At 34.9% G+C, this 57,671-nt stretch carries 55 protein-coding genes, 2 pseudogenes, 1 riboswitch and 1 other annotated feature (2 of these 59 only partly in view); of the genes and pseudogenes, 44 read left to right on the top strand and 13 right to left on the bottom strand.

From position 1 onward, the window contains the following. The 3 genes and pseudogenes from SO785_RS05830 to SO785_RS09610 all read left to right on the top strand — a co-directional run. On the top strand, window positions 1-608 hold the 3' portion of the coding sequence (locus SO785_RS05830) for an aldo/keto reductase (protein ID WP_021874041.1). It extends 229 nt beyond the left edge of the window; the window shows 608 of its 837 coding nt (coding positions 230-837); its start codon lies off the left edge, out of view; it ends in the stop codon at window positions 606-608. 194 nt (window positions 609-802) lie between these two features. Beyond that, on the top strand, window positions 803-1,450 hold the full coding sequence (locus SO785_RS05825) for an ABC transporter transmembrane domain-containing protein (protein ID WP_015613325.1): 648 nt from the start codon (window positions 803-805) through the stop codon (window positions 1,448-1,450). Window positions 1,451-1,834: 384 nt separating this feature from the next. After that, window positions 1,835-2,379 (top strand): annotated as a pseudogene (locus tag SO785_RS09610) (ATP-binding cassette domain-containing protein); the annotation flags it as partial. A 49-nt stretch (window positions 2,380-2,428) separates the two neighbouring features. Here the strand turns inward: SO785_RS09610 and SO785_RS05815 are convergent. The 4 genes from SO785_RS05815 to SO785_RS05800 form a co-directional block, all read right to left on the bottom strand. After that, window positions 2,429-3,763 carry a solute carrier family 23 protein gene (locus SO785_RS05815; protein ID WP_003546343.1) on the bottom strand — a complete coding sequence of 445 codons (1,335 nt, stop codon included), beginning with the start codon at window positions 3,761-3,763 and terminating at the stop codon, window positions 2,429-2,431. Window positions 3,764-3,774: 11 nt separating this feature from the next. Further along, entirely contained in the window at window positions 3,775-4,305 is a 531-nt protein-coding gene (gene pyrR, locus SO785_RS05810; RefSeq protein WP_003546345.1) for a bifunctional pyr operon transcriptional regulator/uracil phosphoribosyltransferase PyrR, read from the bottom strand. 201 nt (window positions 4,306-4,506) lie between these two features. Further along, entirely contained in the window at window positions 4,507-5,019 is a 513-nt protein-coding gene (locus SO785_RS05805) for an HAD hydrolase family protein (RefSeq protein WP_003546346.1), read from the bottom strand. Continuing rightward, window positions 4,986-5,297 carry an HAD hydrolase family protein gene (locus tag SO785_RS05800; protein ID WP_011254188.1) on the bottom strand — a complete coding sequence of 104 codons (312 nt, stop codon included), beginning with the start codon at window positions 5,295-5,297 and terminating at the stop codon, window positions 4,986-4,988. Before SO785_RS05800 ends, SO785_RS05805 begins: the two co-directional genes overlap by 34 nt. 125 nt (window positions 5,298-5,422) lie before the next feature. Between SO785_RS05800 and SO785_RS05795 the strand changes: the two genes are divergently transcribed. Next, window positions 5,423-6,892 carry an MFS transporter gene (locus SO785_RS05795; RefSeq protein ID WP_003546350.1) on the top strand — a complete coding sequence of 490 codons (1,470 nt, stop codon included), beginning with the start codon at window positions 5,423-5,425 and terminating at the stop codon, window positions 6,890-6,892. Window positions 6,893-6,914: 22 nt separating this feature from the next. Here SO785_RS05795 and SO785_RS05790 read toward each other — a convergent pair whose 3' ends face one another. Next, entirely contained in the window at window positions 6,915-8,120 is a 1,206-nt protein-coding gene (locus SO785_RS05790; protein ID WP_011254190.1) for a multidrug efflux MFS transporter, read from the bottom strand. A gap of 136 nt (window positions 8,121-8,256) precedes the next feature. Between SO785_RS05790 and SO785_RS05785 the strand changes: the two genes are divergently transcribed. The 4 genes from SO785_RS05785 (at window position 8,257) to SO785_RS05770 (ending at window position 12,872) form a co-directional block, all read left to right on the top strand. Further along, entirely contained in the window at window positions 8,257-9,159 is a 903-nt protein-coding gene (locus SO785_RS05785; RefSeq protein ID WP_156652488.1) for an AEC family transporter, read from the top strand. Window positions 9,160-9,195: 36 nt separating this feature from the next. Then, window positions 9,196-10,278 (top strand): M42 family metallopeptidase, encoded by a 1,083-nt coding sequence (locus tag SO785_RS05780; protein WP_003546357.1) that lies wholly within the window; start codon window positions 9,196-9,198, stop codon window positions 10,276-10,278. A gap of 93 nt (window positions 10,279-10,371) precedes the next feature. Further along, a complete protein-coding gene (locus tag SO785_RS05775) occupies window positions 10,372-11,997 on the top strand; it encodes an ABC-F family ATP-binding cassette domain-containing protein (RefSeq protein ID WP_003546358.1) in 1,626 nt (541 codons plus the stop codon). Between the two features lie 98 nt (window positions 11,998-12,095). Further along, a complete protein-coding gene (locus SO785_RS05770; RefSeq protein WP_003546359.1) occupies window positions 12,096-12,872 on the top strand; it encodes a hypothetical protein in 777 nt (258 codons plus the stop codon). Window positions 12,873-12,936: 64 nt separating this feature from the next. Here SO785_RS05770 and SO785_RS05765 read toward each other — a convergent pair whose 3' ends face one another. Continuing rightward, window positions 12,937-13,755 carry a transporter substrate-binding domain-containing protein gene (locus SO785_RS05765; protein WP_011254191.1) on the bottom strand — a complete coding sequence of 273 codons (819 nt, stop codon included), beginning with the start codon at window positions 13,753-13,755 and terminating at the stop codon, window positions 12,937-12,939. Between the two features lie 197 nt (window positions 13,756-13,952). On the opposite strand from SO785_RS05765, the gene SO785_RS05760 reads away from it, so the two are divergent. From SO785_RS05760 to SO785_RS05745, 4 genes are all read left to right on the top strand, one after another. Then, the gene (locus SO785_RS05760; protein ID WP_011254192.1) at window positions 13,953-14,396 is read left to right on the top strand and encodes a MarR family winged helix-turn-helix transcriptional regulator; all 444 of its coding nucleotides are present in this window, start codon (window positions 13,953-13,955) and stop codon (window positions 14,394-14,396) included. Continuing rightward, window positions 14,396-16,126 carry an ABC transporter ATP-binding protein gene (locus SO785_RS05755; protein WP_011254193.1) on the top strand — a complete coding sequence of 577 codons (1,731 nt, stop codon included), beginning with the start codon at window positions 14,396-14,398 and terminating at the stop codon, window positions 16,124-16,126. Before SO785_RS05760 ends, SO785_RS05755 begins: the two co-directional genes overlap by 1 nt. Continuing rightward, window positions 16,126-17,895 (top strand): ABC transporter ATP-binding protein, encoded by a 1,770-nt coding sequence (locus SO785_RS05750; protein WP_011254194.1) that lies wholly within the window; start codon window positions 16,126-16,128, stop codon window positions 17,893-17,895. Before SO785_RS05755 ends, SO785_RS05750 begins: the two co-directional genes overlap by 1 nt. 26 nt (window positions 17,896-17,921) lie before the next feature. Next, a riboswitch (TPP riboswitch) is annotated at window positions 17,922-18,012 on the top strand. 50 nt (window positions 18,013-18,062) lie between these two features. Then, window positions 18,063-18,641 carry an ECF transporter S component gene (locus SO785_RS05745; RefSeq protein ID WP_003546364.1) on the top strand — a complete coding sequence of 193 codons (579 nt, stop codon included), beginning with the start codon at window positions 18,063-18,065 and terminating at the stop codon, window positions 18,639-18,641. 44 nt (window positions 18,642-18,685) lie between these two features. Here SO785_RS05745 and udk read toward each other — a convergent pair whose 3' ends face one another. Continuing rightward, the gene (gene udk / locus SO785_RS05740) at window positions 18,686-19,315 is read right to left on the bottom strand and encodes a uridine kinase (protein WP_003546365.1); all 630 of its coding nucleotides are present in this window, start codon (window positions 19,313-19,315) and stop codon (window positions 18,686-18,688) included. A gap of 185 nt (window positions 19,316-19,500) precedes the next feature. Continuing rightward, window positions 19,501-19,740, top strand: a binding site (T-box leader). 238 nt (window positions 19,741-19,978) lie between these two features. Between udk and SO785_RS05735 the strand changes: the two genes are divergently transcribed. From SO785_RS05735 to SO785_RS05710, 6 genes are all read left to right on the top strand, one after another. After that, window positions 19,979-20,719 carry an amino acid ABC transporter ATP-binding protein gene (locus SO785_RS05735; RefSeq protein WP_003546366.1) on the top strand — a complete coding sequence of 247 codons (741 nt, stop codon included), beginning with the start codon at window positions 19,979-19,981 and terminating at the stop codon, window positions 20,717-20,719. Between the two features lie 13 nt (window positions 20,720-20,732). Then, window positions 20,733-21,551, top strand: coding sequence for a transporter substrate-binding domain-containing protein (locus tag SO785_RS05730; RefSeq protein ID WP_003546367.1), 819 nt, complete (start codon window positions 20,733-20,735; stop codon window positions 21,549-21,551). Beyond that, window positions 21,551-22,192, top strand: a complete 642-nt coding sequence (locus tag SO785_RS05725) for an amino acid ABC transporter permease (protein ID WP_003546368.1) — start codon at window positions 21,551-21,553, stop codon at window positions 22,190-22,192. Before SO785_RS05730 ends, SO785_RS05725 begins: the two co-directional genes overlap by 1 nt. A 14-nt stretch (window positions 22,193-22,206) precedes the next feature. Next, window positions 22,207-22,863: an amino acid ABC transporter permease gene (locus tag SO785_RS05720; RefSeq protein WP_003546369.1), complete on the top strand. Its 657-nt coding sequence runs from the start codon at window positions 22,207-22,209 to the stop codon at window positions 22,861-22,863. A gap of 78 nt (window positions 22,864-22,941) precedes the next feature. After that, on the top strand, window positions 22,942-23,862 hold the full coding sequence (locus SO785_RS05715; RefSeq protein ID WP_003546370.1) for a DUF2974 domain-containing protein: 921 nt from the start codon (window positions 22,942-22,944) through the stop codon (window positions 23,860-23,862). After that, entirely contained in the window at window positions 23,859-24,302 is a 444-nt protein-coding gene (locus tag SO785_RS05710) for a hypothetical protein (RefSeq protein WP_003546371.1), read from the top strand. The genes SO785_RS05715 and SO785_RS05710 overlap by 4 nt, the downstream gene beginning before the upstream one ends. A 162-nt stretch (window positions 24,303-24,464) precedes the next feature. On the opposite strand, the gene SO785_RS05705 is transcribed toward SO785_RS05710, so the two are convergent. Further along, the gene (locus tag SO785_RS05705; protein ID WP_003546372.1) at window positions 24,465-25,763 is read right to left on the bottom strand and encodes an extracellular solute-binding protein; all 1,299 of its coding nucleotides are present in this window, start codon (window positions 25,761-25,763) and stop codon (window positions 24,465-24,467) included. A gap of 159 nt (window positions 25,764-25,922) precedes the next feature. Here SO785_RS05705 and SO785_RS05700 point away from each other — a divergent pair, with 159 nt between their 5' ends. The 9 genes from SO785_RS05700 (at window position 25,923) to SO785_RS05660 (ending at window position 34,962) form a co-directional block, all read left to right on the top strand. Further along, window positions 25,923-26,726, top strand: a complete 804-nt coding sequence (locus tag SO785_RS05700; protein WP_003546373.1) for a DUF4931 domain-containing protein — start codon at window positions 25,923-25,925, stop codon at window positions 26,724-26,726. Between the two features lie 86 nt (window positions 26,727-26,812). After that, complete coding sequence (gene rbsK, locus SO785_RS05695) at window positions 26,813-27,736, top strand: ribokinase (protein ID WP_011254195.1); 924 nt, start codon at window positions 26,813-26,815, stop codon at window positions 27,734-27,736. Next, window positions 27,737-28,429 (top strand): ribose-5-phosphate isomerase RpiA, encoded by a 693-nt coding sequence (gene rpiA, locus SO785_RS05690; protein WP_021874043.1) that lies wholly within the window; start codon window positions 27,737-27,739, stop codon window positions 28,427-28,429. Between the two features lie 151 nt (window positions 28,430-28,580). Continuing rightward, complete coding sequence (locus tag SO785_RS05685; protein WP_003546378.1) at window positions 28,581-30,596, top strand: KUP/HAK/KT family potassium transporter; 2,016 nt, start codon at window positions 28,581-28,583, stop codon at window positions 30,594-30,596. Between the two features lie 113 nt (window positions 30,597-30,709). Further along, on the top strand, window positions 30,710-31,636 hold the full coding sequence (locus tag SO785_RS05680) for a nucleoside hydrolase (protein ID WP_003546379.1): 927 nt from the start codon (window positions 30,710-30,712) through the stop codon (window positions 31,634-31,636). A gap of 2 nt (window positions 31,637-31,638) precedes the next feature. Further along, on the top strand, window positions 31,639-32,364 hold the full coding sequence (locus tag SO785_RS05675) for a GntR family transcriptional regulator (RefSeq protein ID WP_003546381.1): 726 nt from the start codon (window positions 31,639-31,641) through the stop codon (window positions 32,362-32,364). A 57-nt stretch (window positions 32,365-32,421) separates the two neighbouring features. Next, complete coding sequence (locus SO785_RS05670; protein WP_003546382.1) at window positions 32,422-32,646, top strand: helix-turn-helix domain-containing protein; 225 nt, start codon at window positions 32,422-32,424, stop codon at window positions 32,644-32,646. Between the two features lie 23 nt (window positions 32,647-32,669). Further along, window positions 32,670-33,302 (top strand): Rgg family transcriptional regulator, encoded by a 633-nt coding sequence (locus SO785_RS05665; protein ID WP_003546385.1) that lies wholly within the window; start codon window positions 32,670-32,672, stop codon window positions 33,300-33,302. Between the two features lie 76 nt (window positions 33,303-33,378). Next, window positions 33,379-34,962 (top strand): ATP-binding cassette domain-containing protein, encoded by a 1,584-nt coding sequence (locus SO785_RS05660; protein ID WP_015613326.1) that lies wholly within the window; start codon window positions 33,379-33,381, stop codon window positions 34,960-34,962. A 44-nt stretch (window positions 34,963-35,006) separates the two neighbouring features. On the opposite strand, the gene SO785_RS05655 is transcribed toward SO785_RS05660, so the two are convergent. Then, window positions 35,007-35,825, bottom strand: coding sequence for a Cof-type HAD-IIB family hydrolase (locus tag SO785_RS05655; RefSeq protein ID WP_003546391.1), 819 nt, complete (start codon window positions 35,823-35,825; stop codon window positions 35,007-35,009). Between the two features lie 129 nt (window positions 35,826-35,954). Between SO785_RS05655 and SO785_RS05650 the strand changes: the two genes are divergently transcribed. Both SO785_RS05650 and SO785_RS05645 read left to right on the top strand, forming a co-directional pair. Beyond that, the gene (locus SO785_RS05650; RefSeq protein WP_003546394.1) at window positions 35,955-36,395 is read left to right on the top strand and encodes a MarR family winged helix-turn-helix transcriptional regulator; all 441 of its coding nucleotides are present in this window, start codon (window positions 35,955-35,957) and stop codon (window positions 36,393-36,395) included. Between the two features lie 78 nt (window positions 36,396-36,473). After that, window positions 36,474-38,230 (top strand): annotated as a pseudogene (locus SO785_RS05645) (ABC transporter ATP-binding protein). A 104-nt stretch (window positions 38,231-38,334) separates the two neighbouring features. On the opposite strand, the gene SO785_RS05640 reads toward SO785_RS05645, so the two are convergent. Further along, window positions 38,335-38,691 carry a bacteriocin immunity protein gene (locus SO785_RS05640; RefSeq protein ID WP_003546398.1) on the bottom strand — a complete coding sequence of 119 codons (357 nt, stop codon included), beginning with the start codon at window positions 38,689-38,691 and terminating at the stop codon, window positions 38,335-38,337. Window positions 38,692-38,696: 5 nt separating this feature from the next. After that, window positions 38,697-39,461 carry a DeoR/GlpR family DNA-binding transcription regulator gene (locus tag SO785_RS05635; protein ID WP_003546400.1) on the bottom strand — a complete coding sequence of 255 codons (765 nt, stop codon included), beginning with the start codon at window positions 39,459-39,461 and terminating at the stop codon, window positions 38,697-38,699. A gap of 293 nt (window positions 39,462-39,754) precedes the next feature. Between SO785_RS05635 and SO785_RS05630 the strand changes: the two genes are divergently transcribed. From SO785_RS05630 to SO785_RS05610, 5 genes are all read left to right on the top strand, one after another. Then, complete coding sequence (locus SO785_RS05630; protein ID WP_011254199.1) at window positions 39,755-42,154, top strand: phosphoketolase family protein; 2,400 nt, start codon at window positions 39,755-39,757, stop codon at window positions 42,152-42,154. 61 nt (window positions 42,155-42,215) lie between these two features. Continuing rightward, a complete protein-coding gene (locus tag SO785_RS05625) occupies window positions 42,216-43,064 on the top strand; it encodes a patatin-like phospholipase family protein (RefSeq protein ID WP_003546408.1) in 849 nt (282 codons plus the stop codon). 139 nt (window positions 43,065-43,203) lie between these two features. Further along, window positions 43,204-44,475 (top strand): sensor histidine kinase, encoded by a 1,272-nt coding sequence (locus tag SO785_RS05620; protein WP_015613327.1) that lies wholly within the window; start codon window positions 43,204-43,206, stop codon window positions 44,473-44,475. Window positions 44,476-44,480: 5 nt separating this feature from the next. Then, window positions 44,481-45,278, top strand: coding sequence for a LytR/AlgR family response regulator transcription factor (locus tag SO785_RS05615; protein ID WP_011254200.1), 798 nt, complete (start codon window positions 44,481-44,483; stop codon window positions 45,276-45,278). A gap of 81 nt (window positions 45,279-45,359) precedes the next feature. Beyond that, window positions 45,360-46,553, top strand: coding sequence for a CPBP family intramembrane glutamic endopeptidase (locus SO785_RS05610; RefSeq protein WP_003546414.1), 1,194 nt, complete (start codon window positions 45,360-45,362; stop codon window positions 46,551-46,553). A 152-nt stretch (window positions 46,554-46,705) separates the two neighbouring features. Here SO785_RS05610 and SO785_RS05605 read toward each other — a convergent pair whose 3' ends face one another. Next, entirely contained in the window at window positions 46,706-47,515 is an 810-nt protein-coding gene (locus SO785_RS05605; protein WP_011254202.1) for a Cof-type HAD-IIB family hydrolase, read from the bottom strand. 530 nt (window positions 47,516-48,045) lie between these two features. Here SO785_RS05605 and SO785_RS05600 point away from each other — a divergent pair. The 8 genes from SO785_RS05600 (at window position 48,046) to hpt (ending at window position 54,994) form a co-directional block, all read left to right on the top strand. Continuing rightward, complete coding sequence (locus SO785_RS05600) at window positions 48,046-49,926, top strand: alpha-glucoside-specific PTS transporter subunit IIBC (protein ID WP_003546418.1); 1,881 nt, start codon at window positions 48,046-48,048, stop codon at window positions 49,924-49,926. Window positions 49,927-49,987: 61 nt separating this feature from the next. Next, window positions 49,988-50,800 carry a MurR/RpiR family transcriptional regulator gene (locus tag SO785_RS05595; protein ID WP_021874046.1) on the top strand — a complete coding sequence of 271 codons (813 nt, stop codon included), beginning with the start codon at window positions 49,988-49,990 and terminating at the stop codon, window positions 50,798-50,800. Continuing rightward, the gene (locus SO785_RS05590) at window positions 50,784-51,281 is read left to right on the top strand and encodes a hypothetical protein (RefSeq protein ID WP_011254204.1); all 498 of its coding nucleotides are present in this window, start codon (window positions 50,784-50,786) and stop codon (window positions 51,279-51,281) included. The genes SO785_RS05595 and SO785_RS05590 overlap by 17 nt, the downstream gene beginning before the upstream one ends. A 20-nt stretch (window positions 51,282-51,301) precedes the next feature. Then, on the top strand, window positions 51,302-51,787 hold the full coding sequence (locus tag SO785_RS05585; protein WP_003546424.1) for a PTS sugar transporter subunit IIA: 486 nt from the start codon (window positions 51,302-51,304) through the stop codon (window positions 51,785-51,787). A gap of 124 nt (window positions 51,788-51,911) precedes the next feature. Next, on the top strand, window positions 51,912-52,178 hold the full coding sequence (locus SO785_RS05580; protein WP_003546427.1) for a hypothetical protein: 267 nt from the start codon (window positions 51,912-51,914) through the stop codon (window positions 52,176-52,178). Window positions 52,179-52,212: 34 nt separating this feature from the next. Continuing rightward, entirely contained in the window at window positions 52,213-52,869 is a 657-nt protein-coding gene (locus SO785_RS05575) for a nitroreductase (RefSeq protein ID WP_021874047.1), read from the top strand. A gap of 94 nt (window positions 52,870-52,963) precedes the next feature. Continuing rightward, on the top strand, window positions 52,964-54,316 hold the full coding sequence (locus SO785_RS05570; RefSeq protein ID WP_003546431.1) for a hemolysin family protein: 1,353 nt from the start codon (window positions 52,964-52,966) through the stop codon (window positions 54,314-54,316). A 108-nt stretch (window positions 54,317-54,424) separates the two neighbouring features. Next, complete coding sequence (gene hpt, locus SO785_RS05565) at window positions 54,425-54,994, top strand: hypoxanthine phosphoribosyltransferase (RefSeq protein WP_011254205.1); 570 nt, start codon at window positions 54,425-54,427, stop codon at window positions 54,992-54,994. Window positions 54,995-55,020: 26 nt separating this feature from the next. Here the strand turns inward: hpt and SO785_RS05560 are convergent, their stop codons facing one another. Next, window positions 55,021-56,325 carry an APC family permease gene (locus tag SO785_RS05560; protein WP_011254206.1) on the bottom strand — a complete coding sequence of 435 codons (1,305 nt, stop codon included), beginning with the start codon at window positions 56,323-56,325 and terminating at the stop codon, window positions 55,021-55,023. A gap of 105 nt (window positions 56,326-56,430) precedes the next feature. Between SO785_RS05560 and SO785_RS05555 the strand changes: the two genes are divergently transcribed. Together SO785_RS05555 and SO785_RS05550 are read left to right on the top strand one after the other, a co-directional pair. Continuing rightward, window positions 56,431-57,135, top strand: coding sequence for a GH25 family lysozyme (locus SO785_RS05555; RefSeq protein ID WP_003546437.1), 705 nt, complete (start codon window positions 56,431-56,433; stop codon window positions 57,133-57,135). Next, a protein-coding gene (locus SO785_RS05550) for a DEAD/DEAH box helicase (RefSeq protein WP_003546440.1) crosses the window boundary here: on the top strand, window positions 57,135-57,671 show its beginning. It continues 702 nt past the right edge of the window; the window shows 537 of its 1,239 coding nt (coding positions 1-537); the start codon lies at window positions 57,135-57,137; its stop codon lies off the right edge, out of view. Before SO785_RS05555 ends, SO785_RS05550 begins: the two co-directional genes overlap by 1 nt.

Raw genomic sequence — 57,671 nt, 5'->3', positions numbered from 1 at the left:
GGGTCGATGACTATGGCTACGACAATACTCTCAAGGCCTTTGATGATTCGATGAAGAAGCTGCGACTGGATTACATTGATCTTTACCTGATTCATAAGCCCTATAATGACTATTACGGCACTTGGCGTGCACTTGAGCGCTTATACCAAGAAGGTCGCATCCGTGCGATTGGGGTCAGCAGCTTTTGGAATGAACGTCTTGCTGACCTGATTACGTTCAATGACGTGAAGCCAGCCGTGAACCAAATTGAAACCAATGTTTGGAATCAAGAGTGGAAGTCGCAACAATACATGGAAAAAGAGGGCGTGCAACCTGAAGCTTGGGCACCATTTGCGGAAGGTGCTAACCATATCTTTACCAATCCACTTCTAGAAGAGATTGCCGAAAAGCATCATAAGACTACCGCCCAAGTAATGCTCAGATGGTTCTTGCAAAGAAATTATGTGGTGATCCCTAAGTCAGTACATAAGAAGAGATTGGCCGAAAACTATGATGTTTTTGACTTTGAACTAGATGCAGATGATATGAAGAAGATCAAGACTTTGGATCAAGGCCATAGCATCTTAGAAGATGAGATGGATCCGGAAATAGCTGAAAGTTTTAGATAAAATAACTAACAAAATAAGAGTTCCACTGGAGCTCTTATTTTTATCGGGTAACGTCAATTATGAATTTAGTATTTATTTTAATAAAAAAATAATTTTTTAATAATCTTACTTAAATATTTAATATTTAGGGTATATAATTAGACCAACTTTAAAAATACTTTTTTTCAAATATAAAAATAAAAGTGGGTGAAAGTATGGATCTAAAAGGACTATATAAAAGCAATCGTAGAAGATTTAGTTTAATTATATTATTACTATTTCTAGCTGCATTTGCTAATACTATGTCGAGTTATCTTTATAAGCCAGCAGTAGATTATTTGGCAAAGGATAATCTTAAGAATACACTCTGTTACTTTTTTATTATGATTTTAATTGGACTTTTAAGTATTGTGATTGAAGCATTTGCTCAAACTGTGTATTCTAAACAAGTTCAAGAATATTTAGGCTTATTAAGACAAAAAATCGTATCCCATTTTTATGCTAAAATTGACACATCTGTTTCAGAGATGCAAAACAATCTAAGTAATAACTTGGATATGTTGGCAGATAATTATGCTATGCCATTGCAAACGATAATTGGTAATAGTTTTACCTTGATCATGATTATTGGGGCCCTAATTCAATTGAATTGGAGCTTATTAGTCTTAACTGCAGTCCTAGCTGTAATCAACTTACTTACGCCTAAGATAATGGAAAAGGCTACCGATAAAGCTAATAAACAGGTATCTATTGAAAATAGTAGATTATTGAAAGCAATTGATTATTGGATGGGTGGAATGAAAGAACTGCGTAGATATAGTTCTTTTTTGGCCCTTTTTAATGCTATGAATAAATCAAATTAAAAACTTGAAGATAGCAATGTTCAAAGCACTAAAACGATGTCACTTTCAATATTTATCAGTGATTTTACTAACGTTGCTTCACAAATACTATTTGGAGTATGGGCGGGAATTTTATTTTTTCAAGGAAAATTGTCAATTGGTGCAACTTTAGTTGCCGAAGGTTTTGCTAGTCAAATATTTAATGCCCTTTTTGTATATGAGCAAGCAATAATTCAGTTTAAATCTATTAAAACCGTCAATAATCAAATAAAAGAACTAGAAAAAGATATATCTGAGTCTAATGAAAAATTAGATTCAGATTTAGCTGAATTAGAGATTAAGGATTTAACAGTTAAATATGATCAAGGGGAAGAAATTAGCTATCCAAATATTCAAGTTAGTCGTGGTAAAAAAATCCTTTTATCTGGTGATAGTGGAACGGGAAAATCTACTTTGTTTAAATTGATTTTAGGTGAGTTAAAGCCAACCACTGGTAAAATTAATTATTTTGATAAAAATAATCAGAAAATTTCCCCTGACTTAAGTAAAATCGGTTATATTGCTCAAAAGCCAAGACTATTTCCGGCTACGATTGCGGACAATATTACTATGTTTAATTCTAAATTGTCTAATCGAGTTGAGCAGATGATAAGTGAGGTTGATCTGACAAAAGACATTAAGAAGTTTGAAAAAGGAATAGATCAAAAGATTAATTTAGATCATTTAAATATTCCAGGAGGACAACGTCAAAAAATAGTACTTGCAAGAGCCAAAATTCTAAAAGTGACATAATTTTAATTGATGAGGGAACAAGTGCTATCGATCAAAATGCTACGATTTCTATTTTAGAAGAATTGCTAAAAGGTAAAGCTACGATTGTGTTTATTGCTCATAATTTTAATGAAGAAATGCGAGATATGTTTGATCGTGAGATAAGACTACAAAAATAAGAGTTCCATTGGAACTCTTATTTTTTGGTTAATCAGTTAATTTATATCTTTATTGATAAATCTTACCGTCTTGTTTTTGCTTTTCCTTGTTCTTTTCTTCAAGTGCCTTTTCACTAGCAGCCTTCTTAGGTAATAACCAGTTCAAAAGCATACCAATGATAGTTGAAAGAGCAACTGAAGTTAATTGGAAACTACCAAGTTGTAAGTAGGCACCACCGATACCGATAACCAAGATAACTGAAGCAATCAACATATTACGTTTTTCACCAAAGTCAATTTGATCATCAACTAAAATCTTCAAACCGTTTGAGGCAATAGTACCAAAGAGTAAGAATGAGATACCACCAATAACTGGCATTGGAATTGATTCGATCAGTGCGGCAAGTTTACCTACGAAGCTGAAGACGATCGCACAAACTGCAGCACCTGCAAGTACCCATACTGAGTGAACCTTAGTCATTGCCAAAACACCAATATTTTCACCATATGAAGTAGTAGGAGGACCACCGATGAAGCCGGCAATAATTGTTGAAAGACCGTCACCCATCATTGTTCTGTGAAGGCCAGGATTCTTGAAGAAGTCACGCTTAGTAAGTGAGTTAAGCACCATAATGTGCCCCATGTGTTCAGTCATCGTAACAAAGGCAATTGGTGCCATAGCTAGAATGGCTGCTGGATACCATTTGAAGTGGTAACTAATACCCATTACATCAAGTGATGGCATTGAGAACCAAGCTGCTTTTTCAACGCCAGAAAAGTCTACAATACCCAAGAAGCAAGCAAGAATATATCCACAGACAATTCCTAGCATGATTGAAACTAGACTAGTGAAGCCCTTAAAGCACATTTGGAAGATTAAAGTCATTACCAAAGTAAAGATGGCAACACCGAAGTAAGTTAAATCGTACTTTTCGTGATTCATCATAGCATCGTTAGCTGCAGTAGTTGCAAGCGACAAACCGATAACGATGATAATTGGGCCAACCACAATTGGTGGCAAAACCTTGTTAACCCAGCCTGAACCAACTTTAGCGATGACCAAGGCAACGATTACATAAACTAAACCAGAAGCAATCGCACCTTGAGCAACTGCAGGGTAGCCGTCAGCCTTCATTAAGGCTTGCATTGTTGCTACAAAGGCAAAACTTGAACCTAAGTATGCTGGAATTTTAAAGCGGGTTAAGATCATGTGCACCAAAGTACCGATACCTGATGAAAGGAGAGCGATACTTGGGTTGATTCCGATTAAAATTGGAACTAAAACGGTAGAACCGAACATGGCGAACATGTGCTGCAAGGAGAGCAGTATGCCCTGACCGAGTTCAGGCTTTTCGTAGACGTCTAAAATCGCTTCCGGGTTTCTAAACTTTTCTTTTCCACTCATTCTAACCACTCCTATTTGCTCGTAATATCAATACCGTCTTTGTCATCGACTTCGGTCATTGATACTTTAACTTCTTCATTTAACGCTGTAGGAATATTCTTGCCGATAAAGTCAGGGCGGACTGGCAATTCGCGGTGACCGCGATCGATGAGGACAGCCAAGTTGATCTTAGCTGGGCGACCTTGATCCATGATTGCATCAAGTCCGGCCCTGATTGTTCGGCCAGTAAATAAAACATCGTCGACCAAGATTACATTTTTATCAGTAATATCGAAGTCAAGTTGTTGGCTGTGAATCATTTTCTCTTTTTCATTTTCAGGAAGATCATCACGGTATTGTGAGACATCGATTGCACCAACTGGTACGTCAACGCCTTCAAGATTCTTAAGATTTTTAGCAATTCTTTGTGCTAAATAAAGGCCACGAGTCTTGATCCCAACTAAAACTAGATTTTCAGTACCTTTATTACGTTCAATGATTTCATAGGTCATTCGCATCAAGGCACGTTTCATACTGATAGCATCAATAATTTCTTTTGCCATATATTTTTCCTTTCTGGAGATGACCGAAAGAAAAAGACCACCAAGGACACTGAGTCCAAGATGGTCTTTCTGTTTCTGCTAGCACAAAAAAGACTAGCACACGCAGATTTCCTTCTTAGCCTCACGGGACTAATTTTAAAGGTCATCACTATATTTTTTCTTATATTAAACTAGCAAATGCGGATATTGTCAAGATTTATCCTACAAAATGTTCTTTTCAATATAGTTCAAAACGCCTTCTTCATCGTTAGTATCTGTAACGTGGTTAGCCACTTCAAGTAGAGCGGGAACAGCGTTCTTCATCACAACGCCATCGCCAACTTCGCGGATCATTTCTAAGTCATTGCCGCCATCACCGAAGGCACACATTTCGCTTAACTTAATGTCTAAGATATCACCTAATTCTTTTAAGCCATTAGCTTTGTGAATCCCTGGTTGAATAATATCGATATCCCCATGGCCGCTACTAGTAACATCGCTATATTGATTTAATTTGTCTTTGAAAAGTTGAATGAAGTAGTCAGTCTTTTCAACAGGACATTCAATGGCAAATTTTAGAATCTTGTCATGGATATCACTGAAAGACTTAACTTTTTCCAAACGATGATAGTAGTGGCTGGACATCTTAAAATATTTTTCTGGTAAAATATCAAGCCCATACGCTGTCTTTTCACCGCAGACTAAGAAGTTAAGGTTAGGAACTTGATCAAACAAGAACTTTTCGATTTTTTAACAGCTTCGGTAGAATAAGAATGAACTGCGTAAACTTTTTCTGAGTTTCGAATTAGCGCGCCATTTTCGGCAACATAGTCAATGTCATTGTAATTGGTGAAAAAGTCTTTGAGCTGATAATACTGGTTGCCGCTAGCTACGACAAAATGAATGCCTTTTTTATTAAGCAGATCATGAATTTTCTTAAATCTAACTTCATTGTATTTGCTTTTTGAGTTTAAAAACGTTCCATCCATGTCGACAGAAATTAATTTAATCATAAAAAATTTCTCCCTTAATTTTGATGATTTTAGTTTATCATGAAATCGCTTACTGCTTTGACAAAAATAGAGGAAATCTTGCATACTAGTTTTAGTTAACTTTACAAGTAAAAGGGTGAGATTGAATGAATAAAAAGCAAATTTCAATGGTAACGTGGTCCTTATTATTAGCCAATATTATGTCAGGACTAGACGCTACCATTATTAATACTGCAATTCCGGCAATCGTTTCTGATCTACATGGAATTCAATATATGGGCTGGATCGTTGCCTGCTTCTTGCTAGGGATGTCTGTTTCAGTGCCAATTTGGAGCAAATTAGGTGAAAGAATGGGTAATAAATTTGCTTTTGAACTTTCGCTAGTGCTCTTTATTTTAGGATCGGTACTTGAAGGGGTGGCACCTGATATTTACTTCTTCCTCATTTCCCGGGTGTTAATGGGAGTAGGAGCTGGCGGCATGGGCTCTCTTCCCTATGTTATTGTCGGCTTTATCTATCCTAATATTAAACGAAGAACGGTTATTTTGAGTTATATCGCTGCTAGCTTTAGTGCGGCATGTATTGCTGGACCCTTAGTTGGTGGCTGGATCGTTGATGCACTTTCTTGGCATTGGGTCTTTTATATCAACGTACCATTAGGACTTATTTCAATTATTTTAAGTATTGCCTTTTATCGCGATGCCCATAAGTCTAAAGAAAAAGTACAGTTTGACAAAATGGGTGCCTTTACTTTGATTGCAGGGTTGACCTGCTTTTTGATTGGTATTCAGATGTTAGGCTTAGCAAGTAACGTAATGGTTGCTTTATTTGTCATTGTGGGTATTATTTTGCTTATTAGCTTTATTTTTATTGAGAAAAAAGCGAAGAGTCCCATTGTTCCCCTAAGTGTTTTTCTTAATAAAGCACTTGTCGGCGACTTTGTATTGTTTGCTTTAGCATGGGGTGCATATATTGCCGTCAATACTTATTTACCAATGTGGTCACAGGCTATTTTAGGTACATCTGCCTTAATTGGGGGAATGACTTTAATTCCTAACTCGATCTTAGATATTGCCGGTTCGCAGACTGCACCATATTTCTTGCGACGTTTTAGTAATTATCATTTGTTAATCGTTGATTTTACTTTGATTGCAATTACCATTTTAGGGTTGATTTTAGTACCGCTAAATACTTCATATTGGATTTTAATGCTTATTGCGGCTTTTTCTGGGTTAGGTGTTGGTTCGATTTTTGTTATTTTGCAGATTAAGGTACAGATTGATGCTAGTGAAAAAGACATGGCACCAGCAACTTCGCTTAGTTTTTTGATTAGAATTTTGGCTCAAACGATCATGGCGGCCATTTATGGAGTAATCATGAACTTGGCTCTAGCTAGAGGAATCGCGGGTCACCGTGGTATTACTATGACCATGATGAATAAGTTGAGTGATGCAGAGTCAGCTAAGAGTTTACCGACTGCAATGTTGCCAACAATGCGGACAATTTTCCATTCGGGAATTATTGAGATTATGTGTGTTGCTTTATTCTTAGTGGTCTGCGCATATGTCATTAACTTTATTTATAATCGCAAAGAAGCTAAAAAGGTGGCAGAATAAAAAGCTTGAGCTAGCTCAAGCTTTATTTTTTTGCCAAATTTTGAATGACATTGATTCTGAAAAGAAGTAGATTGATCAGCACAATTACTGTAGTGACAATAAAGACCATACTATAGTTAAACATCCCTGATACAAATGATCCTAGTAGCGGGCCCACAATATTTCCAATATACATGGCTGACTGATTCCATGAAAAAATACGACCCGTTACAGCGGCAGGAGAGTTTTTAGTTAACATCGTTTGAACTTGAGGGAATAAGCAAGCATCAGAAAAGCCAACCAAAAAGCGCAAAATTCCTAATTCGACTGTGTTTTGTACAAAAGCCGTTAAGAAAAAGAAAATTGATGCTGCGATGAAGCCGGCAACAATGATTTTATGAGTGCCAATTTTATCACCAAGTGCGCCAAAGTGGGATGCTACTAAAAATGTGGCAATCCCAGGAAGAGCAGCAATGATACCGGAAATAAAAACAACATTGCCGTGGTCATTAAGTAATTGACGTACATAGAGTGAAACAATTGGATTAATTGAATTGTTAGCTGCTTGAATAATTAAGGTGGTTAATAATAAGCCAAAAATTAAATGAGGTGAACGAAGCGACTTGATTACACCACTTGCTTTATCCAATTTTTTAGTAGTGACTGGCTTGAAGTCATCTTCATGAACAAAGAATAATACTAAAATTGAGCAGATTAAAAGCAAGCCGCCAGTGATCATAAAGGTAATTCGGTATGAAAAAATAGAAGTTAAAGCACCACCAACAAGCGGTCCAAGCAAAGTTCCGGCAGTGGTAGCTGAAGCGATAGTCCCTAAAGCCTGGCCAGAATTTATTTTAGGTGTTTCGGTAGCTACTAACGCATTGGAGTTGGAAATAAAACCGGCAAATACCCCTTGCAACATTCTGAGTAAAAGTAGTTGCCAAACATTTTGCACTAGTCCCATACTAGCTATTACAAGCGACATTCCAATTCCAGCTCGTAAGATCATCGGCTTGCGTCCTTTTTTATCAGCTAATTTGCCCCACCAAGGAGAGACGATTGCTGAAACAATGAACGTACCAGAATAAACTATCCCAGACCAGAAACTAAGTTGTTGGTGAGAGAAATTACCTAACGTGTTAATGTATAACGATAAAAAAGGCATAATTTCTGAAAAAGCGATCCCTGCAATAAAGACCGCAATTGATAAGACAGATAAATTACGCTTCCAAATGGGTTTTTCTTTCAAAATAAACTCCTCCCCTTGTCTCAATAGTATCAAAAATAGACAATAAATAGATAGAACATTATAGTAGAAATAGGTTCAATAATGAAAGGATGTTGATACAGTGGCATTTATTATTCCGACTAAGCAGGTCATTATTATGTTTATCCTAATGACGATCGGCTGGCTATGTTATAAAGTTGAATTCATTCACACACAAACGGCCAAGGATTTAACTAATTTATTACTTTATATTGTTTCCCCGTGTTTAATTATCAATTCTTTTAAACAAAAATTTACATATGCAAGATTAGTGGGATTTGGTGTGCTTTTTGCTCTGGTTGCATTTTTATTCATCTTTAAAATTTTACTTAGTGCTGGTATTTTTAATAAAAAGACTGTGGCAGATGAGCAAAAAAGAACGATTTTGCGTTATGCAGGTACCTATACTAACGCAGGTTTTATGGGGATTCCGCTTGTACAGGCAATTTTAGGTACTAACGGCGTATTCTTCGCTGTCCCATATTTAATCGTCTACAATATTTTTATGTGGACGCATGGCATCAGCATGTTTCAAGATAAGCATCATTCTTTTGATCAGCAGGTACGTCAAGCTGTTCTTAATCCCAATATTATTGCTGCAGTGATTGGATTGCTTTTGTTTGTAACTCAATTTAAGATTCCAGATTTGATTGCAACTCCAATGAATTATATTGCCGATATTAATACGCCATTAAGTATGATCGTCATTGGTACAAATTTAGGTGCGATTGATTTGAAAAATGATTGGCATGATCGCTTGGCCTGGAGCGGCGTTTTAGTTAGAAATATCATCTTTCCATTACTTATTTTAGGAATATTACTTTTAATGCCACTTAGTTATACTGCTAAAATAACTATGTTAATTATGGCTGCCTGTCCTGTAGCTGGTGTTGTCGTTTTATTTAGTTTGATTAGTGACTATGATGTAAAGTTTCCAACTAAGTTGATGTGTCTTTCTACATTAAGTGCGGTAGCTACTATTCCATTAATTATCTTTTTAGCTACTTTAATTAAACTTTGAGATAATAAATACAAATGATCGATAAAGGAGAAAAAGATGGAAAAAGCACAAGAAATTGAGATGCTTAAAGATTTTTCAGATGCTAATGCTACATCTGGCTTTGAAGAAGAATTCGTTAAACTTTTTATTAGCTACGCAGAAAAAACTGCCAATATTGAGACTGACGGGATGCTGAATGTATATGCAGCAAAGAAGGAAAATAAAGGCAATCGCCCAGTAATTCAACTTGATGCACACTCAGATGCTGTTGGTTTTATTACTCAAGCTGTTCGTCCAAATGGTTTAATTAAATTTGTGCCACTTGGTGGTTGGGTAAAATACAACATTCCTGCTCTAAAAGTGAAGGTGAGAAATCGTGATGGTGAATATATCCCTGGCGTTGTAGCTACTAAACCACCACATTTTATGACTGTTGCTGAAAGAAATAATGTCCCTGATGTAGCAGATATGTCAATTGATGTTGGTTCAAGTAGCCGCGAAGAAACCATTAATGATTATAAGATCGATACGGGCTGTCCAATCTTTGTCGATGTTAAGTGTGAATATCATGAAAAATCAGGGTTATTCTTTGGTAAAGACTTCGATGATCGTTTCGGTGCTGGAGCAATGATTGATGTTTTGGATAATTTAAAGGATGAAGAAACTAACTTTGATGTTGTGGCAGCCTTGTCTAGTCAAGAGGAAGTAGGGCTTCGCGGAGCTTACGTAACTGCTAGAAAAGTTAAGCCAGATCTATGTATTGTGCTTGAAAGCTGTCCAGCAGATGATACTTTTACTCCGGACTGGCTTTCTCAAACTGGTTTAAAGCGGGGACCAATGTTACGTGATATGGATACTACTTTCTTGCCAAATCCTAAGTTCCAACAATATGCTTGCGACCTAGCTGACAAGAACAACATTCCATACACTCGTTCAGTTAGAACCGGTGGTGGACAAGATGGTGCCGCAATTTACTACGAAAACGGTGCACCAACTATTGTTATCGGTATCCCAGTTCGTTATGAACACTCACCATATTGCTTCAGTAGCTATAAGGACTTCAAGGCTTCTGTAGATTTGGCTACTGCAATTATCCGTGATATTACCCAGGAAAAGTTGGATAGTTTCAAGAAGTTTTAATTATCATTAAAAAAGCAGTTTTCCTATTTATTGGGGACTGCTTTTTTAGTATACTTATACATTATTTTATATTTTAAAAGTGAGGTATGACGATTGATTACAGTATCCGACTTAAGTCTTAAATTTGGTGGTCGAACACTTTATGAAGATGTAAACTTGAAATTTACTCCTGGTAATTGCTATGGCGTAATTGGGGCAAATGGTGCCGGCAAGTCAACTTTTCTTAAATTATTAGAAGGTAAGCTTGATCCAACAACTGGTTCAATTAGTATCGATCCTAATGAACGTATGTCTAGCTTGAATCAGGATCACTTTGCTTTTGATGATTTCACTGTTATGGACACCGTAATTCAAGGGCATAAAGAACTTTACCAGGTAATGAAGGAAAAAGATGCTCTTTACGCAAAGCCTGATTTTGGTGATGAAGATGGTGTAAAAGCAGCGGAACTGGAAAGTAAATTTGCCGAACTTGATGGTTGGAATGCCGAAGCCGATGCTTCGAAGCTGCTCCAATCTTTAGGTATTCCTGAAGATGAACATCAAGTACTTATGAAAGAATTGCCAGAATCTGAAAAGGTTAAAGTGCTTCTTGCACAAGCATTATTTGGCAACCCCGATATTCTTTTACTTGACGAACCAACTAACGGTCTTGATGTGCACACTGTTGAGTGGCTTGAAAACTTTTTGGCTGATTATCCTAACATTGTGATCGTTGTTTCCCACGACCGTCACTTCTTAAATCAAGTATGTACGGAAATGTGTGATGTCGATCGTGGCAAGATTCAACTTTATGTTGGTAATTACGATTTCTGGTATGAATCAAGTAAGCTGGCTAATGAACTTGCAGCTAACCAAAATGCTAAGAAGGAAGAAAAGATTAAGCAATTACAAGAATTTATTGCTCGTTTTTCAGCTAATGCTTCTAAATCACGTCAAGCTACTTCACGTAAGAAGCAACTGGATAAGATTACTTTAGACGATATTAAACCATCTTCTCGTAAGTATCCATTTGTAAAATTTGAAATGCACCGTGATCTTGGTAACGACTTGGTTAAAGTGGAAAACGTTTCTTATTCAGTTGACGGCGAAAAGATTTTGGACAATGTTTCATTTATCGTTCGTCCAGGAGATAAGGTAGCGTTTTTGTCACGCAACTCTTTAGCTGCGACTGCTTTGCTTGATATCATTGCCGGTAAGATTGAGCCCGATACAGGTAGTGTTACATGGGGTCAAACTACTGCCTTTAACTACATGTCACGTGATTTAAATGCTAACTTCAATAATGATGATTTAACTATCTTAGATTGGTTAAGACAATATGCTACTAAGGAACAAGATGACAATACCTTCCTTAGAGGATTTTTAGGTAGAATGCTCTTTAGCGGTGAAGAAATTGAAAAGAAGATTAAAGTTCTTTCCGGTGGGGAAAAGGTTCGTTGTCAGTTATCTCGTATGATGCTTGAACCTGCTAATGTATTGATTATGGATGATCCAACTAATCACCTTGATTTGGAATCAATCACCGCATTAAATGATGCATTGGTCTCCCACCCAGGCTCCATTTTATTCACTTCTCATGACCATGAATTTATTCAAACTATTGCTAACCATATTATTGAAGTAGGTCCTAGGGGAATTGTTAGTCGACAAGACACAACCTATGATGAATTTTTGGATAAAAGTAGTATTCAAGAACAAGTGGAAAAGATTTATAATTAAGAAAAAAGTTAGCCAATTAAGCTAACTTTTTTTGTTATAATAACGGCGATAATAGGTTTGCTATAGTATTATAAGGACTAGTTGAAAGGGGACTTAAGGTGAGAGATCAAAGCATTATTTTTGAAGATTTTGTTCAAGATCGTGAAGTAAAAATGTTTATCGATCATGAAAAGGAAAGTTATTCAGTTTATGTCCAAGTTTTTACTACTGATAATCTACCTTTTTCACCGATGAATGGGGGTAAAGAAGGGATATTCTTTAATTATGCCAACGTGACTGATGATAAAGTAACATTTGGAGGCGTAGTTGGAGATAATCTTAATCCAACAACTAAGGTATATGAAGTGACAGATCATACCTTTGTTGTGGGGAAAATGAATGGGAAAAATATTTCTGAAAATACAGCTATTGCTACGATGAAAAAAGCGGCGAATAATGTCATTTCAGAATTGGATAAATCAATTCCAATGCCCAAAATGCTGAATGAGCCACATGTTTTAACTGATATTCAAAGATGTGAGCAATTGTTATCCGATAGGGATGTTAGGATTACAACGTTGAGTAAGGCGACAGGAATTCCAACATTTGCCCTTTATAATTATCGAAGAAATCCAGCTACTTTACAGCGAGCTTCTTATCAGCGAATAAATCGCTTAGTTGCTAAATATTATGAAACTTATTTCAATAGAAATGAGATTGAAAGATTTCGTTTTATGTTGATAAATATAGTAGGAGCTTATTTAGGAAAGCATGAAAATGAACCAACTGCATATAATTCCGCTTTTGAATTGTATGAAATGTGTCAACATGGTGATTGGCATAGATTAGCTAAGATGGAAGAAATCTGGAAGGCGTTTTATAACGCACAAAAATAGATACTAGATGATAAACAAAAAGTCTAGAAAATAAGTCTTAATGTGACTTAATTTCTAGACTTTTTTAATACTTCTCAATTTCTTTTACATTAAATCCAGGAATATTACCAAACCATTTTTCGACTAAACGATTATAGGTGCCATCTTTTTCTAATTGAGTTAAGGCCAAATTGATGTGCTCCATCATCTCGTTTTGTCCTTTATTAACAGCGATACCATATGGTTGGTTAGTGAAAGTACCACCGGCTATTTTGTAACCAGAATTATCACGCAAAATACCAGCTAAGATACCATTATCGGTTACAAATGCATCCCCTTGATCAGCCTTTAAAGCTGCAAAGGCTTGACCATAATCATCGAATTGCAAAATTTCAGCTTTGGGGGCAAATTTACGTACTGCATCTGCAGAAGTGGTCCCTTTAACAATAAGCACCCGTTTATTATTAAGATCTTTAACATTATTTATTTTGCTATTTTTAGCAACCATAATTGATTGTCCAGCAGGAAAATAAGGCTTACTGAACTCAACCTGTTTTTTACGTTCTGGTGTAATTGTCATTGCGGCAATAACCGCATCGACGTTTCTATTTTTTAATAATTGAATTTTAGTGTTAGCAGTTGTAGTAACAAAGTTAGCTTTAGCTTGCTTTCCAAGTATTTTATGAGTTAATGCTTCGGCAAGATCGATTTCAAAACCGCGAACCTTGCCGTCTTTAATACTCATTGAGCCAAATAATGGTGTATCTGCTTTGACTCCCCAGGTAATTGATTTGGTTTCTTTAACCGTTTGATAAATGCTTTGATTTTTGTTTTGGCCACATGCAGATAGTGTGATAGCAAGCAAAGCTATTAAGAAAGTAGATAAAAAATATTTTTTGCGCATATACCTCCACCTTATCTTTAATATTGATTTTTTCATTATAACAGATAGTTCTTACGAAAATAAAAACCTTAATTTAGCGAGTTTAAAAATTATAACTATATTAATAATAACATTTTTCAGGATAAGGTTTGACAATGGTCCCTGTATGTACTAATATAGCGATTAGTACATAAGGAGACTAATTGCAAGGTGATGGAATGAAAATTAACGATACAGAAAAATTAAATCTGGCAATCGTTCATGGCGGTCGTGCCTATAATTATTGGGATCAAACTCATGGTATGACTAGCTACTTAACGATGATTTTATATGAGTTAACAATTCGTAAAAGGTTAACTCAAAAGCAGTTAGTAGATATGACAGATTTGCCTAAGCAATCAATTAACAAGGGAATAAAGCAATTAAGTGCGGCAGGTTATTTGACGATGACGGTTGATCCAGAAGATAAACGAGTACGCTTTTGTGAATTAACCGCAGATGGAAGAAAATTTGCTCATAAGAAGTTGCAATCTTTATTTGAAATTGAAGAGAAGACAGCTCAGAAAATGGGTAAAGAAAAAATGAAGCAATTAACTGCTTTAAATGAGGAATGGAGTAACACATTTTGGCATTTTTTATTAAATGAAGAAAGGAGTAATTAATGCAAACTTTTAAGATTTTAACACCATATTTCAAACGCTATAAAAAAGACGTTTTTGCAGCAATGATTGCAATTATAGTTTCAGCTTTTGCTACATTATATCAGCCAAGGCTACTTGAAAATATTCAACGAGCAATTATGGCTGACCAAAGACAATCTGTAATTAGAGATGGAATTGTTCTAATTATTTTAGGAATAATTGCGATCATTGCTGGGATTTTTAATGTTTATTATGCAGCAAGAATAGCGCAAGGTGTAACGAGTGATTTGCGTGAAGATACTTATGCTAAGATCCAAAGTTTTTCTTTTGGTAATATTGAAAAATTTTCGGCCGGTTCATTAACTACACGTTTAATTAACGATATGAACCAGATCATGAATATGATCATGCAGCTTTTTATGCAATTACTTAGAATGCCGATTTTAATTGTTGGTTCGTTTATTTTTTGTATTGTGATCATTCCGCGCTTTTGGTGGGCAACCGTTGTGATGGTTATCTTAATCATGGGTTTTGGTACGTATGTATTAAAACAAATGAATAGCTTGTTTGAAAAATTTCAACAAACAATGGGCAAAATTTCAGGTCAAGCCCAAGAAACTTTGCAAGGTGTTCGAGTAGTTAAATCATTTAATCAAGGACCACAAGAGATTAAAAAATTTGATAAAACTTCAGATAGATTAAATAACTACAATATTATAATCGGTTATTGGTTTTCAGCAATCATGCCAGCCTTCCAATTAATTGCATACTTAGTTATTACCTTAGTTGTTTATTTAATCGGTCGCAGCATTAGTCAACATCCTACCGATGTTGCAGTTGTTAGTCCATTTGTTAATTATATATTGACCCTTCTTTGGACAATTATGATCGCTGGTATGACTATGATGCAATTTGCCAGAGGTAATATTTCACTTGGTCGTATTAAAGAAGTTTTGGATACAGAGCCAGACGTTAAATTTGTTAAAAATGGCTCAACTAAGCCACTAAAGGGTAGTGTGGAATTTGATCATGTTTCATTTACTTATCCTGATGGTAATGACGAAACTCTTAAGGATATTTCTTTTAAAGTAAAACCTGGACAAATGGTTGGTATTGTTGGGGCAACGGGATCAGGTAAATCTACTTTGGCTCAATTAATTGCTAGACTATATGATCCAACTAAAGGTGAAATTAAAATTGGCGGAAAAAATATTAAAGATATAACTGAGACTGCCTTGCGTAATACTATTTCTTTTGTTTTGCAACGTGCAATTTTATTTTCAGGAACAATTGCTTCTAACTTACGTCAAGGTAAGGAACAAGCTAAACTTCATGAATTGCAAAGAGCAGCTAATATGGCACAGGCTTCAGAATTCATTAACCGCTATAATGATTCGTTTGAACATGAAGTAGAAGAACGATCCGCTAACTTTTCGGGTGGACAAAAACAAAGATTATCTATTGCTCGTGGTTTAATTTCTGAGTCTCCAATTTTAATTTTGGATGATTCAACTTCAGCCTTGGATGCTGAATCAGAAAAGAAAGTTCAACAAGCACTAGAACATGAATTATCTGATACAACTACATTTATTATTGCAGAAAAGATTGTTTCTGTAGTTAATGCAGATACGATTTTAGTTTTAGATGATGGTAAACTTGTTGCACAAGGTACACATGAAGAATTGTTGAAGACATCCCCTGTCTATCAAGAAATCTTTAAGACACAAAAGGGTAGGAAAGGAGTGGAATAATGGGTGATACACAAAAGGCAATCAAATACTTTATTAAATATTTAAAGCCATATTGGAAAGGAATTATTATTGTAGTTGTTCTTTCCTTAGTTTCAAGTGGTGCACAAGTTGTTGCTCCTGCATTCTTGGGGCAAGCTGTAACAGACTTAACTACCTATTTATCTGACTTAAGAAAAGGTACAGCTAGTCTATCTACTTTTTATAGTGCACTGTGGTCAATGCTGTTCTTCTATGTGTTAAGTCAAGTAGCTATCTTCATCGCTTGGATGGTTATGTCAAAATTTAACGCAGATTCTACTAATGATATGAGAGAAAATCTTTTCTCTAAATTCCAAAGAATGTTAGTGCGTTATTTTGATACTCATCAAGATGGTAAACTCCTTTCATTATTTACTTCTGATCTTGATAACATTTTCAATGCAATGAACAACGCTATTTTTGAAATTATTTCACAGGGAATAATGTTCATTGGTACGATTATCATTATGTTCACTGTAAATGCACAATTAGCATGGACTACGATAGCAACAACTCCATTGATTCTTATTGTTAGTGTATTTATTATGCGAAAAGCAAGAATTTATCTTGATAAACAACAAGATGAAATTGGTGATCTTAACGGTTATATTACTGAACAAATCAATGGTGAAAAGGTAATTATTACTAATAATTTACGTAAAGAATCAGTTGATGGCTTCAAAATTTACAACAATCGTGTTAGAAATGCGATGTTTAAAGGACAATTTTATTCAGGAATTCTTTTCCCATTAATGAATGGTTTGAACTTGCTTAACTTAGCAATTGTTATCGCAATGGGTGCTTGGATGATTATTTCAGGTCAAGTAACTCAAGCAGTGGGACTGGGATTGATTGTAACTTTCGTTGAATATTCCCAAACTTACTTCCAACCTTTGACTCAAATTACTTCAATTTATTCAATGATTCAGCTTGCCTTAACTGGTGCTAGAAGACTAGCTACAGTTGAAGAACAAAAGGATGAAGGTACAGTACCTAATGGTAAAATTTTGGATGGCTTGAAGAAATCAGTTAAATTGGAAGACGTTCATTTTGGCTATGACAAGAATAAAGAAATTTTACATGGTGTAAGTATTTCTGTAGATAAAGGTAAATCTGTAGCTGTAGTGGGTCCAACTGGTTCAGGTAAAACTACTATCATGAACTTACTTAACCGTTTCTATGATGTAAATTCTGGTAAAGTAACGTTTGATGGTACTGATGTACGTGATATTAAATTGGAATCACTGCGTAATAATGTAGGAATTGTTTTGCAAGATTCCATTTTATTTAGTGGTACGATTGCGGATAATATTCGCTATGGTAAACCTGATGCAAGCATGGATGAAGTAGTCAGTGCTGCTAAGCAAGCAAATATTCATGATTTTATTGAAAGTTTACCAGATGGCTATGAAACTCAAGTAAGCGATAGTAGTTCTGTCTTTTCAACCGGACAAAAACAATTGGTTTCAATTGCTAGAACTATTTTGATTAATCCGGATTTCTTAATTTTGGATGAAGCAACTTCTAACGTGGATACCGTTACAGAAGAAAAGATTCAAAAGGCGATGGATGCTGTTATTGCTGGTAGAACTAGTTTCGTGATTGCGCACCGTTTAAAGACAATTTTGAATTCAGATAAGATAGTTGTCTTAAAAGACGGGAAGGTAATTGAAGAAGGTAGCCATGAAAAGCTATTAAAAGATAAAGGATTTTACTACAAACTTTACACTGATCAGATGGCTTTCGAATAATGTGGTATACTAAAACTAATTAAACGATAAGTCACTAGGGGTGCTGAAAAGCTGAGATATACCCTTCGAACTTGAACAAGGTAATGCTTGCGATAAGGAAAGTGCTAATTATAGATCTTATTTTTTGTACTCCTTCTGACTATAAATAGTTAGTTAGGAGTATTTTTATGTTTACACGTTCATCGAAATGGAATGTTAAGTCGATTATTTTGGTTGCACTTATTGGGATAATTATGGGAGTCATTTATACATACGGCTTCAATAATATTTATAATGTTGTAAAGTTAAGCTTTTTACCAACAGGTTATGCACCAGTGGTTGATAATATTTTTACTGGGCTGTGGTATATGGCTGCTCCGCTTGCAATGTATTTTGTCCCAACTGTTGGTTCAGGTACTATTGGTGAATTATTGGCTGCAACAGTGGAAATGGCTATTGGTGGCCAGTGGGGTGCTCTTACCGTGCTTGAGGGATTAATTCAAGGGGCAGCGAATGAAATTGGCTTTTTCCCTAAAAAAACACGCTATGAAAGATTTTCATGGGCAAGCGTGTTAACTGGGGCGTTTTTTGCTAACTTGGGAGGCTTTATTCCATCATACTTTTTATATGGTTGGAGTCATTACAGTGTAAATTTACAAATTATGATGTTTATCACTAGTATAATTTCAGCACTTTTATTTGATGGAGTTTTGGTAAAGTTAATTACTAATTTGTTTGATAAAGCTTTAAAGCCGAAAGTTGCTTAGATAAAATAAAAAATGGTACGAAAATTTTCCGTACCATTTTTATTTTAGTTTAAAACTGATTGAATTTTAGTAGTTAACATATCGATTGCAACATCGTTTTCTCCGCCTTCAGGAACAATGATGTCTGCATAACGCTTAGTTGGTTCGATAAATTGATTGTACATAGGCTTAACGGTGCCGAGGTACTGATTAATTACAGAATCAAGGGAACGACCGCGCTCCTTCATATCACGTTCTAAACGTCGGATAAAGCGAATGTCATCATCTGTATCAACATAAACCTTAATATCCATCAAATTGCGAATGTCTTCATTAAATAGAACTAAAATACCTTCTAAAATAATGATATCAGCAGGCTCAACATGGATAGTTTCGTTACTTCTAGTATGCTCAGTAAAGTCATATATAGGCATTTCGATTGGCTTTCTGTGCATTAGTTGACTAAGTTGGGCTTCAAGCAAGGGCATATCAAAAGCGTCTGGATGATCATAGTTGATCTTCATTCTTTCTTCCATTGGTACGCCAGTGTTATCTTTATAATAAGAATCTTGTGTCATCGTCACAATACGATCGTGAGCCCCAATATTATTTCCAATTTCGTGAGCAATAGTAGTCTTACCGCTTCCTGATCCACCAGCTATTCCGATAATGACAGGTTTTTCAAGTTTTCCCATATAAACTCCTTTATTTTCTATATATCAATAAATATTTTAAGACATTTTCCGAATATTAACAGTTTTTTATTTGCTTGAAATCGAATTCATTTCTATCAAATTAGTGAATTCTATGTCTAATTTACTTGAAAAAGAAAATAGCTTGCTTTTTTGTAAGAAATAATGTTAAATACATATAAACAAATTAAAAAGCGATGAAAAAGACGAGTAAATGATTCAATCTTTTAGTGAGTTGGCGACAGTGGAAATCCGACAGACCCTGAATCATTGAAAAACACTTTTAGCAGCTCACCGAAATAATAATTCTTAAAGTAGGTTGAGACGTCTCCGGTACGTTACCACGCCGGTGGAGCATGACTGTGCTTCATGAGGAGGTCTATTACTAGACAATTTGGGTGGTACCGCGGAAAACTTTCGTCCCTTGATTACAGGGACGAAGGTTTTTTCTTTACTCTAAAATATATTGTGAATTTTATGCTAAATTCGTAAAATGCCACAATTAAATATTTTTTATTAAGAAAAATACTGGAGTCTGTCAAAAAAGACGAATAAAAGATATATATTATAATACAATTGTCTCATTTTGTCTTTTGGAAGTATTTAGTTTTAGTTAAAAAAGGGTAAAATAATAGTGTTACATACAATGAAGGAAAGGTAGAAACCATGACAGCAATTATTGAATTTAAGCATGTTGATAAATATTATGGAAAGCTCCATGCATTGAAAGATATTAATTTAAAAATTGATGAAGGCCAAGTGGTTTCAATTATTGGTCCATCAGGCTCTGGTAAGAGTACTTTAATTAGAACAATCAATGGATTAGAACCAATTAACAGTGGTCAATTAATTGTAACTGGTTATGATTTAGCTGATAAAAAGACCGACATAAATAAAATTCGTAAAAATGTAGGGATGGTATTCCAACACTTCAATCTCTACAATAATCATACTGTACTTGAAAATGTTATGTTGGCTCCTAAGATTGTATTAAAGCGTCCTGATGATGAAAATCGTAAGATCGCAATGCAATATCTTGAAAAGGTGGGTATGGCAGATAAGATTAACTCATATCCACGTCAATTATCAGGTGGGCAACAACAACGTGTGGCTATTGCTAGATCACTTGCAATGGATCCTAAAGTTATTTTGTTTGATGAACCAACTAGTGCTTTGGACCCTGAAATGATTGAAGATGTTCTTGAAGTTATGAAATTCGTTGCTGAACAAGGTATCACAATGGTGGTAGTTACTCATGAAATGGGCTTTGCTAGAGAAGTAAGTAATCGTTTGATTTTCTTTGATCAAGGACATGTTTTAGAAGACCGTAAGCCAGAAGAATTCTTTGATCATCCTAATACAGAACGTGCACGTCAATTCTTGAGCAAGATTATTTCAAAAGACTAAAAGGTGACGTGCCATGAAAAAATTAAGAAAATTTCTTTTCCTGCCTTTGCTGATGCTGCTAGCACTGACTTTGTCTGCTTGTGGCAATAAGAGTTCTCAAAATGTCTATCGAAAAGTTAAAGCAGATAAACAAATTGTTTGGGGCGTTAGAGCTGATACTAGACTTTTTGGTTTAACTAATGTTAAAACCGGTAAAATTGAAGGTTTCGAAATTGATTTAGCTAGAGCTTTAACTAAACAAATGTTAGGTAAAAATGCAAAAGCAGACTTTGTAACTACAACTGCTAATACTAGAATTCCGCTCTTAAAAAATGGTAATATTGATGCAGTTTTGGCTACTATGACTATTACCCCAGAGCGTGCTAAACAAGTAACCTTTAGTAAGCCATATTTCCCAGCGGGATCATCTCTATTGGTACCAAACGATAGTAAAATTAAAAGTGTTAAGGATTTGAACAACAAGACTGTTTTAGCAGTAAAAGGTACTACTGCGGTTGATGATGTTCATAAATCTGCACCTAAAGCACGCGTTCTTCAATTTGATGATTATGGTCAAGCAATGTCCGCATTAAAAGCCAACCAAGGTGTAGCTTTGACAACAGATAATGGTCTTCTTGCTGGTATTGCTCAAGAAAATCCAGGTTATAAATTAGTTGGTGGCGTTTATAGTGATGCTCCATATGGTATTGCCGTTAATAAAGGACAAAAAGATATGGCTGATCATATTGACAAAGCTCTAGATGAACTCGAAGCAAATGGTACATATAACCGTTTGATTAGAAAATGGTTTGCAGGAATTCCTGGTTTTAGTCTGAAGGGGGTTTTGAAATAATGTGGCAGATTCTCACCAACAATTGGGGCAGCTTTTTAACAGGTTTTTGGAATACTATTTTATGTAGTATTATCGCATTGATTTTTAGTTTGATTTTAGGTGTTGTCTTTGCGCTACTTGAAGTTGCACCGCCTAAGTTTGGACGCGTAATTGCCAAAATTTACATTGAAGTTTTTCGTAATATTCCATTATTAGTTATCGTTATGATCTTTTACTTGATTGTACCGCGTTATATTGTTAAGTTATCAGGTTTCCAAGCTGGAACGATCGGACTTACTTTATATACTTCAGCTTTTATTGCTGAAACTGTACGTTCAGGTATTAATTCCATTGGTGAAGGTCAAATGGAAGGTGCACTTTCAAATGGTATGACTTACACACAAGCGATGCGTTACGTTATCTTGCCCCAAGCTATGAAGATCGTGATTCCACCGCTTGGCAATCAGTTCGTTAACTTAGTTAAGAACTCTTCAGTCTTAGCCTTTGTTGCTGGATTTGACTTGATGTATCAAGCACAGTTGATCGCTTTTTCAACCTTCCGAACTATTGATACATATATTATCGTTGGACTTTTCTATTTGATTTTGACTATGCCGCTTAGTTACTACATGCGTCACTTAGAAAAGAAAATGGCTAAATAGGAAGGGGATAGAAAATGGAAACTTTTATTCATGCTTATTCATGGGTCGATATCCGCTTCTTATTACAAGGTCTCTGGGTAACGATTTATGTTTCATTAATTTCAATTGCGCTTAGTTTTGTAGTTGGTCTTATCTTAGGGCTAGTTCGCTATATGAAAATTAAGTATCTTTCAGCAATTGTCGGTTTTATTATTGATATTATTCGTAACTTGCCATTACTTTTGATCATCTTCTTCACTTACTTTGGTTTGCCACAACTGGGTATCGTGACTAATCCAACGACGGCTTCAATTGCAGCCTTAGTAATTTTTGAAGGTGCAATGCTGGCAGAAATCGTGCGTTCAGGTATTGGTTCAGTTGATCCAGGTCAAATGGAAGGTGCTCGTTCAAATGGGATGACTTATGGTCAAGCAATGTATCATGTTGTAATGCCCCAAGCTTTACACAATATGATTCCAGCTCTTCTTTCACAGTTCGTATCACTTGTTAAGGATACTTCACTTGCAACAATCATTGTGTTGCCTGAACTTCTTTATCACGCACAAATTATTTACAGTCAAAACACGACTTACTTAATTCCAATGTATGTAATCATTGCGATTATGTACTTCATTGTCTGCTTCTGCTTGTCTCAAGTAGCTAACTACTTGCAAAAGAAGTACAACAATTAAGGGTTATAATCTTATTCAAAAAAACTAACTCATGCTACTATGGTGGTAAGAGTTAGTTTTTTTATTTAGGAAAATATTATGAGTGTAAATGAACAATTAACTGATCAAGAACGGGTTGAATTAACTAAGAAATCTTATGAAAATTTACAATTAGGTGAAAGTATTACTATCGGTCAACATCATCTTGGTATCGTCTGTCGAGTTGAGCGTGCTGAAGACGGCATGCGAGCATTCGTAATTAGTAATCCGAACGAAATTACTATCCTGTATAAGGGCTCTTATGGCATTAAAAAGGGTACGCCACAGACTTGGCGTGATGAATGGTTTAAAACTAATTTGCCAATACTAAGAGCGATGCTATCACATGAAAGACGAATTCCTAGTCAGTTAAAGTCAGCGAGCAAATTTTTAAATCATGTAATTAGCCAATTTAGAGGGAGTCGTGTTTATATTTATGGGCATTCTTTAGGCTCGATAAATGCACAATTTGCTTTGGCTAATTGTAGGCATCCAGAGGCAATTGCAGCCGCTTATTTATATGAGGGAACTAATATATGGTTATTGCTTACATTAAAAGAGCGGCGGTGTGTAGCCAAGATGCGTGAGCGGATTTATAATTATGTAGATATTTATGATCCCGTTACTTTAGGTATTACGGAAACGCACCACATGGTAGGTAAGTTGTGTTATGTCGATAGTGAACCAATGAAACCAATTAAGCAGCACATGTGGGGCGGATATCAGTTTAATGCGGATGGTAGCTTGAAGTTGCGAAAAGTGGACCAGGCATTTTTAGCTGAAAGTCGTAGTGAACATAAGTTGCTTAGTCGGTCAGGTGAAGTATCAGACTTTATTGAAAAGATTGGCTCTAGCGAACAAATTAAGAAAATGGCAATGGCAAAGATTGATCAATTAGCGCAGCGTTATCCTGATCATAAGAGTTTGTCGAAGTTGGCTGCTATGTTTAAGAATGAGTTGTTAAAGGATGAAGATAAGTGAAACTAGAGGAATTGGCTACTAAGCAAGTGATTGATGATGAAGTGATTGATCATTTTGATGATGATTTTTACGGTGATTTTTACGATTTCTTTGTGAACTTCATGAAGTTTAAGGAATTGACGGGGCAGATGAAGAAAGATCCTAACAAGGTGGAGTTTGTTTTTTATTTAAAAAATGAGGCTAACCGTTATGGTTATAAGTTAGTCTTTGATCATGAGCTGCGTTTTTTGCCAGAGAAGTCGGATGTGAGTGTTACGATGCTTGGAGCGGAATCGGTGGAAGATCTTGTGAGAAGCAGGGATGCAGTGATTGCGGATCTAGCAATGAAATTTAGTGCGGAGAACACCCATGATTTGATCCAGAATTTCAATGTAGAGATTGGCAAGTTGTTTGATCAGTATAACTTGGGCAAGGATAATACTTGCTATGTGTTGCGATAGAAAAATAATTCCCCTTATTGAGAATTTTGTACACTAAATTTTGAATTAATGTTTGATTAATACTGGGCTTTGTGTATCTAATGCAGAGTCCAACATTCTGATCACATAAAAAGAGGCATCGCTCAAATTTAAGCGATGCCTTTTAATTATCTAAATAAATTTTTATTGCTTCCAAGAAGCGTCAAGTTTAGCCTTGCCAGATTTAATATCGCTGGTCCAGTTTTGACCCTTGCTTGCCTTAGCCAAAATGTTTTGCATATTCACATTAACTTGATCATATGCAGTAATTGAGTTCTTAGTTACAGGTAAGAAGTATAAATTCTTTGAAGTCTTAGACAAAATTGCAGGAATCTTGCTGTTCTTAGCCTTTTGGTAAGCTGAATCATTCAAAGCGGCAGTGTTAACTGGCATGTAACCAGTTTGCTTTGCCCAGTAAAGTTGGGAAGACTTAGAAGTCAAGAACTTAAGGTACTTGAATGCAGCAGCCTTTTGCATTGCACTAGCCTTCTTGAACATGTAGATGTCAGTACCTTGTTGAACATTCATTGAACTTGGACGAGCAGCTACACCATAAACATAGCCCTTCTTAAGTCCTTGCTTAAGGTAAGCTTCATTAGCAGTTGAACCGATGAACATGGCAACTTGACCATTGTTGAATGGAGTTGACATGTACTTTTGCGTACCAGCTTGCATGAAGTAACCAGCCTTAACGCCCTCTGCATAGTAGTTGATTGCCTTAACGGAATCCTTAGCAGCAAAGTTGACGTTCTTGTTGAAGTCCTTGCCATAAGTTTCCTTCATTTGCATCATGTAGTAGTTGTTAAGTGCGTCAAAGCCAGCACCACGTACCTTGTGGTTACTCTTACGGTAGATTTCAGCAGAAGCACTAGCAAGTTGACTCATGTTAGTAGGCACCTTTACGCCATACTTATCAAGTAAGGTCTTGTTGTAGAAGAGTACTTCAACTGACTTGTTGAATGGGACACCATATTGAGTACCGTTGATCTTGGCTCCATCCCAAAGAGCTTGCTTAATGCCGCTATCCTTGTATGAGCCCCAGCCAATTGTTTTGTTGTTAACATATGGAGTTAAGTTAACCAGCATATTATTCTTAGCTGCGTTGTAAAGCCAACCTGGATAAGCTTGCGTAATAGTTGGCAAGTCCTTAGGTGATTGCAAGCCTGAAACAAGCTTTGCTTGTAAATCAGAATAGTTACCACCTTGGCTTTGCAACTTAATATTGATATTAGGATTTTTCTTTTCAAAATCCTTAGTCAATTTTTTCAAAGCGTTTTGTGAAGTTCCAGTTAATGAATACCAGAAGTTAATAGTAGTCTTCTTAGTAATTTTAGTTGGAATCTTTGTAGAACTTGAATTATTACTATTGTTTGAACAAGCGCTAAGGCTGATTAAACCGATTGTTGCTGTACTAACGAGTGCGAGCTTTTTATAAAATTTCATTCTATTTTTCTTTTGCCTCTCAATTTCTTTCCTACAAAGAGAAGTTTAACATAAACATACGGACTATTCATAGACAAATTTAACTAAATGTTCTTAAATGGACACTAGATAATTTAATCTCTAAGATGAAAACAGGTAATTTTTTAGCAGGTGAAAATTATGGATAAAAATCCTTTAGTTTATGAATATTCAATCGGTAAGCGTAAGCCATATGATTATGATTATGGTAACCGCCAAGGTAACCAGAATGCTGGCTGTCCCTTCTGTGATGTCCGTCATTTAGTAAATATCTTCGAAAAAGACGGCGATAAGATTTGGTTAAAAAATAAATATCCAACCCTACAGGATACTGATCAGACCATTTTAATTGAATCAAGTGACCATCAAGGTGATATTTCAACTTATACACGTGAAGATAATCAAGAATTAATGAAGTTTGCACTTAAATGTTTTCAAAAAATGTATAACTCTGGTAGATATAAGAGCGTTTTATGGTACAAAAACTTCGGGCCAAAATCAGATGGTTCTTTGACACACCCACACATGCAAATTGTTGGACTTTATCATAAAGATGGCTATCACGATATAGGGCCGGATAACTTTAAAGGATTTGAAGTTGGCAAATCTGGTTCCGTTGAAATGAATCTTTCAGCTTACCCTGTTCAAGGCTATCAAGAAGTGAATATCATTACTCATGACAATACTAATTTGGGTACTTGGGCAGATTTGATTCAAAAAGGGACGCAATATGTTCGTTCAGTTTTGTCCCATGGTGTAGATTCGTATAACTTATTCTTTTATCCAATTAATGATGGACAGGGGACATGTTGTAAAATTATTCCACGTTTTTATGCTTCGCCTTATTTTGTTGGTTACAAAATTTCGCAAGTTGATGATTCCGATACATTGAAGTGGGAAGCAGAACGATTAAAAGGTTTCGTTAATGGTGGTATTTTACATTAGGATTTCAAAAAACGTGTTCAGATATTTGGATGCGTTTTTTTGATATAATTAAAATGATTAAATACATTTCTAAGAAGGGATGCTCAATGAAGAAGATTGTTGTTATTGGTTCAAGCAATGTAGATACTACATTGCATGTAAAGGATTTTCCAAAACCTGGTGAAACTATCAACGCTACAGAAATTACTACTGCAGCTGGTGGTAAGGGAGCCAATCAGGCTATTGCTGCTGCTAAAAGTGGCGCAGAGACTTATTTTATTAATCGTGTGGGAGAAGATAGTGAAGGCGGCTATATTACTCATCAATTAAAGAGTTATGGTGTAGATACTACTTATGTTCAAACTACGATGGGTGTTAAGACAGGGCATGCGTATATTACATTAAATGAAGCGGGTCAAAATAATATTGTTATCGACCATGGTGCAAATTATGAATTAACTGTTGAAGATATTAAAGCAGCAGGTGATTTGATTAAGAGCTGGGACTGTATTATCGCCCAATTTGAAACACCAATTGAAGTAACTACAGCTGCCTTTAAGATGGCCAAAAAGGCTGGTAAAATTACTATTTTAAACCCAGCTCCTGCAGTTGAAGAAATTCCAGAAGAATTATTGAAGTATACAGATATCATTACACCAAATGAAACTGAAAGTGCTAAGATTACAGGAATTCAAATTAAAGATAAGTCATCTTTGGCTGCGAATGCTGAAAAGTTGCATTTACTTGGTGTAAAGAACGTTGTAATAACTTATGGTGATAAGGGATCATATATTTCTACTAAAGACATTGAAACTTTAATCCCTGCATATAAGGTTGAAGCAACTGATACTACTGGTGCAGGCGATACCTTTATTGGGTATTTGGCAAGTAACTTAAATGAAGATTTATCTAACTTTGAAGATGCTGCCAAAATTGCCAGTCGTGCTTCATCAATTGCTGTACAACGTTTAGGTGCCCAACCATCAATTCCTACTGCTCAAGAAGTCGAGCAAGCAATGGAGGACGAATAAATGGATAAAAAAGAACAAGATCGTTTGAAAAAAGAAGCTGCTGAAAAAGCAGCAAATATGGTTCAATCCGGCATGATCTTAGGTGTAGGTACCGGATCTACTGTAGCCTTTTTCATTGATGCTTTAGGTAAGCGCAAAGATGAAGAAGATTTGAAGTTGAAGGCGATCGTGACCACCAGTAATAGAAGTAAGAAGCAACTTGAGAGTTTAGGCTTTGAAGTTAGCGAACTTGCTGATATTGATCAAGCTGATTTGACTGTCGATGGATCAGATCGTGTTGCTGATAACTTAGACGGAATTAAAGGCGGTGGCGGTGCCTTAACTCTTGAAAAGAACGTTGTCATTAACTCAAAGAAGATCGTTTGGATCGTTGATGAATCTAAGTTGGTTCACCGTTTGAGCGGATTCCCTCTTCCTGTTGAAGTATTACCAATCTCTTGTGAGCAAAACTTCAGACGCTTTGAACAAGAGGGCTTGAAGCCACAATGGCGTACGGATGGTGACAAGCGTTACATCACTCACTATGGCAACTACATCATTGATTTAGCAGTTGATCCAATTCCTGCCCCTCATGGTTTAGCAGACTACCTTGATCATACTGTTGGTGTAGTTGAACATGGTTTGTTCCTTGATATGTGTGATGAAGTAATTATTGCTCATAGCGATGGTACGATTGAAGATAAGATTAAATAATAATTTTTAGCAAAAATGGTTAACTTTAACCATTTTTTATTTTGCCTTTTTTAATATCTTTTGTTAAAAATATATTTTTATTGTAAATACTGGATTAATTATCTATACTAGTGAAGATTTTATTTTTAAGTGTTATAGAGGATTATTAGACATGAATAAAATTACTAAAAAGCAAAAGATGAGTTTTGCGGGATTGTTGATCGCCATAGGTATTGTGTATGGTGATATCGGAACAAGTCCGTTATATGTAATGAAATCAATTGTGACTGAAAATGGCGGGATTGCCAACGTTAATCGAGAATTGATCGTTGGTTCAATCTCGTTAATTCTTTGGACAGTAACTTTGTTGACTACTGTCAAATATGTCATGATTGCTTTGAAGGCAACTAATCATGGCGAAGGAGGAATCTTCTCTCTTTATGCTTTAGTTAGAAAAAGAGCCAAATGGCTGGTCATCCCGGCTCTGATTGGTGGTGCAGCTCTGCTTGCCGATGGTACTTTGACACCAGCAGTGACCGTTACCACTTCGATTGAAGGGTTAAAGAATATGCGCTTTGGTGATGTGATTCCGGTTCCTTCTCAAGAAGTTGTAATTATGATTACTATCATCATTTTGGTAATTTTATTCTCAATTCAGAGGATGGGAACCAGCGTTATTGGTAAAGCATTTGGTCCAATTATGCTGATATGGTTTACCTTTTTAGGAGTAGTTGGCATTGCTAACTTGAGCCATGACTGGAGTCTTTTGGAAGCGATTAATCCCATTCATGCTATTCGAATTTTGTTTAGTCCAGCTAATAAAGTCGGGATTCTAATTTTGGGTTCTGTCTTCTTGGCTACTACTGGTGCTGAAGCATTATATTCAGATGTTGGACACGTAGGTAAAGCGAATATTATAGGCTCTTGGCCATATATATTTGTTTGTCTTTCATTAAACTACCTAGGCCAAGGCGCTTGGATTTTGCATAATGTTAGCTATCATGCTGGTAATGGTGACTTCAATCCATTCTTTGAAGTTGTTCCTAGCAATTTGCGTCTTTTTGCCATTGCCTTGGCTACGATCGCAGCTATCATTGCTTCCCAGGCATTGATTACTGGATCGTTTACTTTGGTTGCTGAGGCTAGCAGTCTAAAGTTTTTACCAAGAATGAATATTATTTATCCTTCAACTGAAAAAGGACAAATTTATATTCCATTAATTAACAAAATGATCTGTGTGGTAACTGTAGCAATTGTGTTCTTATTCAGAACTTCACACCACATGGAAGCAGCATATGGTTTGGCAATTACTGTCACTATGTTGATGACTACAATATTATTGTTTGAATACTTGGGTAAAAAAGGCAAACCACTTTACTTACGCGTGATCTTTTTGATTGCATTTGCTTTTATTGAAGGGATGTTCTTAATCTCCAGTTTGACTAAATTCTTACACGGCGGTTACGTAACTGTTTTAATTGCTGGCTTTATCTTGGTAATCATGTATGTTTGGTTTTATGGAAATAAGATTCGTGATAAGCGTGAGGCTAAGAATGCTTACGTTCGTTTAGACGAGTATACAGAAATGCTGACAGATTTAAGCCACTGCGAAGATTACCCTGTTTATGCCACTAATGTTGTTTATATGGCAAAGGTTAAGTATAACAAGTTCATTAAGCGTGAGATGCTTTATTCAATTTTGGATAAAAGACCTAAACGTGCTAAAGCCTATTGGTTTGTTACTGTCAATGTAACAAACGAACCATATACTGCAGAATATGCAGTAAATACGTACGGTACTAAGAACGTAATCAACGTTCAGCTTTATCTAGGTTTTAGAAAGCAAACTAGCGTTAACGTCTACTTACGGCAAATTGTTCATGAATTGATTGCAGATGGTACTATTGAGGCTCAACCACAAAGATTCACTACTACTCCTGGTAGAGATGTAGGTGACTTCTCCTTCGTCATTGTTAATGATGTAATTAGTCCATTAACTAAATTGACTGGTTATGAGAAGTTTATGGTCGAGGCTAGAGTCTGGCTGCAAAATTTATCTTCTAACCCGGCTTCTTGGTTTGGTTTAGAGTATGCAGATACTGTGGTAGAACGAGTACCATTGATCTTAGGCAAGCATCAAGAAAGCTATATTAAGCGAATTAAACCTAAGAAACAAACTAAAAAGTAAATGAAAAAAGTCTAGCCAAGCTAGGCTTTTTTAGATTAGATCGAACCACTTTTTTTATTGGTTGATTTCTTGTATTATTAAGTTAATTAATACGCTTAGAAAGGGTAAATTTTATGACCAAAAAACCTTTAATTATTAGTACTGATCCAGGAATTGACGACATCGCTGCAATGACTATCAGCCTTTTTGCGGACGAACTCGATGTTCGAATGATCGTTCCAACTTGGGGGAATGTAGCACTTAAATATACTGTGCAAAATACGCTTAATTTGGAAAAATTTTTACACACCAAGGTTCCTGTAGTAGTTGGTGCCAATCAACCACTGGTTGCACCAATGATTAGTGCTGCATCAGTACATGGAAAAACTGGAATTGCCGGTTTTGAATTTGAAAAGGCGAATACTGATCTCATTAAGCCGGGGATTGCTGCCACTTTAATGGCTGAAGAAATTAAGAATAGTCCAGAAAAAGTGACATTGATGGGGATTGGGCCTTTGACTGATTTTGCTTTACTTTTTAAGCAATATCCTGAAGTAAAGGATAATGTTGAACAAATCGTGATCATGGGTGGAAATATTGGTCGCGGTAACCATAGTCCGCTTGCCGAATACAATATCGCTGGTGACCCAGAAGCAGCTCAAGTGGTCTTTCATAGCGGTTTACCAATCAAGGTGGCTCCACTTGAAATTGGTAATAAAGCTCATCTTACACCAGATCAAATGAGTAAGATTGAAAAATGTGGTGAAGTGGGTAATATGCTTTACTCACTCTTTTCACACATTCACGAACCAGATGGTGATCCTAGAATCAAGATCTATGATCCAACAGCCGTAGGCATTTTGCTTCATCCTGAAATGTTTACAATGAAAAAGGCCAACGTTGAAATTGAACTTCGTGGCCAATTCACTTATGGTGCAAGTGTCATCAACTTCATGGATCAAGAGCATGCAAATGCGGAAATTGCGACTGATGTTGATTTAGACAAGTTTGCAAAATGGTTTATCGATAGTATCAAAAAAGCTGATCAAGGAAGAGAATAATAATGGCTAATTACGTTTATCGGACAGTAATGCAGGATATAAAACAGAATATTTTAAATAATAAATATGATGGGATGCGGATTCCCGATGAGCGTAGTTTAGCAGAGCACTATGGCGTTAGCCGCTCATCGATGAAAAGGGCGTTGGAACTGCTCGCTCAACAAGGAATCGTCTTTAAAAAGCGAGGCAGTGGGACTTTTATTAATCCACTTTATTTGAAAAATCAGGCGATGTTTCGCTATGATGGCTCGAATTTAGGGATTACTGATAGTTTTAAGGTGCCTGGCAAAAAGCAGCAGATTAAGTTGCTCGATTTTCATGTAGTTAAGGCTACTAGGGAAATTGCAGAAGATTTATTTTTGAATGAAAATGATTTCGTTTATGAATTTAAGCGTCTGCGTCTTTTAGATGAACAACCATTTTTGATTGAAACAGGGTATTTACCAATTAAGATTATGCCGGAATTGAAGCCTGAAACGCTTCAAGGGTCATTGTTCAATTATTTAGAAGACGAGCAAAACAAGACCGTTACTAAGGCATTTTTGAATATCACGGTTGAGCCATCAAATAAGACAGATCAAGAGCAATTACATTTAAAGCCTACGGAACCTGTAGGTGTGATGGATGGTATCTTTTTCTTAGATGATGGTACGCCGTTTGAGGTTTCGAATATGCGGGTGCACTACCACTATATGAATTTCAATACTTTTGTAAATTTGGGCAAATAAAAAGTTGAGCAATTTGCTCAACTTTTTTAGTTAATTTTTTTGAAGAGATGAATATATATGTTAAATGTAGGTCAAGCATTAAAAAATGAGAGATTAGCGCAAAATAAAACGCAACGTGAGTGGATAAGAGATATTCATATCTCTGTGTCTCGGTACTCTGAAATTGAAAACGGGGTTATAAAAAACGGTAAAAAAGCAGATATAGGCAGTGAGCAACTTATTTTACTTCTTGAAAGCAATGCAGTGAGCAACTTATTTTACTTCTTGAAAGCAATAATGTAGATGTAAGAGAATTTTTTTCAAATTTGTCAAAAGGCTCAACTTCAACTGAAAAGCTGTCTTTAGAATTATCGCGGGCTTTTAACAATTGGGATGCAAAAAGGGCAGACGAGTTAAGAAAAAAGATACTTATGAACTCAGGAGCTTCATTAAGTTTGAAATATAGGGCTATTTTAATAGCAGCGGAATTGAAAGATCATATGGCATCATTAGATCAAAATACAATAGATAAGATTAGTAATTATTTATATAGATCAAATGATTGGGTTAAAAATAAAGAGGCTTTGAGATTATTTGGAAATTCTATGCCAAGGATGAATTCAACCGTCTTAAGACGACGGATGAAACAAGTAATTAAAGAGTATGCAGATATTAATAAATTTTCTGATGATGTACGGCGTCGTATTTCTACTATCTGTGTAAATTATGTATTTAATGCAATTTTCGTTTATAAAACAGATGCATATGTTCAAGAATCACTCGATTTAATAAAAAGTCTCCCAGCTAATGATATTTATGGACTAAAGAAAATGGTGGGGCAATATTATGTAGATTACTTGAATGGTGATCAAAAACATATAGCAGAATTAAAAGATTTGCTTGAAAGATGTGGGTATGTATCTTTAGCTAAGCGGCTAAATTTCGACATATCGAATTAATTTTATAAAATAAAAATAGTTATGTAGAATACAGTAAAAATTTATGGAGGGAGTATACGTTAGAAGGGGGAGTGGTATGAAATACGTTGTAAGAAATTATCCTAAACATATTTTACTTTTTGCTATTCTTTCAGTATTACTTGCAACTATTACGGTGTCAGATGCCCTAGTTTTGCAATTTATTATTAATAATGTTAGAAATACTAATAAAATACCATATTATGTGTTAGTTTTGTCAGTTATCGTGTTTATTCTAATTGAAGGCTTTGTATATTATTTTCAACAATTTAATTCTGAATACTTAGCTAAAAAAGCAATAAATTTATATCGTGGTATAGTCTTTAAAAGAATTACGAGTCAGCCTATATCAACTTTTAATGCTAAATCTCCTAGTAATTATGTTTCATTAATGACTGCACAAATGGATAATCTTGATGAAAATTATTTTGCTGCAATATTTTGGGCTTTTTATTTAGTGATTCAATTCATAGTTGCATGTGTCATAGCACTTATTATAAATCCTGCCATGGCTGGTATAGCAATTATATTATGTATTCCTAATTTACTATTGCCATTAATTTTTAGAAAATCTCTAGAAAGTTCTAAAATCGCTACAATAAGACAAACAGATTCTTATGTTGCTAAAATATCAGATTATTTGTTTGGTTTTGCAGATTGGAAAATTAATAGTGGTAACAAAATTATTAATAAGCAAGAAAGTATGCAAAATAAGCAACTGTTACAATCACAAAGGAGAGAATTAAAGGCACAAAACCTTTCAACAGCGTTTAATCATGCCTTTTCAAATGTATTGTATTTAGGTACGTGGTTGATTGGGGCTTTTTTTATACTAAATAGACAAATGACTATTGCTTCAGTTGTAGCATTTTCTCAATTAGTAATTAATATTTCATTTCCAATCTATAGTTGTGCTGATATGTTTTCTCAAATAGTTGGTGGTAAAAAATTATTTGAAAAGATTGAAAAGCAAATATTAATTAAAGATAATGATTCTAATGGTATTGGAAATTTAGGAACAGTTAAAGAAATTAGATTTAAAGATGTATCGTTTGAAAGTAAACAACAAATGATACTTAATTCATTAAATCTTAGTATTTTAGCAAATAAAAAATATTTGATAAAAGGGCCAAGTGGTAGTGGAAAAACCACCTTTCTTAAGATACTAACAAAGCAGATATTAGATTATAGTGGTCATATTACTTTCAATAGTCAGGATTTTAAAAATATCTCAGATCGAGAATTGTACTCAAAAATTGGATATTTGCCACAACATGGCCATATATTTGAAACAACCTTGGCCAATAACTTATCATTATTCCAAGAAAAAGAAAGAGAAGATTTAATTAAGGTTTTACAATTTGTGGAACTAGAAAAGTGGGCAAATGAAGAGGCTTTAAATAAGCAAATTGATTCAGAATCTGTTTCAGGAGGAGAAGCAAAAAGAATTGAACTTGCACGTATTCTTTTACAAAATAAAGAAATCATCATTTTAGATGAATTTTCATCGGAATTGGATAAAGAAACTTTTAAAAAGATAGAAAATAAAATTTTTTCTTTACCGAATAAAACAGTACTCTATGTTACTCATGTGTATGACAATGAATTAATTAATAAAGCCGATCAAGTTATTCAATTCTGAAAATTAAGGGTAAATAAAAAGTTGAGTTTTTCGCTCAACTTTTTTTATTTATTCAAGTAACTATCTAGCACTTCCAAAACGCCATCGGTGTTATTAGAAGGGGCTTCATATTTAGCTATTTTTTTGAGTGCAGGCTCAGCATTTTCCATTGCGTAGCTGTAGCCAGCCAGCTCTAGCATTTCTTTATCATTCATTCCATCGCCAAAGGCAATTAATTCGCTAGGCTTAGCGTCAAAGTAGCGTAGGAAGTATTGTAAAGCACTACCTTTATTAACGCTGTATGGCACAATATCAAGCAAGCCGAAACCACTTGAAGTACAGTGAATTTTTTCAGTGTGGTGTTTGTTAAATTCTTTTTCAAGTTCCGCCGAAAAGTCTTTTCGGTAACTTAAAGTGATTTTTGTAATTTGATCATCAGGTGTGACTGCCGCTAAGAGATCGTTGACTTCAATGCTTTCTGGATAGTAAAAGCTCATTTTTTTCTTAAAGTCAGGGGATGCATCAATGGTGGTATATGAATGATATACCCCGGTGACGATAACTGAGCTTTCAGGATAATGCTTTTGCACAAATTTGATTAGATCAACAGTAGTTTGATAAGTAAGCAGGTGGCTACTGATAATTTCATTATCCTTGAGGAGTAATGACCCATTATCTGCAATCATATCAATTCTAGTTAAAAATCCTGCAAAGTCTTCTCGCAATCTAGTGTAAGGTCGACCACTTGAAACGATAAAGTGAGCGCCGTCTGCTCGTAATTGATTCAAAATACGATTAAATCTTTGATGATCAAAGGTTTGATCGTTACGCATAAAAGTGCCGTCCATATCGACAGCAACAACTTTAAAGGGTAATTTACTCATATATTATTTGTCCTTTTTAAAAATCTATATCTTTTCAATATTCTATTATAAGCTAAAAATTAAGCGCTAACAATTATAATACTTAGCTATCTAACTGTTATAATTAATAAAAACGAAAAGAGGAATACTATGCCAACAAAAAAAGAAAAATTTGCTGAAGTAAATCGCTTGCTTCGGCTTTACATGATTCAAACACAGCGTTTCATTATGCAACAAATCTCCATTCTACAAGTTACACCGCAACAAGCCCATACATTAGCTTATATTAAAAAGCATCCGGGTTTAATTCAGCGTGAACTTAGTGATTTCTTTCATTTACGTAATGCTTCGGTTACGAATATGGTGAAAAATTTAGAGCGTGATGGATTAATTGAACGAAAAATTGATCCTAAGTCTGCCAGGAATAAACGAATTTATTTAACTAAAAAAGGTGAAGAAATTGCCCAAGATATCGAGGATCAAATGAATCGTTTAAACCAGCAAATTGTTGATAGATTAGATGAGAAAGATATTGATAATTTGCTTACTAGTTTGGAAAACGTTATCCAAAGTCTTGATAGTAAAAATTAGATACTTGACTATTAGATACCTAAGTGTTTAAATGATTAAAAAGTTAGATACTTAACTATTTAATTGGGAGGGTATACCATGAACCATGAAGATATTTCTATAGATAATGGTGCTAAAGCGAATAAGTTTAAATTTAGCAGCTTTTTCAAATTAATTAATAGTTTAAAACCACATTATTCCAAACTAATTATTGGAACAATTTTGGGATTTATTGCTACAGCTGCTAATTTATTTGTTCCTCAACTAGCACAGCGTTTAATTAATGGCTTTAAAAATTTGAGTCCTAATTTGATTATTTTAACGATTGTTATTTTTATTGGTGGATTAGTTATTAGTGCACTATCAGGACTTATTTTAGGTATTTTTGGTGAAGATGTTGTTGCTAAACTGCGCAAAAAATTATGGCAAAAATTGCTCAATATGCCTGTTTCATATTTTGATAATACTAAAACTGGTGAGATAAGTTCGCGTTTAGTAAATGATACTTCACAGGTTAAAGAATTACTTGCTTCAACCTTGCCTAATGCAATGACTTCAATTTTACAATTTTTTGGTGCATTGATTATTATGATGGCAATGGATTGGCAGATGACATTATTAATGTTTATTGGTGTACCATTAATCGTCTTAGCTGTTATCCCAATTATGCAAAAGTCGCGTAGTATTGGGCGTAAACGGCAAGATGAGTTGGCTAATTTTTCAAGCGATTCAACCAGTGTTTTAAGCGAAATTCGTTTGGTTAAATCATCTACTGGTGAAAAAAAGAACTAAGAGATGGTAATCACCGTATCGATAATCTTTATGGAATTGGTGTAAAAGAAGCTTGGATTAGTTCACTTACTTCACCTATTACTAACATGTTAATGATGATCATGTTCTTGGGTATTTTAGGTTATGGCGCAATTCGAGTAATGAATGGTTCAATGACCATGGGTGCATTAGTTTCTTTCTTAATGTATCTTTTCCAAATAATGTCTCCAGTAATTATTATTAGTCAATTCTTTAATCGCCTTTCCCAAACTAGTGGTTCAACAGAAAGAATCAACCAGATTTTGCAAGAAGATGAGGAAACAAAGACTGACAAAAAGAAGATAGATATTGCTGATAAGACTTTAAAATTTGAAGATGTTAGTTTTGAATATGAAAAAGATAAGCCAATTCTTCATAACGTTAATCTAAAGGCAGAACCTAATACTGTTGTAGCTTTTGCTGGACCATCTGGTGGTGGTAAATCGACTATCTTTTCATTAATTGAACAATTTTATCAGCCAACTTCTGGCAAAATTGTAATTGGTAATACTGAAATTGATGATATTGATTTAAGTGATTGGCGTAAGCAAATTGGCTTGGTAGGGCAAAATTCTGCGGTAATGCCTGGCACAATTCGTGAAAATTTAGTTTATGGATTGAATAAAGATGTTACCGAGGCCGAGCTATGGCGTGTTTTGAAAATGGCATATGCTGATCAATTTGTAAAAGAAATGGATGATGGACTTGATACGCAAATTGGTGAACGTGGAATTAAATTGTCTGGAGGTCAAAGGCAAAGAATCGCAATTGCGCGTGCATTTTTACGTGATCCAAAGATTTTAATGCTTGATGAAGCAACTGCTAGCCTTGATTCAGAATCTGAAGCAATGGTACAAAAAGCATTGAATACCTTAATGAAGGATAGAACTACTCTAGTTATTGCGCACAGATTGAGTACAATTGTTGATGCCGATTGTATTTACTTTATTGATCACGGAACAGTTTCAGGCTCTGGAACTCATGAAGAATTAATCAAGTCAACACCGCTTTATGCACAATATGTTCATAATCAATTTAAGAAGTAATAAAAAAATCGAAATCCAAGTAAGAATTTCGATTTTTTTATTTAAGCGGATCTACTCCAGTAGTGTTTGGATTCATTTTTTTGATCTAGAGCAGGTCTAGCACATTAAATCTTAACAAATTGTTCTGCTGAATCAATTGGACTCAGATAAACATAAGAAAGATTTATATATTTTGTAGATTCTGTTAACTTTCTCATAATTTTTACTTGTTCATCAGTAAGGTGTAAATGACTCATTGCAACTCTGGCTTGAATGTACATTACTAATTTACTCGTATATTCAAGGGGATGATCGTTTTCATCGAACTTATTGATAACGAGACCAATTACATCTCTGATTTGACGGTAACGATCGATATTCATTTCATTGTAAATATCACTGAAAAAGCTATCATAGAATTCTTTAAGTTCTTGATATACTTCTTTTTCATTAGTTGTATGTGATTTAAAAAGGCTGAACATAATAATCACTCCTTTAGAACTGGGATAATTTGTGCTTTAGAATTAAAATGCTGTTTAATTTCATCAGATAAAGGTGCGTCAGTGATTAAGACATCAACTTTATCCAACGGAATTGACATATATGGAGAAGTAATTTGATTCGTGAATTTATACTTTTCAGCAACTAATACAATTTGATTGGCTCGATTGATTGCTGCACGTACAACTTCGGCATCTGCCATTGAAGTTGTATAAACACCATCAGTATCAACTTTAGAACCACCTATAAAAGCAGTATTAAAACGAATTCTCCTGATAGTTTCAAGTGTAGTTTCAGAATAAATATAACGTTGTTGCTTATTAATCATACCGCCCAATAATCTAACAGAAGGAAATTCGGTAGTAAGTAAGCTCAGAGCATTGTCAATTGAGTTGGTTACTATTTGCATATTTATACCATTAAGCATTGGGCAGAGCTGCTTGAGAATGGTAGAAGGACCTATAAAATCGCATTGGCCTGGATGGACGAATCTTTTTGCCATTTGGGCCATTTTCAATTTCACAGGAGACTGAACTTGATTTCTAGCTAAAAAATTAGGTACGTCATTTTGATTAATTTCCATCATACCGCCATGTATTCTTACAGCTTGGCCTGTTGTGGTCAGATGGATTACATCTCGGCGGGCAGTATCAAACGATACACCAAATTTTTGGGCAATTTCTTTAGTTGATACTTGATGCTCTTTTTTGAGCAAATGCTTAATTTGTATTAATCGTTCTTCTTGAATCATTTCGTATCTCCAGTAAGTAAATTATCATGATCAAATAAAAAAGTAATTATTTATTCAGCGTTTTATATTTATTTATCAGTATTTATCAGCATATAAATGCTGAAACACTTATATTAAAAAACATAAATGTTGCTGCTTCAAGCTTTTAGACATATTGATTTAAAATAAAGCCTCATTTGAATGGTAGGGTCCAATTTATAAAATAGTTGATATTTATTTTAAAATTGGTATTATAAGAGTATAAAGAAAAAGATAAGTAAAGAGTAATTGTTAGTGTGCTCAAAGGAGAAAAAATGACAGTTAATTACGATTCTAAAGATTACTTAAAGAGCGTTGACGCATATTGGCGTGCAGCTAATTATTTGTCAGTTGGACAATTATTTTTAATGAAAAATCCGTTGTTAAAGAAACCTTTAACAGCTGAAGATGTAAAACCTAAGCCAATCGGTCACTGGGGTACTATTGCTCCACAAAACTTTATTTATGCTCACTTAAATCGTGCGCTTAAAAAATATGACTTGGATATGTTCTATATTGAAGGTTCAGGTCACGGTGGCCAAGTGATGGTTTCAAATTCATATCTTGATGGTTCATATACTGAACGTTATCCAGAAATTACCCAAGATGAAAAGGGTATGGCTAAATTGTTTAAGCGCTTTAGTTTCCCAGGTGGTGTAGCTTCTCACGCTGCTCCTGAAACTCCAGGTTCTATTCATGAAGGTGGGGAATTAGGATACGCACTTTCACATGGGGTAGGTGCTATTTTAGACAATCCAGATGTAATTGCTGCCGTTGAAATTGGTGATGGTGAAGCAGAAACTGGTCCACTTGCAGCTAGCTGGTTCAGTGACAAGTTTATTAATCCAATTAAGGATGGTGCAGTTTTACCAATTCTTCAAATTAATGGTTTCAAGATTTCTAACCCAACTATCGTTTCAAGAATGAGCGATGAAGAATTAACTGAATACTTCCGTGGCATGGGTTGGGATCCGCACTTTGTTTCAGTATTTAAGGGTGGCCGCTTTGACGGTGAAAAGGATCCAATGCAAGTCCACGAAGAAATGGCTAAAACCATGGACGAAGTAATTGAAGAAATTAAGGCTATTCAAAAGCATGCTCGTGAAAATAATGATGCTACTTTGCCACATTGGCCATTGATTATCTTCCAATGTCCAAAGGGCTGGACCGGTCCAAAGAAGGATCTTGACGGCAATCCAATTGAAAACTCATTTAGAGCACACCAAATTCCAATTCCTGTCTCACAATACGATATGAAACATGTTGATATGTTGACTGATTGGCTTGAAAGTTATAAGCCAAACGAATTATTCAACGAAGATGGTTCACCAAAGGAAATTGTTACTGAAAACACTGCTAAGGGTGATCAACGTATGGCAATGAATCCGATCACTAATGGTGGTAAGGATCCTAAACGATTGAACCTACCAGATTATCGCAACTTTGCACTTAAGTTTGACAAGCCAGGTTCAGTTGAAGCACAAGACATGGTTGAATGGGCTAAATATTTAAACGAAGTTGCTAAACTTAACCCAACTACTTTCCGTGGCTTTGGTCCTGATGAATCTAAATCAAACCGTTTATTTAAACTTTTAGATGATCAAAAGCGTCAATGGGAACCTGAAGTTCATGAACCAAATGATGAAAACTTGGCACCAAGTGGCCGCGTTATCGATTCACAATTATCAGAACACCAAGACGAAGGCTTCCTTGAAGGCTACGTTTTAACTGGTCGTCACGGCTTCTTTGCAACCTACGAAGCATTTGGTCGTGTAGTAGATTCGATGCTTACTCAACATATGAAGTGGCTTAGAAAAGCTAAAGAACAATATTGGCGTCATGATTATCCATCACTTAACTTTGTTGCTACTTCAACAGTATTCCAACAAGATCACAATGGTTACACTCACCAAGATCCAGGCATTTTAACTCACTTATATGAAAAGAATCGTCCAGATTTAGTTCATGAATACTTGCCATCAGATACTAATACTTTACTTGCTGTAGGTAACAAGGCATTTACTGATCGTGAATGTATTAATGTTTTAGTAACTTCAAAGCAACCTCGTCCACAATGGTTCTCAATTGAGGAAGCACAAAAGTTAGTTGATAAAGGTTTAAGTTACATTGATTGGGCTTCAACTGATAAAGGTGTAAAACCAGATATTGTCTTTGCTTCAACAGAAACTGAACCAACAATTGAAACTTTGGCAGCAATTGATATTTTGCATGACAAGTTCCCAGATCTTAAGATTCGCTACATTAACGTAATTGATGTGATGAAATTAATGTCACCAAAGGACAATAAGAATGGTATTTCTGATGAAGAATTTGATCGCTTATTCCCAAAGGACGTTCCTGTAATCTTTGCATGGCACGGCTACAAGAGTATGATGGAATCAATTTGGTTTGCACGTAACCGTCATAATGTACATATTCACTGCTACGAAGAAAACGGTGATATTACTACCCCATTTGATATGCGTGTTTTGAACCACCTTGACAGATTTGATCTTGCCAAAGATGCTGTTGAAAGTGTTGATAAATTGAAGGGCAAGAACGCTGACTTTATCAGTCATATGGATGACTTGCTTGAAAAGCACCACCAATACATTCGTGATAATGGTAAAGATATGCCAGAAGTTACTGAATGGAAGTGGAAGGGCTTGAAGTAATTTGTAAATAAGAATAAATTAGACCTATGCTAAAAACATAGGTCTTTTTTTGGAGGAAAAAATGAAAACTGGGTTAGTGTTAGAAGGCGGTGCAATGCGTGGATTATTTACCGCTGGTGTGATCGATGTCTTAATGGAAAACAAGATTAATTTTGATGTAGCAATTGGAGTTTCCGCTGGAGCTGCTTTTGGCGTTAATCTGAAATCCAAACAAATTGGCCGAGTTCTGCGTTATAATTTACGTTTTGCAGGTAAATCTTATTATGCAAGTTGGAAGTCATGGCGTAGATCTGGTAATTTGTATGCTGCTAATTTTTGCTATCATATTTTGCCAGATAAGTTAGATATTTTTGATAAAGAAACTTTTATGGCTAATCCAATGCGATTCTGTTGTGTAGCGACTGATGCTGCAACGGGAGAGCCTGTTTATCATGAGTTGTACGATGCTGGGTATGTAGATTTAGAGTGGATTAGGGCATCCTCTTCAATTCCATTTTTTGCTCATCCTGTTGCTATTGGTGGCCATTATTATTTTGACGGCGGAGTTTCTGATTCTATTCCATATGATTTTTTGATAAAGAACGGTGTTTCTAAAAGGGTAGTAATTACAACGCAACCTAAAGAATATCGTAAAAAGCAAAGTAAGCTATATCCAATTGAAAAAATTGTACTACGTGAATATCCTGCTGTTTTAAAGAAATTAGCTACTAGAGCAGAAGATTATAATGCGGTTTTAGATAAGATGGAAGAAGATGAAAATCAGGGGAATGCATTTATTATTCGTCCGCCATATCCGCTAGAAATTGGTACTGTTGAACAAAATAAAGAAGAGATTAAACGGGTATATGAGATCGGACGAAAAAAGGCAGAAGAAATTCTGCCAGATTTGGTTGAATATTTGAAAGACTAATGTAAGAAGTCGGTATCATTTTGATGCCGATTATTTTTTACCGAATTTGAATTGATAATAACCGAATAAGAATCTCTTGAACCAAATAAGAATGTAAATGCTAAAGTAAAACAAGACAGGAAAGAAAAAGGTGGATTATGTGACTACATATGATTTTGGCTTTATTTCAGGTGAGATAGTTTTAGTTATTATCGAGCTGACATTTTTTTATGCAATTACCAATACTAATTTTCAAAAGAAAGATATTTTATTCGGACTAGAAATCTTACTCTGTGGCGTGATAACTTCTTCAGATTTGTTGCATATTCCTCAAGGATTAAGCAGTATTCTTTGGGCGTCATTAACTATTCTTAGCTATTATTATTACTTCCGTCGAAAAGTAGGTAGTTTACTAGTACTGGCCGCAATTACTTTGATTCGTTCAGTTTTAATTTTGAATAGTTTAATTTGGGGACTTTTATTAACAACTTTACCAATTGATGTTGCTCTTTTATGCCTACCAATAACATTGCTTTGTCTTTACGTTATTTTTATGAAGTTCCGCCAGTATATTCATCGTTTTTTGATTGATGAAAATCATAAGACAGCTGATTGGCTAGTAATCTACCTATATGTTTGTGCATTAATTTTGGATCTTACGTGTACATATGGGATTAGTGCTCATTCAGAATCGCTTTTCTTTTTAATCATGCTAGTTCAATCAATTTTTATCATTGCTGTTTACGTTTCTAGTGTAAATATACAAAAGAAATTACTAAAAAGACAAGAGCAAGAGAATTTAAAGGTCTATTTACATAGTTTAGAAAAGAGTGAAGATCGGGTTCGTAAGTTTAAACATGATTATCTCAATCTGCTGTCTACTTTAAGAACTATGGCGGTAGTAAATAATGATCAAAAACTAATCCAGGAGCTCGAACAATACTCAAGTAAACAAATTAATGAAGAGAGTATGTGGCGATTTAAAGATGTAAATCATTTACGTAATAATGCATTAAAGAGTTTAGTCATCAATAAATTGAACAAGATAAGTGAATTAGGTGTTAAGTATTCTTTTGAATGCGAAAAGGAGATTGAAACTTTGCCTGATCAGGTCAAATTGTTTGATCTATTAAGAATAATTGGCATTGTGTTTGATAACGCTATTGAAGCAAGTCAGGCAATGAAAAAGGAAAATGCTGAGATTAAGGTTATGTTTTACCAAGAAAAGCCTGGAGAATTAGAATTCAAGATTCAAAATAAGTGTCAACAAGTAGATATGAATCAAGTCAATAAAAAAGGCTATACTACTAAGGAAGGTCATTATGGCTTAGGATTAGTTACGGCTCAGGAAATTAATGATAGTTATAGCAATATGTTTATTGAATACAGCAATAAAGATGGTTGGTTTAGTTTTACTTTGGTAATTATCTAGAAAAAATGAAATATACAGTAATAATTTGTGATGACAATCTTAATCATGCCAGTAATTTAGCTTTGAAAATTGGCATAGCCGCAATGGTTGACTCGGGTGATAATCCTGATACAGAAATTGATTTAGAAATAGGCAAAATTGCGCAAAATGCTTTAGATGTAATTGAGTATTTGAAAGAGAATCCCATTAGCGGTGGAATATATTTTTTAGATATTGAACTGAGTCAAGAAAAAAATGCAATGAATGGTATCGATCTGGCTGAACAAGTTAAACAATTAGATCCACGTGCTCAAATCATTTTTGTTACTGCCTATAACGAATACATGGAAATGACGTTTGAGCGACGAATAGGCGCAGTTGATTACATTAATAAAAGTAATCCTAATTTGCAAAATCGCCTGAATGAGACATTGCAGGATACTGTAAGAAGGATTTCAAAGGAAAATTATAGTAAAAAAATGACTTTTTCCTATCGTCTGGGAAGAATTATTAAAAATATCAATATTGATGATATTTACTACATTTCAACTACGAAGGCACCACATAAATTGAAATTAGTTAAAAATGATGGAACTGCCGAATTTGCAGGGGATATTAAAAGTGTAGATAAGCAAAATGAGTTTTTGACTAAGGTCTCACAATCATATTTGGTGAATCCTAAAAATATTGTCCAGATCAATTTGAAGAAAAAAGAGATTACTTTATCTAATGGGGATGCAATTAAGTTTTCTCGTCGATTTACTCACGTGATGAAAGACATGATCAATACTTACAATTTAAAGCAAAATAATTACCAGATTTGAATGAAAAATAACCGAATTTGAAGTTCTCTTTCTGCTCTTGGCTGATAGTCGGATAATAATTTTGAGGTGAAGCAAAGAAAAATGAACTTAAAAAAGTGGGATTTTGGATTTAGGTATGAAACTGCCATCGTTATCCTAGTTTGGTGGGGAATGGCAATCTTTAATATTAGTAAAGGAAAATCAGCTACAGCAGGATTATGTATTGCAGCTAGTGTTTTGCCAGTACTTGTCTTTGTGTTTGATTTACTCAAGCGGCATTCAGACAAATGGACAGTGGCAGCAAATTGGCTGGCAATTGTATTAATGCCAGCAATTTTGTCGATTACGTGGTACATACTTTTTAGAAATATTTTGCAGCATGTCATTTTTAAAATGTTCATTACGATCGTTTTTAGTTTAATTTTACTGGTGATGGACTTACCGGTTGCAGTTGTAGCAATTGGACAATTGAGAAATTGGCTTGGACGATTAATTGCAGTATGTTATTTCAACATGGTACTTTTATCATCTACTGTAATTGAATTAAAGCCCCAGGGAATTAATGTTTTAATTACTTCAGGCTTAATGGCAGCAATCGCTACCTTTTTAGCTGCAATATTAATTGCAAAAAGGTGGAGCTTTAGTTTTAATCCCGATTTGAAATGGCAGGGGTCAAACGTAACTTTAATTTGGTTGGTACTATTTTGTCTTATTTTCGCCTTCTGGGCAGAATTTTGCGGTCAAGGAAATAGTCTAGGAGAAATTTTATTAAAACCAGATCTTGCTCCGCTAAAACCAACTTGGGTGTCATTTTGTAGAGCAATAGAAGCAGGGGTCTTTGAGGAAACTAACCGCTATTTAACGATTTTAGCTTTGATTGCTGGTTTTGCTTATAGTAGATATCGGGTTCAAATTGCTTTGATTGTCAGTGCCATATTCTTTGGTTTACTACATTTTACTAATTTGGGTGGTCAAGCTTTTGCGGCTACGCTAAACCAAGCTGTCTATGCCGCAGCACTGGGCTTAGTTTTCGCAATTATGTATTTATATACTGGTAAATTATGGCTAGCCATGTTGTATCACTTCGGGATCGATTTTCTTAATTATGCAGTTAATGGTGGAGTTAAAGCACAGGTTTGGTCTGGTACGCTTAGTGATTGGGTCAGCTCATTTGTATTAGTTCTGGTGCCAGTAGCTATTGCCGTCTGGATGATGACAGGTAAGAGAAAGCAAGTTATGGATGAAAATATTGATGAAAAATTGAAAACGAATGAATGGCAAATAGGACTTAGTTGATGCTAGGTCCTATTTTTTCGCCTTTTGTGAAATATTTGCATTTATTTATGTATATCTTCAAAGCTAAGCTGCACAGAAAATTTTTAAACGGATAAATTTCGTATGTAAAGCCAATTGCTAAACATAGAGTCCTCGGCTAAACTCCATGTTTGTTATTCTATAAAATGATTTAAAGCATTGTTGATGCCATCATTATCGTTAGAGGTGGTGACATAATCAGCATGCTTTTTTGCTTCTTCACTGCCATTACCCATGCAAACTGCGATGCCAGCAAAATCGAACATACTGATATCATTACCAGCATCCCCGATTGCCATTACTTCATCACGATTTATACCAAGTTTTTCAGTTAATTCTTTTAAACCGTTACCTTTATTTACTTTAGGGTTAAGTAATTCAAGAAAATGATCATCTGCTCGAACAATATATAAATCATTGCCAAATTCTTGGTGAATTTTTTCTTCCCATTGATCTAATAGTTCACTCTTACCAACAAAGCATCCCTTTGCAACTTCAAAATCAGAAGCAAAATCATCAGGTTCACGGATATACAAAGTTGCAGTATTTTCATAAGCTTGTAGATATACCATAAAATCTACATCATGATCGCTAGTAATAATTTCTGAATTTGGCGAAACCACATTGAAAGGAATATGGTTTTGCTTTCCAAAGTCTGTCATCTTACGATAAAACTCATTTGAAACAAGATCTTCGGTCATTATCTTGCCGTCTGCAGTTCTAGTAATTGCCCCATTTAATGTGATTGCATATTGTTCTGGGCCTTCAATTCCTAACTCTTTCATAAAATGCTGTAAACCAGCAATAGGACGTCCAGAACAAAGGGCAACTTTTATTCCCTTATCTAAAGCATGTTTAATAGCTATTCTGGTGCTAGGTAAGATTTCTCCATTTGAGTTTAGCAAGGTTCCATCAGTATCGATCGCTATAAATTTAATTGCCATATAAGACACCCCCCTTATCATGTAATCGATTTCATTCTAATGCTAATTAATAAAAAACTCCATTTGTTTCATTTCATGAAATGAAATATTTTGCATTGATAAATTGGCTATCTGACTAGCATATAATTTGACAGACTAAGTTTATATGTAAAGTAAAAGGTTAAACATAAGCCACAAAAGGACTGAAAAATACTAAAAAATTGGTCTATATTAATGTGTTGCCATGAAATATATTTCATTAAATGAAATGATGATTAAAAGAATGAAACACCTATTCATATTTTGCAAAAACGCTTACATAAGCTGAAAACTATGGTATAAATAAAAATGTAAGCTAGCTACTACAAAGATGAAAATAAATCTAAGCTGATATCATTAGATATTTTATCTTAATCATTTTTGAGGAGTAATATTCGGAATACTGGTTGTATGAGCACCTTGCAACTAGTTTGAACGAAATAATGTAGGTGTAGATTAAAGAATAAGTTAATGTTTAAACAATTAATTTATTTTTTCAGAGGTAAATTATTATGATGCAAAAGATCCAGCGGTTTGGGGCCGCAATGTTCGTCCCAGTTATGCTGTTCTCATTTGCGGGTATTGTCGTAGCTTTAGGAAGTTTGTTCAATAACCCGACTCTGTTTGGCTCTATTGCCAATCCAGGAACAACATGGAATTCAGTTTGGGACACAATTTCAGCTGGTGGTTGGACTGTCTTCAACCAAGAAGGTATTTTGTTTACGGTAGGTTTACCAATCGGTTTAGCTAATAAAGCCAGAGGTAGAGCAGCTATGGAGTCAGTAATTGCTTACTTGACTTATAACTACTTTATCGGTGCAATGCTTACTCACTGGGGTGCAGCATTTGGTATTCCTAATTTTGATAAGATTCAAATTGTTGCTAACTCTACTAACCATGGTTTGACTAACATTGCTGGTATTAAGACTCTTGATACTAGTATCTTAGCTGCTTTGGTTGTTGCTTTGATCGTTGTATGGTTACACAATAAATACTTCGACAAAAAATTACCTGACTGGCTTGGTACTTTCCAAGGTTCAACTTATGTTTATGCAATTAGTTTCTTTGTAATGATTCCTTTGGCACTCATTACTTGTTGGGGTTGGCCAAAAGTTCAAATGGGTATCACCGGTATGCAACACTTCATCGTAGATAGTGGATTTATCGGTGTTTGGATTTACCAATTCTTGAACCGTGTATTGATTCCTACCGGTCTTCACCACTTGGTATATATTCCATTCCAATTCGGTCCAGCTGTAGTTGCTGGTGGTCTTCAACCATATTGGTTAAAGCACCTTGCAGAATACGCAGCAAGTACAAAGCCACTTTCACAAATTGCTTCTGTTGAAGGATTCCAACTTTACGGTAATGAAAAGATCTTCTTAGTTCCATTTATCTGTCTTGCCTTTTACGCAACTGCTAAAAAGAATAAGAAGAAGCAAACATCTGCTTTGCTTATTCCAGCAGCTTTAACTTCAGTTTTAGCTGGTATTACCGAACCTATCGACTTTACTTATTTGTTCGCCGCACCTGTACTTTGGGTCGTTTACTCAGTGTTATCAGCTACTATGAACACTGTAATGTGGGCATTTGGTTTAAGAGGATTTATGTCAGATGGTGCAATTGGTATTGCATCAATGAACTGGTTGCCACTTTGGGAACACCATTGGCAAACATATGTAATGCAATTTATCGTTGGTATTATCTTCGGTATTATTACTTACTTTGTATTCAAGATTATGATTGAAAAGTTTAACTACATTACTCCAGGACGTGAAGCTGATGACCAGGATGTTAAGCTTATTAACAAGAAAGAATACAAACAGAAGATGGCTGCCAAAGCAGCAGGTAAGGATGCAAATGATCCTTACATTGCAAGAGCTACAGCTTACCTTGACTTGTTAGGTGGTCCTTCAAACATTACCGAATTGAGCTCATGTGCTACTAGATTACGTGTATCTGTTGCTGATCCAAGTAAGGTTGCACCAGATGCAGACTTTAAAGCAAATAAAGCTGTTAATGTTGTTCACCATGGTAAGGCATTACAAGTTATTGTAGGTCTTGATGTGCCACAAGTTCTTGATGAAATGACACAATTGATGCAACAAAGCGGTAATGAAGCAAAGGTTTCAACTGAACCAGATAATCCATATATTGAAAGAGCAACAGGTATTGTTGACCTGCTTGGCGGTGGTGAAAACATTAAAGATGTAATTGCTTGCTCAACTAGAGTAAGAGCTCATGTCTTTGATCCTAAGAAAGTTGCTCCAGATTCTGAATTCAAGAAGATTGCAGATTCATATGAAGTCCAACATAAGGATAACAATGAAATTGACATTGTTGTTGGATTAGATGCCGATCAAGTTGTTGATCAAATTAAACAATTACTATAAATTGTAAGCGCTTGTGTTATTATTAATATATAGATTATAAAATGATAAGGACACAAGTAACATGGCAAATTTAAGATCGATGGTCTATAACAGTGGTAACAAACTAAATGATTCTGAAAAGCAGATAATTCAGTTTGTGTTAAATAATCCGAAGGACTGTAGCAAATTAAGTCTGGCCAAATTAGCTAAAAAACTCTATGTATCCGAATCGGCAATATTTCGCTTATGTAAGAAACTGGGCTTAAGTGGTTACAGTGAACTTAAATTTGATTTAGTAGAACTAGCTGAATCAAGAAAAAAGCCAATAAAAATTGAAAATAATTTTGCAAGGGAACTCGGTAAAGTAAATAATGATGTCCTTAAGTATTTTAAACAAAGGGATTTCAATAGCTTATATCGTGATATAGATGATGCAGGAACAATTTACATTTATTCTACTGGGTGGCAACAAGAGTTAATTGCTCAATATTTAGCTCATGAACTCTTTGTAGTTGGTAAACAGGCTACAGTATTGCCGTCTGCGCTTGATGAATTAAAAGTTGCTGGACGCTATGCAAAAAAAGGCGACGTTTTATTCATCATCTCATTTACAGGTGATAATAAAACAATCAATGAAGAAATTACTAAGTTGGAATTGGTAAATGACAAGTTTAGATATGTTTCATTTACTAATATGATGCAAAATAAACTGGCTTCACTTTCGCAGCATAATATATACTTTCCAACTATTGCCTTCACTGATGATGCTGATTTTAAGACTGGTAAAGTTGCTTTTACCCTGGCATATTATTTAATCGATTTGCTTATTAGTGAATATGTAGCCTGGCAACAAGGCCAAAGAGAGGACGTTAAAGTTAATGTGGGCAATGAGTAAACAAAAAGTCGAAAACTTTTTTGGTCGAATGACCAAGAGCATGCAATTAGATGTCAAAAAAATTCTTAGTTGGTATGCATATGTGTTGTTCATTGCCCCATTGTTCTTCTGGGCATTGATAGCAATGCGTGGCGGAGCTTCAGGTCAATCTATGCGGTCAATCATTATGAAGCAGCCTGCGGTGGCAATAGCTACAATTATTGCAATTGTAGACTTTGTACTGGGCTATTACTTATTGCTGAATAAAAAGAAATTTTTGGCTAATAGACAAACTTATCGTTTCTTAATGGTAAGCCAACTTGTTGGACAACTCTGCGTTGGTAATTTACTTTGTGTAGTTTTGTCTATCTTGGGAATGTATAAGTCAAAAGCATTAAAGAAAACACAAGATAATGTTAATCCTGTGATATGCGCAGCACTTATTACATCAACCGTTTTGTTAATCGGTTGCTTTGCACTGATATTATTACTTGAATTTTAGAAATCCAGAGGTTATGAATTATGTTTAATTTCTTTAAGAAAAAGAATAAGGGTTTAGAAGTAGTTGCAGTAGTTGATGGCGATATTATGCCTATTACTGATGTAAAAGATGATGTTTTCTCAACTAAAATGTTAGGTGATGGTTTTGCCATTAAACCAAAAGACAGCCACATTTATGCTCCTGTTGATGGGACTATTACAACACTTTTCCCAACTAAGCACGCCATTGGTATTAAGACTGAAAAGGGATTAGAAATTTTGATCCACTTGGGACTTGATACAGTAGAATTAGAAGGTGCTCCGTTTACAGTAGACGTTAAACAAGGCGATCAAGTGAAGAAGGGACAACCTTTAGCTACAATGGATTTCGAATTGATCACGGATAAAGGATATGATGATAGTTGTATCGTAGTCTATACGAATATGGATATTGTTAAGTCAGTTACTCCGATTGAAAAGGGTGCTGTCGAACATTCCCAAACAGTACAAACCGTTGAATTTAATTAGTTGACTTTTCCCCTCTCTCAAAAAATATAGACTGGTTAAAAAATGGTTTTTAGCTTAGCTTCACGCAAGTGAAACTAAGCTTTTTTTGTTAAGATATATGTGATAGAGAAAGCGAGGGCGGATTATGAAGAGATATCGACCGAATACTAAAGCGGTTATTGTTGGAATTATCTTTATGCTTGTTGGAATTTTTTGCTGGGTGATTAAAGCCTCATTTATTCCTAAAGGTGCTGATTTCTTATTTCCACTAGGCTTATTATTAATCTGCATTGGTGGATTAACGCTTACAATCACAGCTTTTGTGGCCATGAGAAAGAATGATATGGCAATGAATGCTTATTTGAGAAAGCAAGATCAGGAAAGAAAAAAACTAGCAAAAGAAAAGAAATAATATAATATTTTGTTTTTTTAGTGAGGATAAGAGAATGAATTCCAAAGAAGTTTTTCAAAATGAACATGTAACAAGAAAATTTACTAATAGAAAAGTTCCAGAAAAAGCAATTGCTGAAATTGTTAAGCAAGCACAGCAATCACCATCGTTACTTAATTCCCAGCCTTGGCGTGCTTACGTTTTAATGGGGGATGCACTAGAAGAATTTAAGCAAGCTTCAATAAAAAATGATGAAGATGGTATAAAGCCACATGAAGACTTCGCTTCTATGCTATCTTTAGATTGGGACACTTTTCCAAGTAGCAATATGGCAACTATGGGTGCATCACAAAGTTTCTTTTTCAGAAATAAGCTACAATTGTTTTCTCATGCAAATAAAACAATGTTTAATGCACCAGCAATTATCTTTTTAACTATTCCCAGAAAGTCACCGGCCTGGTCTGTATTTGATTTAGGGATTTTTGCTCAAAGTATTATGCTGCTAGCCGTTAATAGAGGGTTAGGAATTATGCCAGCTCATTCAATGGTTTCTTATCCAGATTTAGTTAGAAAATATGCTGGTATTCCAGATGATGAATTTGTAGGTATGGCAATAGCAGTAGGTTACGTAGATAAAAATGCAGAGGTAAATGATCCTGTATATATTCCTAAGAGAGTACCCTTTGATAAAGTTTACAAGGTAAGTAAGTAGAAATCGTAAAAGCAAGCCTAATAAAATGCACTATTTTGCTCATAAATGGTAAAATGAAGTTTAGTAAATAATTTGTAAAAAAGGTGAGAAAATTTTGAGTCCAGCTCAAATAACAACTAATTTAGTTGCAACTATATTAATTTTTATTGTTGCTTCATTCTTTGTCGCTGCAGAGTTTGCTTTAGTACAAACAAGACCAAGTCAGCTTGAGGATATGCTGGCTAAAGGTCAAGGCAATAAAAAGAAATTACAGTGTGCGCTTAATATGACGCATAATTTGAATGAATATTTATCAACTACACAAGTTGGTACTACTCTTGTTGGAGTAGTATTAGGGTGGTTTTCTGCTGATACTTTTGCGGTTATTCTGGAAGATCTTTTTCATTTAACCCCAATGAGCCAATCACTTATTAAATCAGTGAGTGCAATTTTAGGTGTAATTTTGTTAACTTATTTAGAAGTGGTTTTAACAGAAGTTGTCCCTAAAAATATTGCAATTGATAAACCAGTAAGTATGATGATGGTAATTGTTACTCCGCTTCATGTTTTTCATACATTGGTTTATCCGTTTGTATGGCTGCTTAATACTAGTTCAAATGGTATTTTAAAGCTTTTAGGCTTTGATCCTGCTGATGAAGAAAATCAGGTTTATTCTCAGTCTGAAATTATTAAGCTATCTCGTAATGCGGTTCATGGTGGTTCTCTTGATAAAGAAGACTTAACTTATATGGAACGTGCCTTTGAATTAAATGACAAGGTAGCTAAGGACATTATGACTGACAGAACTAGATTGTCGGTACTTGATTCAACTGATTCAATTAAGTATGCTTTGAAAAAGTATCTTGAAGAAGGTTATAGTCGTTTTCCAGTTGTTCGTGATAACAATAAAGACGATGTAGTTGGATATGTTTATTCATACGATATTGTTCAGCAAAATCAAATTGATGGTTCTGTACCTGTAACTAGAATTATTAGAACAATTATTACCGTTCCAGAATCGATGCCAATTCAAGATATTTTGCATTTAATGATTTCTAAGCATACACCAATTGTTTTGGTGGTAGATGAATACGGTGGAACTAGTGGTATTGTAACCGATAAGGATATTTATGAAGAGCTATTTGGTTCCGTTAAAGATGAAATTGATGATGTTTCAGATGACTACATCATTAAGGATAAAGATGGAATCGTTCATGTTTCAGGTAAAACAACCTTATACGACTTTGAAAGATTTTTCCATACTGATTTAAAGGCTTTTCAAGATAGTGACATTATCACTATCGGCGGATATATGATGGAACATTATCCTAACCTTCAAAAGGATGAATCAATTGACTTAGAAGGTTATAAGTTTACGCTTGAAAGTATTGAACAAGGCTTTATGCGCTGGTTTATTGTTGAACCTATTAAAAAGAAAAAATCCGATCAATTAAAGGATGAAAAATAAGATTATTCTGAAAGAAGCGTCGATTTTGACGCTTTTTTTATGTAAAGATGTTATAATTTTTCTTATCTAGAAATGATGATTAAAAGTAATGAATTGAAGGGTAGACAAATGAGTAAAGGCGACAATATTAACGACATTATCGATCATAAGTTATTTTCTGAAAAAGATATTCATGAGATGTGCGTTCGCTTAGGTAAGCAATTGACCGAAGATTATGCAGGTAAAAAGCCATTAGTTGTTGGTGCATTAAAGGGCGCAATTTATTTCTTAACAGATTTAACTAGACAAATGGATGTAGCCCATCAATTAGACTTTCTTGATGTATCTAGCTATGGGGATGGCTTTGAATCAAGTGGTAAGATTAAAGTGGTTACAGATTTAGCTGCGGATGTGAAAGATCGTGACGTTTTAATCGTTGAAGACATTGTTGATACTGGCTTAACTTTGAAGTTTATGAAGGATTTAATTAAAGAGCGTGGTGCAAAGAGTGTTAAATGTTGTGCAATGCTTAATAAAGAAGCCCGTAGAAATGTCGATGTGGATGTTGACTATTTCGGTTCAGAAGTTGGTAATGAATTCGTAGTTGGTTATGGCCTAGACTTTTTAAATATGTATCGTAACTTACCATACGTTGGTGTATTAAAATCAGAAGTAATTCAAAAATATGTAAATAAGTAAAGAAAAAAGGAATCATTTGATTCCTTTTAATTTTGATTTTTCTTTTGCATATGATAATAAATAGGTAAGCCGATTAAGGTTAATCCTATTCCGATAAGCGATAACAAGAATTGATTGATAATTGTTGAAATAACGATAAAAAGGCCACCTAAAACGGAAATAATCGGAATAATTGGATACCAAGGTACTTTAAATGGACGACGTAGTTCTGGTTCGCGTTTTCTTAAAATTACTACTGCGATTGATAGCATAGTGTTAAAAGTCCACATGACAAAAACAAGCATATCAGTTAAAACAGTAAAGTTACCAAGTATAATCATAATGATGGCAATTGCATCAACGATTAAAGCTCCAGTAACTGGAACACCTGTATGGATATTGGCCTTACCGATTTTATTAGAAAATGGTAATAATCTATCTTGAGCTAGGATATATGGTGTACGCATCCCCGTTAGCATAAAGGCATTAGCTGCGCCATAAACTGAAATTAGAATACCAATGGTAATTAATTTTCCGCCAAATTGTCCAAATAATTTCATTGAGGCTTCAAAGGCTGCATTGTCGTTATTTACAAGCTGGTTAATTGGTAGAACAGTTAAAAATGTATAATTAATTAAAACATAGATTAGTGTTACAATTGATAATCCTGAAATAATGGCACGAGATAAGTCATTTTCAGGATTTTTTACTTCATTTGCGAGATTAGTAACAACAATCCATCCTTCGAATGCAAATAGGGCAGAGAGTAGACCTTGACTCAATGAACCGATGAGATCCTTGCTACTACCTACAGTCACTGGAAAAATTGGTGCGCTAACCTTATTTTGGTTGAATAGTCCCAAAACAATAATTAAGATTATTGGGATTATTTTTAAGATAGTAATAACTGATTGCATTTTACTAGAAAATTTAGTTCCAATTAAATTGATACTTAATAAAAATAAGACTAGTATAACTGCAATTAAGTTAGAATATTTAGCTTCGATTCCAAATAATGAAACAAATTGAACGCCAAAAATTGAGCTTAATGCACCAATTTGTGCGGGAAAATAAACAATCATTTGAGCCCAGCCAAATAAGAATCCCCAAACACGACCATAGGTATAGTCTAAATATTTAATAGCTCCGTTGATTTTAAGGCTGGCGGCAATTTCTGAAATTGTTAATCCTGATGCGATTGAAATAATCCCGGCAAGTACCCATACAAGTAGTGTCATCGAACTACTACCTGTTTGTGCAGTAATCGTACCAATTTTAAAGAAAACGCCAGCTCCAATTACAGAACCTACTACAGTGGCCAAAGCCTGACCAAAAGAAATCTGCCTTTTCACATATTTCACCTCGAAAAATAATGTTGAATTAATTTTAGCACATAGATCATCTAAGGTTGGTATGGAGCACTTTTTTGGTTAAAATAATAGTTAGGGGGAAAGGCTATGAAAAGATATCATCATAAATATACATTGCCAGCAATTTTGACTTTATTAATTTTGGCAATTGCTTTTCTTTTGATAGGCTTTTTTAATTTGAAAAAGCAAACAACTTTGCCGCCTAGCTCTAATTCAAGTGCAATTGGTATTCAACTTAATCAAGATGTCGATTATGTTGATTTGCATAAGTTACAGTCAAATGGTATCTCTTTTGTTTATTTAAAAGCTACGCAAGGTAGATCATATTTTGATGAAAATTATTTGTCATATCGTGATCAGATTTTGGGAACAAAACTTGCTTTTGGTAGTATGATCACTTATAGTAATGAATCTACGCCTTTGCAGCATTATCGCTATTTTTTTAGTCAGGTAGGGAATAATACTGGAAGTCTACCAATTTTGATTGAACCGATAAATAGTAGAAGCAAGAAATATTTAAGATCAATGGGACAATTCACTAGGATGTTGGAAAAACATGGTAAGAGTGTAATTATCAATATTGATTATAAATATCATAATTATTTCGATGCGCAGACTAAATTTATGTCTTCGGATGCAAAATCACCTAATAAATTGAAATATTCATTTTGGCGTTACACGACTAATGGACGGGTGAAAAATTTAGCAGGACTAGAAAAAGGCGTGACAATGTATTCGTATAATGGAACCGTTGGTCAGTATAAACAGAAATATGGGCAGTTAACACAATAATGTATCAAGAAAAAATAGAACAAGTTTTACAAAAAGAACATAAAACTAAACCTACTTTAATTCAAAAACAAACTTATGACGCTATTAAAAATGGTGCAAGTATAGTTGGTTTAGCTAAAACTGGAACTGGAAAGACTTTGGCATATGCCATTCCTAGCTTAGAAAAGATTCAAAAGGGCAGTGCTAATGGCGTTGTAATTATTGCACCTACTACTGAATTGGCTGTGCAAATTCGTCATGCAATTAATCCATATCTTCATGTGTTGGGTTTAAAGGGTGCTAGTTTAGTAGGCGCAGGAAACCGTAAAAGACAAGAAGATAACTTAAAGAAAAAGCATCCTGAAGTTATTGTGGCAACTCCAGGAAGATTCTTTGATTTCTTTTCAAGTGGTCGAATTAAGATTAATCAAATCAAGACTTTGATTATTGATGAAGCAGACGATATTTTGGAATTTACTAAGCTTGAATTATTGTCATCATTAGGTCAAAACTTGGGTCATGATAGTCAAGTTTTACTTTTCGGTGCAACTGATTCA

The organism is Lactobacillus acidophilus, from assembly GCF_034298135.1.
GTDB classification, from domain to species: domain Bacteria; phylum Bacillota; class Bacilli; order Lactobacillales; family Lactobacillaceae; genus Lactobacillus; species Lactobacillus acidophilus.
This window is presented reverse-complemented; position numbering and strand designations above follow the sequence as displayed.

Bases quoted from the DNA above. Each gene is read 5' to 3' on its own strand.
- SO785_RS05825 (WP_015613325.1), top strand. From the start codon at position 803: ATGGATCTAAAAGGACTATATAAAAGCAATCGTAGAAGATTTAGTTTA.
- SO785_RS05730 (WP_003546367.1), top strand. From the start codon at position 20,733: ATGAAAAAATTAAGAAAATTTCTTTTCCTGCCTTTGCTGATGCTGCTA.
- SO785_RS05580 (WP_003546427.1), top strand. From the start codon at position 51,912: ATGAAGAGATATCGACCGAATACTAAAGCGGTTATTGTTGGAATTATC.
- SO785_RS05785 (WP_156652488.1), top strand. From the start codon at position 8,257: ATGTTTATCCTAATGACGATCGGCTGGCTATGTTATAAAGTTGAATTC.
- SO785_RS05650 (WP_003546394.1), top strand. From the start codon at position 35,955: ATGCCAACAAAAAAAGAAAAATTTGCTGAAGTAAATCGCTTGCTTCGG.
- SO785_RS05815 (WP_003546343.1), bottom strand. From the start codon at position 3,763: ATGAGTGGAAAAGAAAAGTTTAGAAACCCGGAAGCGATTTTAGACGTC.
- SO785_RS05685 (WP_003546378.1), top strand. From the start codon at position 28,581: ATGAATAAAATTACTAAAAAGCAAAAGATGAGTTTTGCGGGATTGTTG.
- SO785_RS05555 (WP_003546437.1), top strand. From the start codon at position 56,431: ATGAAAAGATATCATCATAAATATACATTGCCAGCAATTTTGACTTTA.
- SO785_RS05660 (WP_015613326.1), top strand. From the start codon at position 33,379: ATGAAATACGTTGTAAGAAATTATCCTAAACATATTTTACTTTTTGCT.
- SO785_RS05670 (WP_003546382.1), top strand. From the start codon at position 32,422: ATGTTAAATGTAGGTCAAGCATTAAAAAATGAGAGATTAGCGCAAAAT.
- rpiA (WP_021874043.1), top strand. From the start codon at position 27,737: ATGGATAAAAAAGAACAAGATCGTTTGAAAAAAGAAGCTGCTGAAAAA.
- SO785_RS05605 (WP_011254202.1), bottom strand. From the start codon at position 47,515: ATGGCAATTAAATTTATAGCGATCGATACTGATGGAACCTTGCTAAAC.
- SO785_RS05610 (WP_003546414.1), top strand. From the start codon at position 45,360: ATGAACTTAAAAAAGTGGGATTTTGGATTTAGGTATGAAACTGCCATC.
- SO785_RS05595 (WP_021874046.1), top strand. From the start codon at position 49,988: ATGGCAAATTTAAGATCGATGGTCTATAACAGTGGTAACAAACTAAAT.
- SO785_RS05575 (WP_021874047.1), top strand. From the start codon at position 52,213: ATGAATTCCAAAGAAGTTTTTCAAAATGAACATGTAACAAGAAAATTT.
- SO785_RS05640 (WP_003546398.1), bottom strand. From the start codon at position 38,691: ATGTTCAGCCTTTTTAAATCACATACAACTAATGAAAAAGAAGTATAT.
- SO785_RS05795 (WP_003546350.1), top strand. From the start codon at position 5,423: ATGAATAAAAAGCAAATTTCAATGGTAACGTGGTCCTTATTATTAGCC.
- SO785_RS05735 (WP_003546366.1), top strand. From the start codon at position 19,979: ATGACAGCAATTATTGAATTTAAGCATGTTGATAAATATTATGGAAAG.
- SO785_RS05750 (WP_011254194.1), top strand. From the start codon at position 16,126: ATGGGTGATACACAAAAGGCAATCAAATACTTTATTAAATATTTAAAG.
- rbsK (WP_011254195.1), top strand. From the start codon at position 26,813: ATGAAGAAGATTGTTGTTATTGGTTCAAGCAATGTAGATACTACATTG.
- SO785_RS05680 (WP_003546379.1), top strand. From the start codon at position 30,710: ATGACCAAAAAACCTTTAATTATTAGTACTGATCCAGGAATTGACGAC.
- SO785_RS05635 (WP_003546400.1), bottom strand. From the start codon at position 39,461: ATGATTCAAGAAGAACGATTAATACAAATTAAGCATTTGCTCAAAAAA.
- hpt (WP_011254205.1), top strand. From the start codon at position 54,425: ATGAGTAAAGGCGACAATATTAACGACATTATCGATCATAAGTTATTT.
- SO785_RS05675 (WP_003546381.1), top strand. From the start codon at position 31,639: ATGGCTAATTACGTTTATCGGACAGTAATGCAGGATATAAAACAGAAT.
- udk (WP_003546365.1), bottom strand. From the start codon at position 19,315: ATGGGAAAACTTGAAAAACCTGTCATTATCGGAATAGCTGGTGGATCA.
- SO785_RS05765 (WP_011254191.1), bottom strand. From the start codon at position 13,755: ATGCGCAAAAAATATTTTTTATCTACTTTCTTAATAGCTTTGCTTGCT.
- pyrR (WP_003546345.1), bottom strand. From the start codon at position 4,305: ATGGCAAAAGAAATTATTGATGCTATCAGTATGAAACGTGCCTTGATG.
- SO785_RS05590 (WP_011254204.1), top strand. From the start codon at position 50,784: ATGTGGGCAATGAGTAAACAAAAAGTCGAAAACTTTTTTGGTCGAATG.
- SO785_RS05715 (WP_003546370.1), top strand. From the start codon at position 22,942: ATGAGTGTAAATGAACAATTAACTGATCAAGAACGGGTTGAATTAACT.
- SO785_RS05780 (WP_003546357.1), top strand. From the start codon at position 9,196: ATGGAAAAAGCACAAGAAATTGAGATGCTTAAAGATTTTTCAGATGCT.
- SO785_RS05725 (WP_003546368.1), top strand. From the start codon at position 21,551: ATGTGGCAGATTCTCACCAACAATTGGGGCAGCTTTTTAACAGGTTTT.
- SO785_RS05755 (WP_011254193.1), top strand. From the start codon at position 14,396: ATGCAAACTTTTAAGATTTTAACACCATATTTCAAACGCTATAAAAAA.
- SO785_RS05655 (WP_003546391.1), bottom strand. From the start codon at position 35,825: ATGAGTAAATTACCCTTTAAAGTTGTTGCTGTCGATATGGACGGCACT.
- SO785_RS05585 (WP_003546424.1), top strand. From the start codon at position 51,302: ATGTTTAATTTCTTTAAGAAAAAGAATAAGGGTTTAGAAGTAGTTGCA.
- SO785_RS05615 (WP_011254200.1), top strand. From the start codon at position 44,481: ATGAAATATACAGTAATAATTTGTGATGACAATCTTAATCATGCCAGT.
- SO785_RS05760 (WP_011254192.1), top strand. From the start codon at position 13,953: ATGAAAATTAACGATACAGAAAAATTAAATCTGGCAATCGTTCATGGC.
- SO785_RS05705 (WP_003546372.1), bottom strand. From the start codon at position 25,763: ATGAAATTTTATAAAAAGCTCGCACTCGTTAGTACAGCAACAATCGGT.
- SO785_RS05600 (WP_003546418.1), top strand. From the start codon at position 48,046: ATGATGCAAAAGATCCAGCGGTTTGGGGCCGCAATGTTCGTCCCAGTT.
- SO785_RS05625 (WP_003546408.1), top strand. From the start codon at position 42,216: ATGAAAACTGGGTTAGTGTTAGAAGGCGGTGCAATGCGTGGATTATTT.
- SO785_RS05630 (WP_011254199.1), top strand. From the start codon at position 39,755: ATGACAGTTAATTACGATTCTAAAGATTACTTAAAGAGCGTTGACGCA.
- SO785_RS05800 (WP_011254188.1), bottom strand. From the start codon at position 5,297: ATGATTAAATTAATTTCTGTCGACATGGATGGAACGTTTTTAAACTCA.
- SO785_RS05720 (WP_003546369.1), top strand. From the start codon at position 22,207: ATGGAAACTTTTATTCATGCTTATTCATGGGTCGATATCCGCTTCTTA.
- SO785_RS05700 (WP_003546373.1), top strand. From the start codon at position 25,923: ATGGATAAAAATCCTTTAGTTTATGAATATTCAATCGGTAAGCGTAAG.
- SO785_RS05745 (WP_003546364.1), top strand. From the start codon at position 18,063: ATGTTTACACGTTCATCGAAATGGAATGTTAAGTCGATTATTTTGGTT.